The organism is Kytococcus sedentarius DSM 20547 (assembly GCF_000023925.1).
GTDB classification, from domain to species: Bacteria; Actinomycetota; Actinomycetes; order Actinomycetales; family Dermatophilaceae; genus Kytococcus; species Kytococcus sedentarius.
Genome location: NC_013169.1, coordinates 1,762,455 through 1,820,125, shown reverse-complemented (window position 1 = coordinate 1,820,125; position 57,671 = coordinate 1,762,455). Strand labels below are relative to the sequence as shown.

The window sequence follows — 57,671 nt, the reverse complement described above, 5'->3', positions numbered from 1 at the left end:
GGCCGGCCTGGTGCGCTGAGTCCAGCCCCCGGTCCGATGGGGTCAGCATGCTCGCGCCGGGCGGGTCACCCCATCGGCTCGGGGTGGGTGCGGGCAGAAATCCGTGGCGCGCGGCGTTGAACAGTGTCAGGCTGCATGACCTGACCCACCGAAGGAGACCATGACCCACACCCCCACGTCCCCCGCCGAGTTCGAGCGCGAGGACCAGGTGAACACCGCGACGCCCCAGGACCCCCGCGGGGTCGATGAGGTGGACGGGCCGCCGGCCCTGCGCCGCGCCGCCGCCCTGTCGCAGGACCCCGACGGCTACGACGACCGGGAGGGCGAGCACTACGACGGTGAGCAGTACGACCGCGAGGAGCGGCGCGCGCTGCGCCGCATCGACTCGCTCTCCACCGAGCTCGAGGACATCTCCGAGGTCGAGTACCGCCAGGTGCGGCTCGAACGCGTCGTGCTCGCCCACGTGCAGACCGAGGGCACCGCCGAGGAGGCCGAGAACTCCCTGGCCGAGCTGGCCGCGCTGGCCGAGACGGCCGGGTCCACGGTGCTCACCGGGGTGATCCAGCGCCGTCAGAAGCCGGACCCCGCCACCTGGATGGGCTCGGGCAAGGCCGCAGAGCTCCGCGACATCGTCGCGGCGGAGGGGGCGGACACCGTCATCGCCGACGACGAGCTGGCCCCCAGCCAGCGGCGTGCCCTGGAGGACGTCATCAAGGTGAAGGTGGTGGACCGCACCGCTCTGATCCTGGACATCTTCGCCCAGCACGCGAAGTCCCGGGAGGGTCGTGCGCAGGTGGAGCTCGCGCAGCTGCAGTACCTGCTGCCGCGCCTGCGTGGCTGGGGTGAGTCGATGTCCCGCCAGGCCGGTGGACGGGTCGCCGGCGGTGAGGGCATCGGCTCCCGTGGACCCGGTGAGACGAAGATCGAGCTGGACCGCCGCCGCATCAACACCCAGATGGCCAAGCTGCGCAAGCAGATCGCGCAGATGAAGACGGTGCGCGACACCAAGCGCTCCTCGCGCAAGGACCACCAGGTGCCCTCCGTGGTGATCGCGGGCTACACCAACGCCGGCAAGTCCTCGCTGCTGAACCGCCTGACCCGGGCCGGGGTGCTGGTGGAGAACCAGCTGTTCGCCACGCTGGACCCGACCGTCCGGCGCACCGAGACCGCCGACGGTCGCGTGTTCACCCTCGCCGACACCGTGGGGTTCGTGCGTTCGCTGCCGCACCAGCTGGTGGAGGCCTTCCGCTCCACGCTGGAGGAGGTCGCCGACGCCGACCTCGTGCTGCACGTCGTGGACGGCTCCCACCCGGACCCCGAGAACCAGATCTCCGCGGTGCGCGAGGTGCTCTCGGAGGTCTTGGACGAGAAGGGCGCGGACTCGATGAACGAGATCATCGTCATCAACAAGGCCGATGCCGCCGACCCCGAGGTGGTTGCCCGCCTGCTGCGCACGGAGAAGCGGTCGATCGCCGTCTCCGCCCGGACCGGTCAGGGCATCACCGAGCTCCGTGAGCTGGTGGAGTCCGAGCTGCCGCGCCCCGACATCGAGGTGGACGTGGTGGTGCCCTACGAGCGCGGCGACCTGGTGGCCCGCATCCACTCCGAGGGCGAGGTGCTCGCCGAGCGCCACCTGCCCGAGGGCACGCACCTGGTGGCGCGCATCAACGCCGACCTCGCCGGGGCGCTGACGCCGGTGGTGCAGGCGCGCTGAGGCGTGGGCTGACCTTCCTGGCCCGCCGCCGTCAACACCCCCCCGGGACTGTCGGCGCCGTGCGGTGGAGGGTCTCCAGCGGTGACACCGATGTCGCGTGGGAGCCGGAGATGACCCCCGACTGGGAGACACTCGACTGGGTGGCTCAGAACGAGGACCGCCCTGGGCGTGGATGACCCCGGGGGTCAGACGAACTGGGCGCGCCTAGCGGCGCGGCGCAGCACCGTCAGAACGGCCGGGCCCACCAGCACGATGAACACCGTGTTCGTGATCGCCCGGCCGGTGTTCCACCCCATCGCGGTGGCCAGGTTGAACACCCAGAAGCGCTGCAGGTTCTCCCAGGCGCTCAGGTCGGGGGAGTAGGACGCGTCGGTTCCCGTGCCCAGGTTGAAGGGCCAGAAGGACAGGTCCATCAACATGCCGAACATGAACGCCGACACGATGCCGTAGAGCGCCAGCAGCCCGATCTCCAGCCAGCCACGGCAGCGCGGCAGCAAGCCCGCCCCCAGCCCGACGAAGCCGGAGCTGATCATCTGGAAGGGCAGCCACGGCCCCACTCCGGCGGTCAGCAGCGCCGAGGCGAACAGCGTGGTGTTGCCCAGAATGAAGCCGAATCCCGGCCCGAACACGCGCCCGCCCAGCACCAGCAGGAAGAAGACCGTCTCGATGCCGGCCGTCCCGGCACCCAGGGGGCGCAGCACCGCACCCACCGCGGACAGCACCCCCAACATCGCCAACGCCTTGACGTCCATGCCCTCACCGGTCAGCTCGCTCAGGGCCAGTCCGATGACCACCGGCAGGATCAGCGCGAACACCAGCGGCGCCTGGGTGGACCCCGCCAGGGACGAGTCGGGCGTGACCAGCAGCGGCCAGGTGAAGGCGAGCAGGCCGACCACGGCAACGAAAGCCAACATCACCGCACCACGCAGGTCGATGTGGACCGCCCGGCTCTCGATGCGGCCGCGCACCTCCCGCACGGGCGAGCGGTCGCCCTCGACCGGCTGGACGCCTGAGGTGGACACAGGGCTGCTCATGCCGTCCCCTGTGCCGGGCGCAGCTGCTCGGTGGTCAACACGTGGTGCGGTGCGAACACCTTGGACACCTGGGGGGCGAAGGTGGGGGAGCTGGTCGCCACCTGGGCGGTGGGCCCGTCGGCCACCAGGTCGCCGTCGGCCATCAACAGCATCCGGGTGGTGGCCCCGGCGGCGAACTCGACGTCGTGGGTGGCCACCACCACGGTGGCGCCGTCGGCGGCCAGGGTGTTCAGCATCGTGCCCAGGTGGTCCTTGGCGGCATAGTCCAGGCCGCGCGTCGGCTCGTCCAGGAGCACCGCGTCCGGGGCCGCGGTGAGCTGGATGGCCAGAACCAGGGCCAGCCGCTGCCCCTCGGACAGGTCCCGGGGGTGGGCGTCGCCCGGCAGGGGGACTCCCAGCCGCTCCAGCACCTGCCACCCGCTGCCCGGCGCAGCCCCGGACTCCTGGTCGGCCTGGGCGAGCTCGGCGTCCACCGACTCCAACCACAGCAGCGAGCTGGCCTCCTGCGGCACCAGGGTGACGTGCCGTCGGGCTTCGGCGGGGGACAGGTCACTCGGGTCGGAGCCGTCGCCAGTGCGCACCCGGCCCGCGGTCCGCTTGCCGGTGCCCTGCAGCGCCCACAGCAGCGAGGACTTGCCGGACCCGTTGCGCCCCATCAGCGCCACCACCTCGCCGGCGGCGAGGTCGAGGTCCACGTCGGCCACGGCCAGCAGGTCCCCGTGCTCCACCCGGATGCCGCGGGCCGCCAGGGCTAACCGGATGCCCGCGGCCGTGCGGCGTCCCAAAGCCTGCGTGCGTCGTGAAGGCCGGGTCGGGGGCTCGGCCTCGAGGGCGCGAGACGATGACGCCACATCGGTCGCCCTCGCACCTGCCGGGGCGACGGATCCGTCGAGTGGGCCCTGGTCCGTCGGGGCGAGCAGCCGCTCCGGCCCTCCCTCATCAGCGATGCGGCGTCGTGCCTCCCGCACCGACAGGGGTACCGATCCCCATCCCACCGCGCGGGCCAACCGTGACAAGGGCGGGTGGATCTCGGCGCGGGCCAGGACGTCCCGTGGGTCCCCGGAGACGACCGAACCGTCACCGGGCACCCAGATCATCTGGTCGGCGGCGTGCATGACCCGCTCCAGGCGGTGCTCGGCCAGCACCACGGTCAAGCCCACCTCGTGCACCAGGGTGGTGACCGCCGAGAGCACGTCCTGCGCACTCGTGGGGTCAAGGGCGCTGGTCGGCTCGTCGAGCACCAGGACCCGCGGCTGGGCGGCGAGCACCGAGGCGATGGCGACCCGCTGCTGCTGGCCGCCGGAGAGCTCGGCCAGCACCCGGCGCCGCAGGTCGGCGATGCCCATCACGTCCAGGGTCTCCTCCACCCGTTTGCGCATCGCCTCGGGACCGATGCCGAGCTGCTCCATGCCGTAGGCAACCTCGTCCTCGACCGTGTCGGTGACGAAGCCGGCCAGCGGGTCCTGGCCGACGTAACCGACGAGGTCGGCCATGTCCCGCGGCGCGTGGGTGCGGGTGGAGCGGCCGTGCACGCGCACGTCGCCGGCGAGGGTGCCCCCGCTGAAGTGGGGCGTCAGGCCGTTGAGGAGACCCAGCAGGGTCGACTTACCCGCCCCCGTACGGCCGGCCACCAGCGCCAGGTCGCCCTCGCGGACGGTCAGGTCGATGCTGTCGAGCACTGGCCGGGGCGAGTCGGCGTGGCGGAAGCTCACGGCGGACAGGACGATCGCGTCGGTCACCAGGACTCCTCGGTCGGGTGGAGGCGAGCCGCCCGCCGGATGGCGGCCGGTGGGCGCGGGGCCAGCAGCACAGGCAGCACCACGAGGGCTGGCACCACCATCATCAAGGGGTGGAGCTGGGGGAAGGCGAGCGGCTCCACCGGGGGGATCAGCCAGGCCTGGCGCAGCGGGGTGTCCAGACCCACCGCCTCGAACGACCCGCCGAGCCACATCATGACGGCCAGTGCGGCCAACGCGGCGGCACACACAAGGGTCTCCGGAGCCCGCCAGGGGTCCGGCCGGTAGCGCGTGGTGCGGATGCGGCGACCGGACCACCAGAACGCCACCACCGCCAGGGCGATGCCGAGCGGCAGTGCCAGCTGCCCCGTCCACAGCGGGAGGTAGGGCACCGTCATCAGTCCGCCAGGGCTGCCGAGCACCATGAACACGCCGTAGGCGATGAGGCTGGCCGCGGCCAGCACCAGCACGGTCACCAGCCACCGCCCCCGTCCGGTGCGAGTTCGACCGAAGCCGCGGGACTCCATGCCGGCGGCCAGGGCCATGGACTGCTCGACGGCGTTCTCCAGCACCGGGATCAGGACCGCCCGCACCGCCCGCAACCCCTTCGCGCCGCCCCCGCGCAGCCGTCGGGCCCGCCGGGCCTGCACGGCGGAGACCACCAGCTGGGGGGCGACGGTCAGGGCGATCACCACGGCCACGGACACCTCGTACAGCGCGCTGGGCACCGAGCGCAGCGCGCGCCGCGGGTTTGCCAGCGCGTTCGCGGCGCCCACGCACAACAGCATCGTGCCCAGGCGCAGGGCGTCGTAGACGGTGATGATCAAGAACTCGGTGCGGACCGGTCCCCCCAGGCGGATGCCAGCTGCCCACTCGGGCAGCGGGATCTCCGGCAGCGTGAACAGCACCCCGCCGGGCCGGTCGGCGCCGACGACGATCTGGAAGAACACGCGGATGACGATGATCGCGGCGGCCAGGTAGAGGTAGGCGGCGATGCTGCGTGCCCACACGTCATCGGACCGCTTCACCAAGGTGACCACCACGACGGCGGCGGCAACCAGGAGCACCAGAAGGGGGTTGGTGGTCAAGGAGACCGCGGCGGCGGTGCCCAGGGCCCACACCCACCAGGCCCACGGGTGCAGCCGGCGGCCGACGGTGCGGGCTGAGGAGTCCCCGGCCGGCGAGTGCTCGCGCCCTGTGGCGTCCCCGTCGTGTCGCTCGCGCTCTCGCTGACCACCGGCTGCGGTGCGGCCGGGCAGCGAGGGGCGTGCTTGGTAGCTGGCGCTCACCTCCGGCCGAAACGCAGCCACGCACCGACGCCAGCGGCGACGGCGGCCAACAGACCTCCGGTCAGCAGCAGGCTGCCGTATCCGGAGCCGGGCGCCTCACCGGACGGCCCGGCGGCGTTCTCGTTGCGCGTGGGCTCGCCGACGGGGGCGGCGGGGTCGCTCGCGGCGGCCTCACTGGTGGGGACGGGCTGGCTGCTGCTGGAGGGGCTCTGCGATGAGTTCGCGGCAGCATCCGCCTCGGACTCACCGGCGGCGGGCTGGGGCGGCGTCGCCGCGGACGTCGATGAGGAACTGCGCTCCTGTCCGGTGGGGTTCTGGCTCGAGCGGTCGGCCTCAGGGGTCCCTGCCTGCGCCGGCCCGGTGGGGCCGGAGTCCGCTGTGCCCGGTGCGGTGGGTTGGGGGGAAGACCGAACCGACGTGTCGTCGGTGGCCTCTCCGGAGGAGCGTGGGGCGGAGCCACCGGTCGACCTGCTGCTGGTGGAGCCTTCGGTGGAGGACTTCGGCGGAGCGTCCGTGCCAGCGGGGCGGGAGGTCGCCTCCTCGGATGGCTTCGGTGCGGAGGTCTTCGGTGCACTGGTCGGGCGGGGGGCAGTTGACCGCGGCGCGTCCGTGCGGGTGGGCTGGGGTGACTTCGTGGTCGGCCGCGATGTCGTGGGGTCCGGCCGGGACGACGTCGGCGGTGAGGTGGGGGCCGGTGCCGTGGTGGTGGGAGAGGGCGTGAACGTCTCCCCGGGGTGGTTGGGGTCACCGTCGGAGTAGTCCCCGCCGTCCCAGCTGCCGTCGTTGACGCCGGAGTCGCCCGAAGGCACCACGCCACGAGGCATGTTCTCCGGCGGCGCCGGGGCGGGCTGCGGTCCGCTCTGCCCGGCGTACAGCGGCACGATGCCGTTGTTCGGGGTCGTGTGGCCGACGCCGAAGCGCCACCCCTCGAAGTCGTCGATGTCGGGGTCGTAGGTGATGGCGCCCCAGTCGGAGTAGTACCAGCTGTCGCCCGGGTGCTGGGCCTGCCAGTAGGACCAGTAGGGCATCGGCAGCTGGGGGCACTCCTGCGGGTACATGATGTCCCCGTAGCCGATCTGGCAGATCAGGCCCGAGTAGTTGTGCACGATGGTGAAGCCGGCCCCCTTGAGGGCCTCCTCGCCGTTGGCGGGGTCGCCCGGCGAGCAGCGCATGACGTTGTTGTTGGGGTCCTGCACGATGACGGTGACCCCCTCGCCCTTGGCGCAGGCGCCCGGCTTTCCGGCGGCGTGGGCCGGTTGCGACCAGGTGGGGCCCGCCACCGTGGCGCTTGAGACCAGGACGGCCGCGGTGAGAACCCTCCCCAGGGTGCCGGTCAGGCGGGGGGAGTTGTGTGGGGCGCGGTCGGCAGGAGTGGTCATGCGGGTCTCCGGGAGGGGGAAGGAGGGGCCCCGCCGCGTCGGGGGGACGCGGCGGGGCAGGGGGGATCAGCGGCGGCGCAGGCGCGTCGCGGCGACAGTTCCTCCGGCCAGTGCGAGCAGGCCGGCAAGGGTGGCGATGGCGAGTTCGCCGTTGCCACCGGTGGTCACGCCGGTGTCCACGACGGGGCCGGTCGGGTCGGTCTCACTCGGCTCCGGGGTCGTCGGCTCGGGGCTGGTGGGCTCCGGGGTCGTCGGCTCGGGGCTGGTGGGCTCCGGGGTCGTCGGCTCGGGGCTGGTGGGCTCCGGGGTCGTCGGCTCGGGGCTGGTGGGCTCCGGGGTCGTCGGCTCGGGGCTGGTGGGCTCCGGGGTCGTCGGCTCGGGGCTGGTGGGCTCCGGGGTCGTCGGCTCGGGGCTGGTGGGCTCCGGGGTCGTCGGCTCGGGGCTGGTGGGCTCCGGGGTCGTCGGCTCGGGGCTGGTGGGCTCCGGGGTCGTCGGCTCGGGGCTGGTGGGCTCCGGGGTCGTCGGCTCGGGGCTGGTGGGCTCCGGGGTCGTCGGCTCGGGGCTGGTGGGCTCCGGGGTCGTCGGCTCGGGGCTGGTGGGCTCCGGGGTCGTCGGCTCGGGGCTGGTGGGCTCCGGGGTCGTCGGCTCGGGGCTGGTGGGCTCCGGGGTCGTCGGCTCGGGAGTGGTGGGCTCCGGGGTCGTCGGCTCGGGAGTGGTGGGCTCCGGGGTCGTCGGCTCCGGACTGGGCTCCACGTGGTACGGCGGAACCGTGCCGTTGTTCGGCTGTTCCTGGCCGGTGCCCCACCGCCACCCCTCCACGGAGTTCAGCGCCGGGTCTCGGTTCAGCACGCCGAACTGCGAGTAGGTCCACGGGTTCTGGGGGGAGGTGGTGTGGAAGTACGCCCAGTAGATGTACCCACCGCCGGGCGGGAACTCCACGCAGGGCTTGTCGTCCGACAGGTCGCCCCCAGGGAACCAGGTGCCCTGGTAGCCGATGCGGCAGATGAACCCCGGCTCCCGGTAGTCGATGGTGAAGCCCGCGTTCTCCAGCGCCTCGGCGCCGTTCGCGGCATCACCCAGGCCGCATCGGGTCACCGTCCGGTTGGGGTCCTGCACCACCACGGTGATGCCCTCCCCGTCCTTGCACGCACGGTCCAGGCCCGGAGCCGCCGACGCCGGGGCCACAGCGCCGGCGGACAGGCCCAGGGCGATGAGGGAGGCGGCTCCCATGGAGCTGGTCAGCTGAGTCGCGCGACGCATCGTCATCACTTCCCGTCGCGGCGCAGGCGGGATGCGGCCACGGTGCCGCCGGCGAGGGTCAGCAGACCCGCCATGGCGGCGACGGCGAGTTCGCCGTTGCCACCGGTGGTCACGCCAGTGTCCACGACGGGGCCGGTCGGGTCGGTCTCGCTCGGCTCGGGGCTGGTGGGTTCGGGCGTCGTGGGCTCCGGCGTGGTCGGCTCGGGGCTGGTGGGTTCGGGCGTCGTGGGCTCCGGCGTGGTCGGCTCGGGGCTGGTGGGTTCGGGCGTCGTGGGCTCCGGCGTGGTCGGCTCGGGGCTGGTGGGTTCGGGCGTCGTGGGCTCCGGCGTGGTCGGCTCGGGGCTCGGGGTGGCGCAGCCGATGTCAGCGTTGGTGTAGCCGGCGCCGGCAATCCCCTGCATGCCCTGGATGGTGGCCATCACGTTGGACTTGTCGCCGTCCAGGGAGGCCGGGAAACCGCCATCCGTCAGCTGCTGGGTCTTCATCCAGGCCTGGGCCTTCGACACGTCGCGGTCGTCGATCTCCATCGCATGCACCACCAGACCGGTCGAGTTCACCGGCGAGTAGTTCGGCCAGTAGCCCGGACCCTCCTGGTGGGCGCGCAGCGAGTCCAGCGCCCGGTCAGCCGCGGCCTCCTCGCCGGCCACCTTCAGGGCCATGGCACCCATGGCACCGCCATCGACGTCGTAGACCTTCTCGCCGGTCATGAAGTCGTCGTACTCGAAGCCGCCGTCGGCGGCCGTCTGCCAGCTCTTCAGCTTGGTCACCAGCTGCGGCGGGATCTCCTGCCCGGAGCGCTCCAGAGCGATGATCACCAGGGCGTGGTTGAAGGCCGAGGCGAAGCCGGGCAGGTTGCCCTCGGCATCCATGTCAGCGGTCATCAGCTGGTCGTAGGCGCTGGTGTCCATGCACACCGCATCAAGGCCGATGACGACCTTGGCGGCCGCACCCGGCTGCACGCTCGCGTAGCCCTTCGCGTCCGGGCTGTTCTGCAGGTAGGTACCCAGCTTCTTGGCGACGTCGTCGTGGTTGCCGGCGGCGGCCAGCGCCACCAACGCGTCCACGGTGTCACCCCCGGCGGCGAAGTGGTCCTCACCGGCCAGCTGTGCCACGATCCAGTCGGCCGCGGCGTGGGACTCCGAGGCGTGGTGGGCGGCCAGCACCGGCTGGCCCAGGGCGGGCGCCCCGCCGAAGGCCGAAGCGGACACGGGCAGGGAGAGAGCGAGGCTGGCTGCAAACCCGGCAGCAAGCAGTCGGTGGGTACGGGGCATGGTCGGCCTTTCGTTCCAGGTCTGCGAACGGGTGGCCAGACGATGGCGACCGGCTCCCCGCAGACCTCGGCGGGTGTGTGAGCCGAGGTCCGGGCGGGCAATCCGACTGCGGCGCGCGCGCCTCACGGTTGCGGGTCAGTGCCGGATTCCCACCGGCTTTCCCCACGTCGGACCTCGACGGCGAGGCTACCACCGTGCAGGCCCTCCGGGACAGGGTCGAACGCGTCTCAACGCCTCCGCAGCACCGCCGCCACCACGCCCGCCCCGATCAGCAGGGCACCGCCGACCAGGGCCCAGGTGCGCCACGCGGAGTCACCCTGGGCGGCGCCGTCTGCGGCCGGCCCAGGGTCCTGTGTGGAGGGGGAGTCCGATGCGGCGTCGCTCGCCGTGGGGGAGTCCGATGCAGAGGAGGGGGAGCTGGTGCTGGACCCACGAGAGGCCTCCGCCGCGACGGGCACACCCCCTTCGGGTGCCTGCTGGCCGTCCCCGTGACGCCAGCCGATGGCCTCGCCCACCGCCGGGTCGTGCTCCGCGGCTCCCACCTGCGAGGAGGTCCACCGGCGGTCCGCCTCGTCCGCCGTCCAGTAGCTCCAGAAAGTGCCATCGAAGTCCCCGCAGGTCCACCCCTCCTCGCCCTCCTGCGGGTACCAGGTGTCCTCACGACCGATGGCGCAGACCATGCCGGAGTCGTCGTGGCGCAGCTCGAAACCGGCCTGGGTCAGCGCCTCCTCACCGCTGGCCGGGTCGCCCTTCGCGCACCCGGTGTGGGTCGCATCCGGCATCTGGACCACGACCGTGACGCCGCTGTCCGCGGCGCACGCGCGCGCCTCGGTATCGGAAGCGGACAGGAGCGGGCTCGCTGGCGTCGCGCCAGCCGCCGGTGCGGCGGTCAGCAGACCAGCGGTGATCAGCAGGGTGGTGCTGCGCATGAGGGGGCCTCTCGGGGAGCGGGCAGAACTGTGGGGTCGTGGGAATCACATCACGCGAGAGCGGTGTGCGCCGGTTTGGTTTGGCAGACTTGTGCCACGTGACCCAGCAGCCTCCGATGCCGGACCAGCCCAGGACCTCCGCCGAGCACCAGCGCCTCGAACAGTCCCCGGGACAGGACGATCCCTGGCGGCTGTGGGGGCCGTACACCGCCGCACGGCAGTGGGGGACCGTGCGCGAGGACTACTCCGCCGACGGGGACGCCTGGACCTACTTCCCCTTCGACCACGCCCACCAGCGCGCCTACCGATGGGGTGAGGACGGCCTGGCGGCGATCAGCGACCGCTTCGGCTTCCTGAACCTCGGGCTGGGCCTGTGGAACGGGCAGGACGACCGCCTGAAGGAGCGCCTGTTCGGGCTGTCCGGCCCGCAGGGCAACCACGGCGAGGACGCCAAGGAGTACTGGTGGGCGCAGGACGCCACCCCCACCCATTCCTGGAGCTCCTACCTCTACCGCTACCCGCAGGCCGCGTTCCCCTACAGCGAGCTCGTCGAGCGCAACGCCGCCGCGGGCTTCGCCGACGACGAGGTGGAGCTCGCCGACCTGGGCCTGCTGGAGGGCAACCGCTTCTTCGACGTCGAGGTGCAGCACGCCAAGGCCAGCGAGACCGACGTCGTGGTGCGCATCATCGCCACGAATCACGGTCCCGAGGCCGCCCCGGTGCACCTGGTGCCACAGCTGTGGTTCCGCAACACCTGGTCCTGGGGCCGCGACGATCGGCGGCCCAGCCTGCGCCGGACGGGCGCCGACGGCGACGATGCGGTGTCGGCAGCGCGCGTGCGCGCCGAGCACGAGTGGCTCGGCACCTACGAGGCGACGGCCGTCGACGGTCAGGGCAACGCTCCGGCATCGATGATCTTCTGCGAAAACGAGACCGACGAGGCGGCAGTGTTCGGCGCCGAGTCCACCGGCAGTCCCTATCCGAAGAACGCGGTGGACCGCGCGGTGGTGCACGGGCAGGGCGCGGGCAACCCGGAGCAGACCGGCACCAAGTGCGCCTGGCACTTCGTGTTCGAGGCCGTGGAGCCCGGGCAGTCGGTCAGCGTGGACGTGCGCCTGGCCGGCATGGCCCCGGCCACCGGCGACCCGGAGCGCCCGGCCGCCGTCGCGGCACCCATGCCCTCGGCCTGGGGAGCCCAGCGGGGGGTGACGCTCGACGGCATCGAGGAGGTGCTCGCCGCGCGCCGGGCGGAGGCCGACGAGTTCTACGGCGAGGTGATCCCCGCCACGGTCAGCGACGAGGAGAGGCATGTGGCCCGCCGCGCGTTCGCCGGACTGATGTGGGCCAAGCAGCTCTACCGCTACTCGGTGAGCCAGTGGTTGGAGGGCGACCCCGCATCCCCCCCGCCGCCGGCCGCCCGCCAGACCGCGGCCACCGGCCGGAACACCGACTGGAGCCACCTGGACCTCGCCGACGTCATCTCGATGCCGGACGAGTGGGAGTACCCGTGGTTCGCCACCTGGGACACGGCCTTCCACACCGTCGCGATGGCGCACGTCGACCCGGCGTTCGCCAAGGCGCAGCTGGTGCTCATGGTGCGTGAGTGGGCACAGCACCCCAACGGGCAGCTCCCGGCCTACGAGTGGGACTTCGGCGACACCAACCCGCCGGTGCACGCTTGGGCCTGCTGGCAGGTCTACCGGCTCGACGGCGCCTGGGACCGCGGCTTCCTGGTGCAGACCTTCACCAAGCTGATGATGAACTTCCAGTGGTGGGTCAACCGCAAGGACCCGGAGGGCTCGTTCCTGTTCACCGGGGGCTTCCTGGGCATGGACAACATCGCCTTCTTCGACCGCTCGGCCACGCCCGAAGGGGTGCGCCTGGAGCAGAGCGACGCCACCAGCTGGATGGCCTTCTTCTCGCTGTCGATGCTTCGGGTGGCCCTCGAGCTGAGCCGCGAGGACGCCTCCTGGGACGGGGCCTGCACCACCTTCTTCGAGTACTTCCTGCGGATCGACCGGGCGATGGAGTCCCCGGGCTCCGGGGGCGTAACGCTGTGGAACGGCGAGGACGGCTTCTTCTACGACTCGCTGGTGACCCCCGAGGGGACGGCCGAGCAGCTGAAGGTCCGCTCGACCGTGGGCCTGCTGCCGCTGATGGCCGTGGGCGTGGTGCCGACCTGGGTGTGGAGCGAGCTGCACGGCTTCCACGCCGAGGTGGACTGGCTGCAGGAGCGTCGCCCCCATCTGACCAAGGGGCTGGTGGTGCTCGGCGGCGAGGAGGACCGGTCGGCGATGCTCACCCTGGTGGGTGCTGAGCGCCGGGCGCGGATCCTGTCCCGCATGCTCGATGAGGGGGAGTTCCTCTCGCCGTTCGGGTTGCGCTCGCTGTCGGCCGCCCACCGCGAGGGGGTCTCCGCGACCCTCGACGGACGGGACTTCGAGCTGCACTACACCCCGGGCGTCTCGGACAACGCGATGTTCGGCGGCAACTCGAACTGGCGCGGGCCGATCTGGTTCCCGACCAACCTGCTGCTGCTGGACGCGCTGGCCGTGATGGCCGAGGCGGACCCGTCGGCCACGCAGGAGTTCCCCACCGGGTCCGGGCAGCAGGTGCCGCTCAGCGAGATCGCGGCCGACCTGCGCGGGCGGCTGGTGTCGCTCTTCCTACCCGATGGGGACGGCCGTCGCCCGGGCACGCCGACCCACCACCCCGCCGGCGAGCTGTGGGACGTCCACCCCACGTTCAGCGAGTACTTCGACGGCGACACCGGCGTGGGGCTGGGCGCCTCGCACCAGTGCGGGTGGACCGCGCTGGTGGCTCACCTCATCTGCGCCCACGGTCCACAGGACTGACCGGGGCGGGGCCGGTCGGCTCCCACGGTCCACAGTGCGCACCGGCGGCGGGACCTGCTGGCGGGTGACGACCTAGAGTTCTCCCATGCCCGTCGCCACCTCGCCCACCGCACTCGGCTCGCACGAGGTCGGCGACCTGCTGACCGAAGCCGTTGCGGCGGTGGGAGGTTCGCCCCGGGAGGGGCAGGCGCGCATGACGGCGGAGGTGGCCCGGGCGGTGAACACCTCCGAGCACCTGCTGGTGCAGGCCGGAACCGGCACGGGCAAGTCCCTGGCCTACCTGGTGCCCGCCGTGGCGCACGCGGTGGCCACCGGCAAGCCCGTGGTCGTGGCCACTGCGACGCTCGCCCTGCAGGCGCAGATCGTGGACCGTGACCTGCCCCGCGTGGCCGAGGCGCTGCGCTCGGAGATGGGTCGCCCCATCACCTACGCCCTGGTGAAGGGGCGCAACAACTACCTCTGCCAGCACAAGCTGCTGGGTGGCTTCCCGGACGACGACGCCGACGCTCTGGTCTCGATGGGGCAGGTGGACGCGGACCGCTCGGCGCTGGGGGAGGAGGTCGTCCGGCTGCGCGAGTGGGCGCAGATCACCGAGTCCGGCGACCGTGACGAGCTGGTGCCGGGCGTCTCCCACCGGGCTTGGCGCCAGGTGTCGGTCTCGGCCCGCGAATGCTTCGGCGCCTCCCGCTGCCCGGTGGCCTCGGAGTGCTTCGTCGAGCTCTCGCGGGAGGCCGCCAAGGACGTGGACGTCATCGTGACCAACCACGCCTTCCTGGCGATCGACGCCATCGAGGGGCGGTCGATGCTGCCGGAGCACGACCTGCTGGTCGTCGACGAGGCCCACGAGCTGGTGGACCGCGTGACCGGCGTGGCCACCGACGAGCTCACGCCGGGCACGGTGGCGATCGCGGCGCGCAAGGCCGGCAAGTTCGCGGACACCGACCGGCTGGAGGAAGCCGAGGAGGCACTGTCCCAGGCGCTGGACCCCCTGCCCGAGGGCACCCTGCGGAGCCTGCCGGACGCACTCGCCGACGCGCTGGTGGTGCTGCGCGATGCCGCCCGCGGCGTGAGCACGGACCTCAAGCCCGAGAAGGGGGAGAAGGCCGACGGACCGCAGCAGACAGCCCGGGCCGCCGTGGACGAGGTGGGGGACGTCGCGCAGCGGCTGCTGGAGGAGCGGGAGCTCGACGTGGTGTGGGTGGCTCCGGACGGCCGCTCGAACCAGCGCCGCAACGTGCTGCGGGTGGCGCCCATGAGTGTGGCGATGCTGCTGCGCGAGAAGGTCTTCACCGAGCGCACCGTGGTGATGACCTCGGCCACCCTGGAGCTCGGCGGCTCCTTCGATGCACTGGCCGGCACGCTCGGGCTGCTCGGGGCCGGGGCGCCGTCGTGGAACGGGGTGGACGTCGGCAGCCCCTTCGACTACCCCAAGCAGGCCATGGCCTACGTCGCCGGGCACCTCCCCGCGCCGGGGCGTGACGGCACGGCGCCGGAGCAGGTGGACGAGATCGAGGCCCTCATCCGGGCCGCCGGCGGGCGCACCTTGGGCCTGTTCTCCTCGATGCGGGCCGCCCGCGCCGCCGCCGACGAGATGCGCGAGCGGCTGGGGGACGAGTTCGAGGTGCTGTGCCAGGGCGAGGATCAGTTGCCCACGCTCGTGCGCCGCTTCGCCGCGGACGCGCGGACCTGCCTGTTCGGCACGCTGTCGCTGTGGCAGGGCGTCGACGTGCCCGGGTCGGCCTGCCAGCTGGTGCTGATCGACCGCATCCCCTTCCCGCGCCCGGACGACCCGCTCAGCTCCGCGCGCTCGCAGGCGATCGCGCGGAACGGGGGCAACGGGTTCATGGCCGTCTCCGCGACCCACGCAGCACTGCGTCTGGCGCAGGGCAGCGGACGCCTGGTGCGCCGGGCCGACGACCGCGGGGTGGTGGCCTTCCTCGACCCGCGCATGGTCACCGCCCGGTACGCCGGCTTCCTGCAGAAGAGCTTGCCGCCTTTCTGGCCCACCCAGGACCGGGCGCTGGTGCTGGGCGCGTTGCAGCGGCTGGACGCCACGGCACCCGAGCCGTTGCCGGTGGCCGAGGTCGCGGCCCGTGCCCTGGTGGGCAGCGGTCGGGCCGGGGCACCGCCGGTGTCGCGCTCGGCGCGGACCGCCGTGACCGGTGGCGAGGCGTGGACGGCTGCGGACGACGAGGCGCTGGCCACAGCGGTGGAAGCCGCGCGGGACGAGGCGGGGGTCGCGCGCATCGAGGACGTGGCGCGGGCCGTCGACCGTGCGCCGGACGGGGTGGCCGCCCGCATCGAGCTGTTGGAGCTCAGCCTGACCGAGCCGTCGGGTGGGCCGCGTGAAGAGGCCGAGCACGCCGCACCGGAGGAGGACTGACATGGCCGCGCTGCCCCCGCTGGTGCTGATCAAGGGCCCCGAGGACCTGTTGATCGACCGTGCCGTCGAGCAGGTGGTGGAGTCGGCGCGGGCCGTGGACCCGGAGGTCGACGTGGTGCGCGTGCAGGCGGAGGCCCATACCCCGGGGGACGTGGCGATGGCGCTGAGTCCCAGCCTGTTCGGGGGCGGGACGGTGGTGGTGGTGCGGAACTTCGAGGTGGCCGGCGAGCAGCTCGGCGACGAGGTGGCCGCGGCGGTGGCCGACCCCGGCGAGGGGAACGTGCTGGTGGTCTCGCACCGGTCGGGCACCAAGCACAAGCGGGTGCTGGACGCGATGGCGCGGGCGCACGCGCACACCATCGAGGCGCCGGCGCTGAAGCGGGACGGGGACAAGGCGAACTTCGTGCAGAAGGAGTTCCGGGTGGCGCGGCGCCGCATCGACAGCGATGCCGTCGAGGTGCTGGTGGCCGCGGCCGGAGGGGACGCGCGCACCCTGGCGGCGGCGTGTGCCCAGCTGATCGCGGACACCGAGGGGACGGTCACCACCGAGGAGGTGAACCTCTACCACGGGGGCAAGGTGGAGACGACGGGCTTCAAGGTGGCCGAGGCGGCCTTCACCGGGCAGCGGGCCGAGGCCCTGCGGCTGGTGCGGCACGCGATGATCGGCGGGCTGGACCCGGTGCCGATCGTGGCGGTGATGGCCGGGCAGGCGCGGCAGATCGGGTTGGTGGCCTCGGCGGGGAACCGCGGGTCGGCGCAGGTTGCCAAGGAGCTGGGCATGGCGCCGTTCATGGTGGACAAGGCACGGCGGATGATGAGGGGCTGGGACGGGGAGCGGCTCGGCGCGGCGGTGACGGCCCTGGCGCGGTGTGACCACGAGGTGAAGGGTGCGGCGCGGGACCCGCACTCGGCGGTGGAGCGGGTGGTGGACGAGATCTGCCGGCTGCACGGTTGAGGGGCCGGGGGGCTGTGGCGCGGAGGCCTGGATTCGGCGGGCGCCACGGTGCGGGATGCTGGCGCATCGGCGGTGATGCGGTAGCCTGTCCGGCGTTGCCAGCGCGCCAGAGGGTCGTGCGCGACGGCCAAGCTTTGCGAGTACCGCTCAACCACGGGCATCCCCACGTCCGGTCCCGAGCGAATGCTCTCGCCCTCTAGCGTCACCCCGCGACGCCACACCATCGAGTGATCTCGACGTGGACGGTGGGGAGCGCAGTGACTCAAACATCAACGACCTCATTGGGAGAGACCCACGTGGCGAACATCAAGTCGCAGAAGAAGCGCGTTCTGACCAACGCGAAGCGCACCGAGCGCAACCGCGCGTACAAGTCGGAGCTGCGCACCTGGATCCGCAAGTTCCGTGCCGCCGCCGAGTCGGGCGACGCCACCGCGGCGCAGGACGCGCTGCAGACGGCCAGCAAGAAGCTGGACAAGGCCGTGAGCAAGGGCGTGATCCACAAGAACCAGGCCGCCAACAAGAAGTCGGCCATGGCGAAGCGGGCCGCGGCTCTCTGAGCTGACGCCGCACGCGCCTGACGGGGCGGTCACCTTCGGGTGGCCGCCCCGTTCGTGTGCCCTGGGGGCCGCCCCTCAGCGGTGCCCCGCTCCGGCGCACCGCCCGTCGAACCGGCCGTTCAGGGCATGGAAGTTCCCGCTGTGGGGGAGTTTTCCCACTGTGTAGCGATGGTGTGGGGAACCTCCCGCTCTCCGCGCCACACCCACTCACGCGCCGTGACCAACCACCACGTCGCACCCACCACCTCGCACACTCACAGGCATCGTCGCGGTGACGATCGAGCGCTCTGCGTGTCCACAGCGAGAGCGCCAGACCAGCGCGGGGAGCCTTCCGCATCTGGTGCCCTGTGGCGGTGGATCCGGTGACCTACGAAGCGCTCCTGCCGATTGCGCACTCGCGGCACGGACTCGTGACCCGTTCCGAGGCCCGCGCCGCTGGCATCCCGGAGAGTGTGTTCCAGCGCGCTGCCCAGCGGTGGCCGCGGCTCCTGCCCGGGGTCTACTGGACCACCCCGACCGTCGAGTGCCTGAGGTTCCTCGCGGACCGGGGCAGCAGCCGCTCCCGGGAGTGGTACGTGTGCGGTCTGGTCCCGTGGAAGGTGCGGGTTGCTGCAGCGCTGGCTCGTTGGCCGGAGGCGCGGCTCGGGGGACTGAGCGCCGCCCACGAGCAGGGGTGGGCCGCCGAACCGAGTGGCCTGAGCCTGCTCGTGCCGCAGAAGGCTGTGCTGAGCCCACCGCCGGGGATCCGCATCCGACGGGAGTCACCGGGCGAGAGACTGCCCTCCCTCCCGGGCACCGTGCGGATGACCCGTGTGGACGACACCGTGCTCGATGTGGTGCAGGGCGTCGGCGACGACCAACTGTTCACCTGGCTGTGCCGGGCAGTGGGTTCGCGGCGCACCACCCCCGTGCGGCTCCTGGAGCGGCTCGGCGAACGTGGTCGGTTGAAGGGGCGCGCCCTCATCGTGGCGGCGTTGCGGGATGCGGCCCACGGGACGGCGTCCGAGTTGGAGCGACGTTACGTGAATGAGGTGCATCGTCCGCACGGACTGCCGCGGATGGCGCAGCAGCTTCCTCGCCCCGTCAGGTCGGCGGACGGGGGCGTCGGGACGGGACGAGTGGACGTGGCCTATGAGGCACAGCGCGTGGTGGTGGAGCTGGACGGCCGGCTCGGTCACGTGGGGGAGGGCGCTTTCCGTGACCGTCGACGCGACAACGTCAACCAGCTGGACGGGTGGGCGACGCTGCGGTTCGGGTGGCACGACGTGGTCAGCGACCCCTGCGCGGTGGCGCGGGACGTGGCGCTGATGCTGCGCCATGCGGGGTGGCTCTCGGGGGCCACTGCCTGCCGCCGGTGCCGGGGTACTGGTGCCGGCGTGGAAACGGGCCCGGGGGAGTGGTGACGTCCCCGTTGGCTGGAACTCCCGCGGAGGGGGAGGTTCCCTACTGTGTGGCGTCGGAGTGGTGGAGTTCCCGCTGAGGGGGACGGTTCCTCCTGTGTGGCGTTCGAGTGGTGAAGCTCCCACCTCGCCGCCCGCAGCAGCTCAGTGTGTCTCTGCGCTACGCTGACCCCATGTCGGCGGACACTCTGCTCCTTCGCTAGCCGCGTACGCACACCGCGTCGCGGCCACCCCTCCTTGCGCGAGGGGCTTTTTCATGTCGGGGCGCTCGGCGGCACGAGGCCGGGGCGGCAGGCAGGCACCGAGCAGACCGCACGAGATGACCCGCACGACGCGCACGACCCAGATGACCCGCACCACCCGCACCCCCGCACCGTCCAGACCACCGCACACACCGCCCGCCAGGAGAGCCCATGAGCGAGAACGACCGCAACGAGACCCCGTTCCGGTACACCCCGCAACTGGCCAACGAGATCGAGGCCCGCTGGCAGGACCGCTGGGCCGCTGAGGGCACCTTCCGGGCGCCCAACCCCACCGGTGACCTGGCCCCCGCGGACCCCTCCGAGCGCGAGGCCGTCGCCGCCCGCCCGAAGGTGATGATCCAGGACATGTTCCCGTACCCCTCGGGCGCGGGCCTGCACGTGGGCCACCCGCTGGGCTTCATCGCCACCGACGTCTACGCCCGCTACCAGCGCACCACCGGCCGCAACGTCCTCTACACGATGGGCTTCGACGCTTTCGGCCTGCCCGCGGAGCAGTATGCCGTCGCCACCGGCCAGCACCCGCGCACCACCACCGAGGCCAACATGGAGACCTACCGCCGGCAGCTGCGCCAGCTGGGTCTGAGCCACGACGACCAGCGCACCTTCGCCACCATCGACCCGGACTACTACCGCTGGACGCAGTGGATCTTCCTGCAGGTCTACAACTCCTGGTACGACCCCCAGGCCCCGGGTCGCCGCCCCGGCACCACGGGCCGCGCGCGCCCCATCGAGGAGCTGGAGGCCGCCTACGCGAGCGGCGAGGTGCCCACCCCCGACGGCCGCCCCTGGGACGAGCTCGATGCGGGGGAGCGCGCCGACGCGGTCGACGCCCGCCGTCTGGCCTACCTGAGCGACGCCCCGGTGAACTGGGTGCCGGGCCTGGGCACGGTGGTGGCCAACGAGGAGGTCACCGCCGACGGCCGTTCGGAGCGTGGCAACTTCCCGGTCTTCAAGCGCAACCTGCCGCAGTGGATGATGCGGATCACCGCTTACGCCGACCGCCTGGTCGATGACCTGGACCGCCTGCAGTGGCCCGAGTCGGTGGCCTCCATGCAGCGCAACTGGATCGGCCGCAGCACCGGCGCCGCCGTGTTCTTCGAGGTGGCCGTCCCCAACGCCGCCTCCCTGCCCGCCGATGCCGACGGCCGCACCCGGCTGGAGGTCTTCACCACCCGCCCGGACACCCTGTTCGGCGCCACCTTCATGGTCGTCGCCCCGGAGCACCCGGTGGCCGATGCGGTGCCGGCCCAGTGGCCGGAGGGCACCGGGGAGGCCTGGACCGGCGGGCACGCCACCCCGGCCGAGGCGGTCGCGGCCTACCGGCAGGCGGCTGCCCGCAAGTCCGACCTGGACCGGCAGGCGGACGACCGCGCCAAGACCGGCGTGTTCACCGGCATCTGGGCCACCAACCCGGTCACCGAGGAGCGTGTGCCGGTGTTCATGGCCGACTACGTGCTGATGGGGTACGGCACCGGAGCGATCATGGCTGTCCCCGCCCAGGACCAGCGCGACTGGGACTTCGCGACCACCTACGAGCTGCCGATCGTCCGCACCGTGCAGCCCAGCGAGGGCCACGACGAGGACACCGCCTTCACCGGTGAGGGCCCGGCGATCAACTCCGCCAACGAGCAGGTCGACCTGAACGGGCTGGGCGTCGCCGAGGCGAAGGACCGCATCATCGCCCACCTGGAGTCCACCGGGTCCGGGCACCGCACCATCACCTACAAGCTGCGGGACTGGCTGTTCAGCCGCCAGCGCTACTGGGGTGAGCCCTTCCCCATCGTGTGGGACGCCGACGGCCGCGCCCACGCGGTGCCGGCCGACCAGCTGCCCGTCGAGCTGCCCGAGGTGGCCGACTACAGCCCCAAGACCTACGACCCGGAGGACTGGGACACCCAGCCCGAGTCGCCGCTGGGCCGCAACGCCGACTGGGTGAACGTCACGCTCGACCTGGGAGACGGCCCCCAGCAGTACCGGCGCGAGACCAACACGATGCCCAACTGGGCTGGCTCCTGCTGGTACGAGCTGCGCTACACCGACCCCACCAACGACCAGGCCTTCGTGGACCCGGCGGTCGAGGAGTACTGGATGGGCCCGGGCCGCGGTTTCGGCGAGGGCGTCGCGGACGACCCCGGCGGCGTGGACCTGTACGTCGGCGGCGTGGAGCACGCGGTGCTGCACCTGCTGTACGCGCGCTTCTGGCACAAGGTGCTGTTCGACCTGGGCCACCTGAGCTCCGACGAGCCCTTCCGCCGCCTGTTCAACCAGGGCATGGTGCAGGCCTTCGCGTTCCGCGACGACCGGGGCCAGCCGGTGCCGGCGGCGGAGGTCACCGAGACCCAGGCCCCCGACCACCCCCGGGCGCAGAACGGCATCCTGTACGAGTGGGAGGGCCAGCCGGTCACCCGCGAGTACGGGAAGATGGGCAAGTCTCTGAAGAACGTGGTGACGCCGGATGAGATGTGCGCGCAGTACGGCGCGGACGTCTTCCGCGTCTACGAGATGTCGATGGGGCCGCTGGACGCCTCCCGCCCGTGGGAGACGCGGGCCGTGGTGGGTTCGCAGCGCTTCCTGCAGCGGCTGTGGCGCGCGATCGTGGACGAGACCACCGGTGAGCTGCTGGTGACCGACGACGCCGCCCAGGACGAGACCCTGCGCGCCCTGCACCGCACGATCGCGGGTGTGGCCGACGACTTCGAGAACCTGCGCTTCAACACGGCGGTCTCCAAGCTGATCGAGCTGACGAACACCGTCACCAAGCTGCCGGCCGTGCCGCGTGAGGTGGCCGAGCCGCTCGTGCAGATGGTGGCCCCGCTGGCCCCGCACGTCGCCGAGGAGCTGTGGAGCCGCCTGGGGCACGAGAGCTCCCTGGCCACCGAGCCCTTCCCCCAGGCCGATGAGGCGATGCTGGTGGCCGAGACGGTCACCTGCGTGGTGCAGATCAAGGGCAAGGTCCGTGACCGCCTCGAGGTCTCCCCGGAGATCCCCGCCGACGACCTGGAGGCGCAGGCACTGGCCAGCGAGCGGGTGCAGCAGTTCATCGACGGCGCGCCGGTGCGCAAGGTGATCGTGAAGGCCCCGACCCTCGTCAACATCGTGGTCTGAGGTGGCACCGATGCCGCAGTCCGTCGCGCTGGTCACCGACTCCACCGCCGAGCTCGCGCTCGCGCTGGGGGACGGCGGCGACGCGTCCCTCGGCGAGCTCGGCTGGGGCGTGGGCATGGTTCCGCTCCACGTCGTCGTGGACGGCACCAGCCACCGGGAGGGCGTTGACCTCGATGCGGAGCGCCTGGCCTCCGCGCTCGACTCCCGCGCCGCGGTGACCACCGCCTCGCCGGGGCCCTCGGAGTTCGAGGCCGCGTGGCGCTCGGCCCTGGACGCCGGGGCCGAGCACGTCGTCAGCGTCCACCTCTCGAGCAAGATGTCGGCGACCGGCGACGTGGCGCGGTCCACCGCATCGATGCTGGAGCTGCCGGTCACGGTGATCGACTCCCGGAGCGTCTCGGGCGGGCTGGCCGCGCCGGTGCTGGCCGGCGCGCGGGCCGCGGCGGCCGGGGCGGACCTGGACGCGGTGGTGGACGTGGTCAACCGGACCATCGACCGCACCCAGGTGCGCTTCGTGGTGGAGTCGCTCGACCGCCTGCGGCGAGGTGGCCGCATCGGGGCGGCGCAGGCCTTCCTGGGCACGGCGCTGTCGGTGAAGCCGTTGCTGCAGGTGGCCCGTGACGGGTCGGTGGACGGCTGGCAGAAGGTGCGCACCCTGCGGGCCGCCCGACAGGCCCTGCTCGCGTGGGGTCAGGAGACGGCCACGACGGCGGCGGACGCCGTCATCGACAGCCTCACCGACGACGAGTTCTCCGATGGTGAGGGCACCGCGGTGGACGTCACGGTGCACCACCTGGAGCGCCCCGAGACGGCGAAGGAGATGGCGGCGGCACTGCGGGCCGCGGTGGACGACACCGTCGCGGTGCGCATCAGCCGGCTGGGCGCCACGGTCGGCGCGCACACCGGGGTGGGGACGGTCGCCATCGTGGTCTCGCCGCGGGTGGAGGGCGACCCGGGGCGCTGGACGCCCGCACCCTGAGGGACGCCGGCTGCCCCGCGGACGGACTGCCGCGCCCGGACGCCCGGTGACCGGTGACCATGGGGGGATCACCGGCCACCGGGCGTCACGAGCGGGTCAGAAGCGCTTGCACTGACCTTCCTTGTTGCCCTGGACGACGTTCTTGGAACCGGTCGGCACGGGGCGGTTGCTCTTGCACTGCAGGGTGCCGTCCACGCGGTTGCCGATGACGAAGAACCGGGTGTTCTTGGTGGTGGAGAGTGTGGAGACCCCTCGTGAAGGGGCCGTGAGGGGTGCGTGAGGGTTTCCTGATGCAGCGGCAGCGGCAGGGGCCGGGGGCCCGGGCGGGGCGCGGGCGCTCGTCCACAGGCCCCGATGCGGGGAGCCCGGCCGCCGTGGACCACCCACCTAGCGTGCGGCGCGGGGGTGATGACCATGGAGAACGAACCCGAGGAGCGGGTGGTCTGGGAACCGAAGCGGGAGCGGAACGACGCCGGGCAGCAGCCCGGACGTGGTCCGGCGCGCGGGCAGGCGGCCCGGGTGTTCTCGTCGGCGGTGGAGGTGCCGGAGTCGGTGGCCGGTGCCCGGTGGGGCGTCCAGGCCTCGGTCCTGCGATGGGTGGCGCTGGCAGCGCTCCTGCTGGTGGTGGCGCTGGGCGGGTGGACCTGGTGGTCCGGCCGGCAGGCAGCGCCGCACCCGGTCGAGCGGCCGGCGGACGCGGACGTTCAGGGTGCGGAGACGGTGGCCTCCGGGGAGGCAGGCTCGGCCGGCGCCGTCGGCGGTGACCCCGCGGCTCCGGGTCCGGCGGGTGCCCAGGACCCGTCCCCGGGCGCGGACGCCGGGCAGGACCCGGCGTCCGGCGCGGCGAGCGCCCAGGCCGCGGCGACCGTCCACGTCGTGGGGGAGGTCCGCCGCCCCGGGGTGGTGCGGGTGCCGGCCGGGAGCCGGGTTGGGGACGCGGTGGAGGCCGCCGGCGGTCTGACCGGGCAGGCGGACGAGCAGCGCCTCAACCTGGCCCGGCCGGTGACCGACGGGGAGCAGATCCTGGCGCTGCGTCCCGGCGAGGAGCCCCCGTCCCCGGCGGCTGCTGGTGGGCCCGGCGCTCCGGGGGCGGGTGCACCCGGTGCCCCGGCGGGCGGCGGCGCGGCGGGTGACGGGGGCCCGCTCGACCTCAACACCGCCGACCAGGCCGCGCTCGAGGAGCTTCCCGGCGTGGGGCCGGTGACCGCGGAGCACATCCTGGCCTGGCGGAAGGAGAACGGGCAGTTCACCACCGTGGACGAGCTGATGGAGGTCAGCGGCATCGGGGAGAAGACCCTGGCCACGCTGCGGCCGCACGTGAGGGTCGGGTGAGCAGCCACGCGGCCGGGGCACGTGACCGGTCACGGCTCGACCTCCGGCTGCTGGTCCCCGCGCTGGTCGCCTGGGCGGTGGCTGCCGCCGGCCTGGCCTGGGGCGCCCCGCTGCGCTGGGCCTGCGTCGGCGGGTGCGCCCTGGTGGCCGCCGGTGGCCTGTGGTGGTTCCGGCGGCCCGGGCGGGACCGCGCCCGGGTGGGGGCGGCGGTGCTCACGCTCAGCGGCATCCTCACTGCCCTGCTGCTGGGGGTCTCCACCCTGGCCGAGACCTCCCGGCAGCAGGGCCTGGTGGCCCGGGCCATCGCCGAGGAGGCGGTCGTCAGCGCCGAGGTCACCCTCACCGCCGACGCCCGGCGGGTGGTGAGCGAGGGGCGCTTCGGACGCAGCGAGCTGGTGCTGCTGCGGGCCCGGGCACACCGCATCGAGCACCGCGGGCAGGAGTCGGCGGCCAACGCGCCGGTGCTGGTGATCGCGCGGCCCGGCTCGGGCTGGGACGAGCTCACATGGCGCACCCGGCTGGAGGTGACCGGCCTGGTGGAGCCCAGCGACCCCGGGGACGACGTGGTGGCCGTGCTGTCGCCGGCGAAGGGGCCGCAGGAGGTCCGGCCGCCGGGCGGGGGCTGGCGGGTGGCCGAGAGCCTGCGCGAGGGGCTGCGTGAGTCGATGGACCCGGTCTGGACCGATGCCCGCGGCCTGGTGCCCGGCCTGGTCCTGGGCGACACCTCGCTGACGCCCGAGGAGCTCACCGAAGCCATGAACGAGACCGGCATGACCCACCTCAGCGCGGTGAGCGGGTCCAACGTCGCGATCGTGGTGGGTGCCGTGCTGTGGGTGTGCACGGGGGTGGGCGTGCCGCGACGCCTCAGACCGTGGGCGGCCGCGTTGGCGCTGGGAGGGTTCGTGGTGCTCGCGCGCCCCGAGCCGTCGGTGCTGCGCGCCGGGGTGATGGGCGGCGTGGCCCTGGTGGGCATGACCGCCTCGCGCCGGGCGGCCTCGCTGCCGGCACTGGCCACGAGCATGGTGCTCCTGCTGGTGTGGGACCCGTGGCTCGCGCGGTCCTACGGGTTCGCGCTCTCGGTGCTGGCCACGCTCGGCCTGGTGCTCTTCGTGCGGCCCTGGGCCGAGGCGCTGCGGCGGCGCTGGCCGGCGGTGCCCGAACCGGTGGCGCAGGCGTTGGTGATCCCGGTGGCCGCGGCGCTGACGACGGCCCCCGTGGTGGCGATGCTGCAGGGGCAGGTGAGTGTGGTGGGCCTGCTCACCAACCTGGCTGCGGCCCCGCTGGTGGCCCCGGCGACGGTCGGCGGTGTGGTGGTGGTGCTGGTGCACCCGGTGGCCGAGCCCCTCGCCGACGCCATCGCCTGGGTGGCCGCGGCTCCGGCGCAGGTGATCGGGTGGATTGCCCGGGCCGGGGCCGCGGTTCCCCACGGGGCGGTTCCCTGGCCCGCCGACGGCCGGGGAGGGCTCGTGCTGGCGGTGGTCCTGGCCCTGGTGGTTGTGAGCGGCCCCCCGCTGGTGCGTCTGCTGGCCCGGCCCGGCCGGTGGCGCGACATGGTGACGGCCTCGGCCGGGTGCACGGCGCTGGTGCTCGGGGTGCTCTGGGCCGGGCCGCGCCTCCCTGCGGCGGTGCCCGGCCTCGGCAGCGCCGGCGCCGCGACCGACTGGCGCGTGGTGATGTGCGACGTGGGCCAGGGGGACGCCTTCCTGGTGCGCACCGCTCCCGACCGTGCGGTACTGGTGGACACCGGACCCCCTGGCGCCCGCACGCCCTCCTGCCTGCGCGCAGCGGGGGTCCGTGCCCTGGATGCCGTGGTGGTCACCCACGCGCACGCCGACCACTCGGGGAACCTGGGAGCCGTGCTCGATGCGGTGCCCGTTGGCGCCGTCTGGGCGTCGCCGTCCGAGCTCGCCCGTCCGATGCAGCCGGGGCACCCCGCGGAGTGGCGGGAGGTCGCGCGCGCCCGGGGCACCCCCATCGAGCCGTTCGCCGCAGGGGACCGGGTGGACCTGGGTGCGGCCCGCCTGACGGCCGTGTGGCCCCGCGCCGGGGTGGACGTGGCCCCCGACGACCGCCGCAACGACGGCAGCCTCGTGCTCCACGCCGAGGTGGGAGCGGCCGGGCCGGCAGCAGGGGCGGCCGGCGGTGCCTGGGTCCCGGCAGACGGTGGTGCGGCACCGGTGCGGGTGTTGCTCACGGGGGACCTGGAGAAGACCGGTGGGGCGGCGGTACAGGCCCTGACCGCCGAGGTGCCCGTGGACGTGCTGAAGGTGCCGCACCACGGGTCGGCCCGCCAGGGGGAGGCACTGCTGGCCCGGGGCGCGCCGCTGGCGCTGGTGAGTGCCGGCCGCGACAACGACCACGGCCACCCGGCGCCGGCGACCCTGGAACGGCTCGACGCCGCGGGAAGCACCGTGGTCGGGACGGTCGAGCACGGAGACGTCGCCGTCGGGGCCAGTGACACGGGTCTGTGGTGGGCCCGCTTGTGACCGGCAGCCGCCGGCGGAGCAGCGCGCTCCACCGTGGCCGCTCCGCCCGTCACTGGCTCCCCGCCCGTCGCCGGCGCACCGTCCCCGCGGCGCCGGCGCCGTCAGCCGCCGAAGTGCTCTGCGAGGTCGTCGGGGTCGCCCAGCATGCCGCCGCAGGCGGCCAGCGGGGCGACGAGCAGCGTGGCCAGGACGGTCCGGCGTCCGAGGTGTTCCATGGGACCAGTGCCCCCCCGTGGGGCAGTGGCTCAGGCCGTCGGTTGCTCGGAGGCCATCTCGCCCGCGCGCCCGGACGCCGCAGCAGGACGCCCTCGCCCTGTTCGGCGTGCTCGGGCTGAGCGGGGAGGACCTTAGGGCCCAGAAGACCAAGCAGGCGGCATTGAATCTGTACTTCGAGCACCTGGAAGCGGCCCACGTCCTGGTGGCCAGGAGCGTCCAGGGCTACATGCCGCAGTCCCTCGCCAAGATCCTGTTCAGCGGCCTCACGGTCCCAGACGCGAAGGCCCCCTACGTGTTCCTCGCGGGAGGCAGCCACGGCGAGGACGAGGAAGCCCACCGGGCGGCAGCTCTTCACCCTGGCACTGTTCACCGCCCTCATCGGCCGCAAGATGTTCAGGGCCGTCACGATGGACACGACAACCCTGCGCGACGCTCCGCCGCCGGAGTACGCGATCGTCGGGGAGATGCTCATGCCCGAGCAGCTCGTGCGCTCCCTGGACCTGTCGTCGCTCGACGCGATCCAGCACGCGGCGGACGAGCTCAAGGTGACCCCCAGTGCGCTGGTCGTCCGCGCCCAGGGCCTCAAGCTCCTCGGGTGGGACGTGGCATGCGAGCACCTGCGCGAGCTCGGCGAGGCCTTCCGCGGCAGGCCGAAGAAGCAGGCGCGCCAGCCCAAGCCAGTCAACGCCGTCCGCAAGTACAACGGGCGCAGGTTCACGCGCGCGATGCTGGCCGCGGTCGACGACGGCGCGATGAGCCCGGGCGAGTTCTGCCGGGTCGTCGGCGCTCGCAAGATCAAGCCCGAGGACCTCGACGAGCTCGGTAGGGCGGTCGGTTGATGGACGACGTCGTGCACCGTGTTGGACGGTCCCGCACCGTCGAATTGGGCCCAGCCTGCGGTACAATGACGGCATGCCCACACGACGCGGCCCGAAGAAGTACCGCCGACGCATCACGGGTGCATCCGCGAGCGCCACTGGCGGTGGACTCTCCTCCTCGCTGGTTCGCACCGATGGAGCCGAGCTCCAGTCCCTCGTCGACTTCATCGACGCTCGCCGTGCCTTCTTCGAAGACATCGCCCTAGAGGTCGGCGACCAGGTCACGAAGTCAGTTTCCGAAGCCAGGGAATTCGCGCGCAGCACACTGAGCTTGGTCGAGAGTGAGGAGGCCGCCGAGATCGCACAGGAGATCCAGCAGGCGTGCATTGAGTTCCTCCGCGCGTACAACCCGCCCGCGACGCCTACCAACTATCCAGATCCCCAGCTGCTCGCGAACCAGTTGCGCGCGTTGAGGACCGAGGTGAATCGGTACGTGGCGCTGGCGCTTCATCTATTCGGAGTCTCTACCCCTCGCAACCTGGACCTCAGCGACGTCGACGTGACTGCGAGGGTGATGTCAGACGTGTGGCGCAACAAGCCATGACGTGGGCCCGAGTTGCTGCAGAGTAAGTCATAAGGTCCACAGCACCCCGACCTGTCAACGACGCCCAGCGCACGGTGCTCGACTGGCTCGCAGCCGGCGGCTCCCATGACCCGCCGCGCCCGGACATGAAGCAGAGCGCAGCAGCGCTCGCCCCGCGCGGCCTCGTCCACCTGCCGCCCGGGCGGCAGGTGGACGGCAGAGCTCACGGACGCGGGTCGGTACTTCGTCGAGCACGGCAGGTACCCGGGGGAGCCCGAGAGGGACGAGGGGCCGGCGACGCCGCGACGGCGCGGTGCCGCGCGCCCCGCTGGGCCGAAGACCACGCGGACGTCCCCGGCGGCCGCCGAGGAGCCGGAGCCCGTCGTGGCATCGCAGGAGCGCGAGGCGCAGGTCCCGCTGCGCCAGGTCGTCCGTCGGCCGCCCCCGGCCGTCAAGGAGCTCAGGGACCGGTCCGGACGCCTGCCGACGCCCTTGCGCCGCCGGTGCGTGCTGATCGCCCACGCGCTCGTCACGGGGGCGCTGGCGCGCGGGTGGATGGTCAAACCCGTGGAGGCGCGCCAGGAGTCCGACGGCTACCGCGGCACCTACCTGCGCTACGACAGCCAGGCTCTGCTCCTGCTCGACGCCGGGCACGCTCCCGTCAGGATCGTGTTCAGCGAGGTGACGAAGCGGTGTCCCCACGAGGACACGAAGGAGGAGGCTGCTCGTCGCGCCAAGGGCCAGTACGCCTGGACGCCGACCTACGACTACGTCGGCGACGGCCGGCTGCGGCTGCACCTCACGGACCGCGACGGGAGGAAGACCGGCGCCTCGTGGACCGACGGTGCCCGCATCACGGTCGAGGACCGGCTGCCCGAGGTGCTCGCCGCCGTCGACGAGGCGAGCGAGCGAGCCGTGCGGATGGAGCAGGAGCGCCGCCGCCGTGAGGAGGAGGAGAGGCTGCGTCGGGAGGAGGCCCCTGAAGGTGCCGCACCACGGGTCGGCCCGCCAGGGGGAGGCACTGCTGGCCCGGGGCGCGCCGCTGGCGCTGGTGAGTGCCGGCCGCGACAACGACCACGGTCACCCGGCGCCGGCGACCCTGGAACGGCTCGACGCCGCGGGAAGCACCGTGGTCGGGACGGTCGAGCACGGAGACGTCGCCGTCGGGGCCAGTGACACGGGTCTGTGGTGGGCCCGCTTGTGACCGGCAGTCGCCGGCGGAGCGCGCCCGCCCGTCACCGGCCCATCACAGCGGTGGCGCCGTCAGCCGCCGAAGCGCTCCGCGAGGTCGTCGGTGGTCGGGTGTCCGGCATCGCGGGCCGTGACGACCTGCTCGGGGGCCATCTCGCCCGCCGCCCGGCACAGCGAGTCCATCATCGCGGCCACGGCGGGCACCCGCAGGAGGTCCGCCGTGGTGACTGCGTGGATGGTCCGCTCCGAGCGCTGGCTCAGCGGCAGCGCCACCACGCCCTCGTGGCGGACGTGGCGCAGCACCATCCGCGGCACCAGCGCCGCCCCGAGCCCTGCGGAGACCAGCCCCAGCACCGCGACGTAGTCCTCGGTCTGGAACTCGACGCGGGGGATGAACCCGGCCTCTTGGCCCAGGTGCATCAGGTGGCCGCGGCAGCGGGCGCACCCAGCGATCCAGGGGTCGTCGGCCAGCGCGGCGAGGGCCACGGTGTCGCCGCCCGCCTGGGGGTGGTCCTCCGGCAGGGCGATCAGCATCTCGTCGGTGAGGATGTCGCGGATCTCCAGCCCGGCCAGGTCGTCCACCTCGCGCCCCACGGGGGTGCCGCTGTGGGAGAAGGCCACGGCCAGGTCGCAGCGGCCGTCACGCAGGGCGGCCAGCGACTCCGGCGGCTCCGCCTCGGTGAGCTGGATCTCGATGGCGGGGTGCTCGGCGCGCAGGTCGCGCAGGGCGTGGGGCACCAGGGCGGCGCTCGATGAGGGGAACGCGGCCACGCGCACCCGTCCGGACTGCAGTCCGGCCAGGGCGCTGAGCTCCTGCTCGGCGGTGTCGAGCAGGCTCAGCACGGTGACAGCGTGCCGGGCGAGGACCTGCCCGGCTTGGGTGAGCCGGACGGTCCGTCCTTGGCGCTCCACCAGAGGAGTGCCGATACGTCCCTCCAGCCGCCGGACCATCTGCGAGATGGCCGGCTGGGTGTAGCCCAGTGAGTGGGCAGCCGCCGTGAAGGACCCCTGCTCCGAGATGGCACGCATGATGCGCAGCCCTGCCGTGTCAATCATCCCTCAACTGTAACCTCTTGTTTGGCGCGGGAAAAGTGTCGCGCCATTGTGTAATCCGTCTCAAGCGCCGAGGATGGGGTCATGGTCGCCGCTCCCACCTCCGCCCCCGCCGTGGACGCCGTCCACGCCGCTGCCCCGTCGGCCCCCGCCGTGGACGCCGTCCACGCCGCTGCCCCGTCGGCCTCCGACGCCTCACAGCCGGCCCCCGGTGCCGCCGGGACGCGCGACCTCGCCTGGCTGCGCGACCAGTTCGCCACCACCGGGGGCTACCTCAACGCCGCGACCTGTGGCCTGCCGACCCGCTCCACCACCGAGGCGATGGCGCGCGACGCCCGGCGCTGGACCACCGGCGACGTCTCCCCGGTGACCTACCACGACGACGTGGAGCGCGCGCGGGCCCTGTACGCCGGCCTGGTGGGTGTCCGTCCGGAGCGGGTGGCCACGGGCTCGCAGACCTCCGTGTTCGCCGGCATGATCGCCGCAGGGGTCCCCGACGGGGGCGAGGTGGTCGTGGTGGACGGCGACTTCTCGAGCCTCGTCTACCCCTTCCTGGTGCAGGCCGACCGCCCGCACCCCACCCGCGAGGGCGGCCGCATCACCGTGCGCTCCGTGCCCCGGGCGGAGCTGTGCTCCTCGCTGGGCGAGAACACGGCCGCGGTCGTGTTCAGCCACAGCCAGTCCGCCTGCGGGAGCCTCACCGGCATCGATGAGGTGACGGGCGCCGCATCGGAAGTCGGCGCCCTGACCGTGTGCGACACCACCCAGTCCGTCGGCTGGTCCCCGGTGGACGCCTCGGCGGTCGACGTCACCGTGTGCTCGGCCTACAAGTGGATGTGCCACCCGCGCGGCGTCGCATACATGACCGTCTCGGACCGGGCCATGGAGGCACTGGTCCCGGTGAACGCGGGGTGGTACGCCGGCGAGGTCATCTGGGACTCCATGTACGGCCCGGCCATGCAGCTCTCCGGCCGCGCCTCCCGCTTCGACGTCTCGCCCGGGTGGCCGCTGTGGCCCGGGGCGGTCGCGGCGCTGGAGGACTTCGTGCAGGTGCCGGCGACGCAGCTGCGTGACCACTCGGTGGCCCTCACCAACGCGTTCCGGCGGGGGATGGGCCTGGATGACTCCGACTCGGCGATCGTCAGCCTGGGCCTGCCCGACGAGGCCGCCGTGGCCGCTGCGCGCGCGGGCCTGACGCTCTCGCAGCGTGCCGGGGGAGTGCGCCTGAGCTTCCACGTGTGGAACACGCAGGCCGACGTCGAGGCCGCCTTGGGGGTCCTCACCCCCTTCGTGTCGTCCACTGCCGGGGGATCCCTGCGGGGCTGAGCCCCGGTCCGGTGTGGTGCGCTGCCGGAGGGGGCGCACCACACCGATCGGCACCCCGTCGCCGTCCCGGGGCACGGGCCCGATGTGGTGTGATGCTTCCGTGCCCGAGACCCACCTTCCGGACCCCGCCGGCGCGCAGATGGCTGCCGCCCGGGACGAGGCGCACCACGGCCCCAGCTGGCGCGGTCCGCGCCGGGGCACCGCGCTGTGCCTCTCCGGTGGGGGCTTCCGTGCGGCGCTGTTCCACCTCGGGGCACTGCGCCGCCTGAACGAGCTGGGGATGCTCGGGCAGCTCCGCACCGTCTCGGCCGTCTCCGGTGGGTCCATCGCCGCGATGCTGCTGGCCGACCCGCGCCTCGAGTGGCCGGACCCGCACGACCTGTCCGAGAGCATCGACTCCGCCGACCTGGTGGAACCCGATCCCACCGCCCCGCCGCTCCCGCGCGGCGACACCGTGCCCGGTGGGCTGTTCTCCGCGCCGCGAGTCCGCGGCTTCGACGAGTACGTGGCCGAACCCCTGCGCCGCCTGACGCGCCAGAACCTGCGCACCCGGGCGATGGTGTCCGGCTTCGGCCCCAAGGTGCGCCGCTCGGCCGACACCAGCTCCCGCGCGCTCGCCGACCGCTTCGTCGACCACATCGACTGGTGGGCCCGCGACCTGCGCGACGGCCACCGCACCAGCGGGCCCGCCGTGGTGGTGGAGGCCACCGAGCTCGCCCACGGCGTGAACTGGACCTTCGCGGACTCCCGCGCCCACCCGCCGCACGGCCGGGTGGGTGACTACCGGCTGGGGTACGGCGCGCCACCGGCGGGGCTCCGCATCGCCGATGCGGTCGCCGCCTCGAGCGCCTACCCGCCCTACTTCGCCCCGTTCGACCTCGAGGCCTCCGCGTTCGACCTCTCCGGGGGACGCGTGGGGCAGGTCGATGCGGCTGCGGCGCCCCGCATCGACCGCACCATCCAGCTCGTGGACGGGGGGATCTACGACAATCTCGCCCTCGAGCCGGTGTGGCGCGACCACGCCGGGGTGCTCGTCAGCGACGGGGGGGCGGTCTTCCGCGCCCGCAGCGCCCGGACGCCGCTGGGCCGGATCCTGCACGTGATCTCCATCGCCTCCGGCGGCGGTGAGGTCACCCGGCTTCGGTGGCTGCACTCGGCCTTCAACTGGGGGGTCCTGGAGGGGGCGACCTGGGCGATGGACTCGCGCGTGCCGCAGAGCTACCCCATCGAGGTGGCGGTGCGGATCAACCAGATCCGCACGGACATGGACTCATTCAGCGAGGCCGAGCAGAAGATCATCGAGCGCCACGGGTACGGGGTCGCGGACTCAGCGGTGCGCCGCTACGCCCCGCAGCTGATCATGCGTGACGCGCCGGCGCGCTACCCGCACCCCGAGGTGGCCGATCCCGACGTGGCGCTGCGGGCGCTGCGGGGCTCGGGGCGCATGTCCGTGCTGGGGCGCCGTCCCCCTCGCTCCGGGAGGGAGCGTCGTGTCCGCTGAGGGGGTGCCGGGCGCCGGTGGGTCGGGCGACCAGGGCGTCCCCGAGCTGGCGCCGGTCGTGACGCTCCCGCCCCCGGTGGAGGCCGCGCCGCAGGAGGTCGAGGCGCTCGCCCGCCTGCTGGAGCGCCACCGCCTGGCCGTGGTGACCGGGGCGGGCATGTCCACCGCATCGGGGATCCCGGACTACCGCGGGCCCGATGGGGTGCGCCGCGTCCAGCCGATGACGATCGGCGACTTCCGCGCCGGCCCCGAGTCGCGACGCCGGTACTGGGCGCGGGCCTTCGTGGGCTGGGAGCGGTTCACCGGGGCGCAGCCGAACGCGGGGCACCGCCTCCTGGCGGCGCTGCAGACCGAGGGCGTGGTCTCCGGTGCCGTGGCAGGCATCACCGGGGTGATCACGCAGAACGTCGACGGGCTGCACCAGCGGGCCGGGTCCCCGGACGTGCTCGAGCTGCACGGGACGCTCTCGGCCATCGTCTGCCTGGTCTGTGGGGCGGCCGAGTCGCGCGAGAGCATCCAGGCGCGGTTGGCCGCGGCGAACCCGCACCACCGCGACATCGTGCTGGGCGGGGCGCAGGTGCGGCCCGACGGTGACGTCGCACTGGACGAGGAGACCGTGGCCGCGTTCCGCACGGTGGAGTGCTTGGTCTGCGGCTCGGACGAGCTGAAGCCGGACGTCGTCTACTTCGGGGAGAACGTCCCCAAGCCGCGCGTCGCCGACGCCTACGCGATGGTGGACGCCGCCGACGGCCTGCTGGTGCTCGGCTCGAGCCTGAAGGTGATGAGCGGCTACCGCTTCGCGCGGCACGTGCACCGCGCCGGCGGGCCGGTCGCGGTGGTCACCCGGGGGTGGCACCGCGCCGACCGCGAGGCGAGCCTCACGATCGACGCGATGGTGGACACGACCCTGGCGGCCGTGGCCGACGTGCTCGGCGTGGGGATCAGACCCGACGCAGCACCGCGGTGACCTTGCCCAGGATGGTGGCGTCGTTGCCGTCGATGGGGTCGAACAGCGGGTTGTGCGGCTGCAGCCAGATCTGGTTCTTGACCTTCTTGTAGGTCTTCACCGTCGCCTCGTCGTCGAGCATCGCGGCCACGATGTCGCCGTTGATGGCGGCCTGCTGGCGGCGCACGACCACCCAGTCGCCGTCGCAGATGGCGGCGTCCACCATCGAGTCGCCCTTGACGCGCAGCAGGAAGAGCTCACCGTCGCCCACGATCTGGCGGGGGAGCGGGAAGACGTCCTCGATGTGCTCCTCGGCCAGGATCGGGCCGCCGGCGGCGATCTGCCCCACCACCGGTACGTACGAGGCCGGCGGGTGGTTGTCCGCGGCCTCGGACGGGTCCCAGGTCTCCTCGTCGAGCTTGCGGTAGCCGCGGTCCCCGGGCCAGGCGGCATCGAGGATCTCCAGCGCCCGGGGGCGGTTGGGGTCGCGGCGGATGTAGCCCTTGCGCTGCAGGGCGTTGAGCTGGTGCTGCACGGAGCTGGCCGAGGCCAGCTCCACCTGCTCAGCGATCTCACGCATGCTCGGCGGGTACCCGCGCTCGTCGATGGAGCGGCGGATGACCTCCAGTACACGCGTCTGTCGTTCGGTCAGTGGCTCGGTGTTCCGCAGCCCGGGCTCGTTCTTCCGGATGGCCATGGTGTTCCCCCTTCGCGGGTCGTCGAGGCGGTCGTCGTCCGTCGTGGCCGGATCACGCCGCCGCCATCGTGAGGACCAGGTCCTCATTCGATTCGTTGAGATTCCAACGATTCCTCGATGTTGTCGGTGGTCACCGCTTGACTTCGGGTGTTGTCGGGAGATCGCTCCACCCGCTCCCCGGGAGACCCGGTGAACCAGGTGGGGAGCAACGAGCTCCCGCCAACCGTGTGGTCACAGACTACGACGGAAAGCCTGCCAGCGCGGACATTCGTTCGGGCGTGTCTTGGCGATCGTCGCTCACCTGTGCTACACATCGTACAGAGTTGCGACGGACACACGTCTCAGCCTGTGGATGGACCCGTACGACGCGTTCGAACAGGGACCGGTCCCCGGGGTCGAGGGTTCCGTTCGCCCGACCGAAGGAGATGGCATGACTGCGATGACGATGGAGATGAGGCCCGCCGGCCGACGAGCTGTCGCGGGCGGACGTGCTGGAACGACGGCGCCGCGCATGCGCCTCACGGCCCGGGGCCGGATGGCCCGGCAGCTGCTGGGGCTCGCGCTGGCCGTGGTCGTGGTGCTCCTGCTGGCCTGGCAGGCCGCGGGGGTCGGCGGGGACGCCGGCTCGCAGCGGGTCGTCGTCGGGCCCGGGGAGACCCTGAGCCACGTGGCGGCCGAGCACCTGCCGGGGATCCCGGTGGAGCAGGGCGTGCTGATGGTCCAGGAGGCCAACGGTCTGGGCACCTCGCAGGTGGAGGCGGGCCAGGAGCTGGTCGTTCCGCGCCCCTGAGCCCTGGGTGCCCTGGGCGGTGCTCGACCGACCGGGACGGGTGTGGGCCGTGCCGGCGGGGGTGTTCAGTCGAGGGGCGTGCCGGTGGCGCGACGCCACATCGGGCCCAGGCCCTCGAACGGTGCGAACCACCCGGAGATGTGCACGTCCATCACCACACCCTTGATGCCGGCGGTGAGGAAGTCCCCGGCACCGCGGACGATCTCGATGGGCTCCTTGGCCAGGAGGTCGGCGGGCTGCTCGGGGTCGATCATCCCCTGCTCCACCGCGAAGTGCCGCGCCCGCTCGCTGCTGGTGAAGCCCAGCAGCATCATCACGCCCTCGATCTCGGCGGCAGCGGGGGCGACCGAGCCCTCCGGGCCGGCCGGCAGGAACCACCAGCGGGGCAGCGCGAAGCCGACCTTCCACAGGGCGGTGATGGTGTCCTGGTCCCCGCGGTTGCGGGTCATGGCGTGCAGGCGGTCGGTCTCGTTCGGAGCGGGCATCGCGAGGTCCATGGCGCCACTCCACCACACAACCTCGCGCGGCGGGTGACGACACCGCCACAATGGGTTCCGTGAGTGCTCGCCGACGTCCCGCGCCCGGCCCCTCGGGGGTGCCCCGGGCGAGCGCGCGCCCCGGCCGGGCAGCCCGTCGAGCAGCCGTCGCACTCTCTTTGGCAGCAGTGGTCCAGGGGCTGGGGTTCGGCGGCGCGGCGCCCGCGGGTGCGGCCCCCTCCGGCTCCGTGCCCGTCGCCGCGGACCGGGCGGGAGCCCACCCCTCGTGGTCCGCGGACCCCACGCCCTCCTGGGGCGTGGACTCGCTGCCCTGCCGGGACGTGCTGTTCGTCGGCGTGCGCGGCTCGGGGGAGAAGGCCCCGTGGGGCGGAACGGTCGAGGGTGTGCGGACGATCCTGTCCGAGGAGCTCGACCGGCCCGCCAACCAGATCTGGCTGGACTACCCGGCGGTGTCCCCGCACACGCTGGGGACCCACGACCTCGAGGCGCACGTGCTGGACCCGGCCCCTCCCAGCTCGGACTACTTCGACTCGGTGGAGGAGGGCTCCCAGGAGCTCACCCGCGTGCTTGGCCAGAGCGCCCGGCGCTGCCCGGGCCAGCAGGTGCTCCTGGTGGGCTTCTCGCAGGGCGCACAGGTGATCACCCGGGCCGTCGCCGGCGGCGCGGACAGCTCGACGCTCGCCGGCGCGCTGCTGCTCGGGAACCCTGCCCACCACCCGGGGCAGAACGCCCGGGAGGTCGACGGCCAGGTGGACACGCCCGCCATCGGTCTGGCGGCCACGCTGACCTACCTGCGCGCGCAGGCCCGCCCCGGTGACGACACCACGCGGCGCGAGGCGGTGCACAACCTGGTGGACGAGGTCTTCGCCCTGCACGAGGGCAAGGTCTCCAACGGGGTGATCGCCGGGACCCTGAACACCGCGCACGAGGTGGTGCCCGCCCGGCTGTACTCCCGCATCCTCTCCGTGTGCAGCGAGGGTGACCTCGTGTGCGACGCGGCCCCGGCGATGAGCCGGATGCTCACCTCATCGAGCTCGATGCAGGACGAGTTCGCCGCCGCCCGCCCAGTCCACGGCGGCTACAGCACCGACGTGGTGCGGACCGCCGCCGAGGAGCTCGCCCGGCTGGTGGGCGAGGCGGCTGCGGCCCCGGAGGAGCCGTCGGGGCCGCCCCCCGAGCCGTGGGTAGACCCGCCTCCCAGCGACGACCCGGGGGCCGGGCCCACCGTGTCGCCCTCGGGGGACGCGGAGCCCACGGCGGACACCTCCACGGGCGCGGGCGACGGCCCCGAGGGTGGGTCGGGTGACGGCGACGCCCGGGCCGCTGGTGCCTCGGGGGAGACGGGGCCGGCGTGGCTGGTGCCGCTGCTGGCCGGCGCGGTGGGTGTGCTGTCGCTCACCACGCTGGGCCTGTCGTGGGCCCTGTGGAGGCGCCGGTGAGCCCCTGGTTCACGCGTCGCCGCCTCATCGGCCTCGTGGTGCTGCTGGCGGTCGTGCTCGGGCTGGTGGTGGGTGACGTCTTCCTGCGCCAGTACGTGGAGAACCGTATCGAGTCCGAGGTCGGCCAGGTGGCCGACGGGCGGGTGACGGCGGACGTGGAGGGCTGGCCGGCCACCTGGCAGGTCGTGCGGGACGACTACGACCGCATCACCGGGCAGGTCGACGGCGCCGTGGCGACCGTGCTGGCCGAGGAGATCGTGCTGGACGTCGACGTGGTGGCCCAGGACGTGCGCGGCCTGGCCGGGGGCGAGGTCGTCATCGGCAGCGGCTCGGGCAGGGCGGCGACCCGGTGGGAGGACCTCTCCCGCGTGACCGGGGTGGAGCTTTCCGGCGACGACGACGGCATGCTCACGATCACCACCCAGGTGGGCGTCCTGGGGGAGCGGCTCCCGGTCCGCGTCACCGGGCGGCCGGTCGTGGACAGCCGCTCCGGCCAGCTCGGGCTGCAGGACGCCCAGGCCAGCCTCGATGAGGTGGACGTCCCCCAGGACGTCATCGACGGGCTCCTGCCGCGGGTGTCCACGTACGTCTACCTGCCGACCTTCGAGGGCCTGCGGTGGACCGGTGTGCAGGTGACCCAGGACGGGGTGGAGCTCGACTTCCGGGCCGAGGAGATGACCGTCCCGACGTGGTGACCCGCCGGTGCGGTCCACGGGGTGCGACGCGCCGCTGCCGGGGGTGTGCATCGGTGCGCCGGTGCGCTCCTGGCGGGTGTGACCCAGTCGTCCCCGGCCGCTGCTTGCACCACGCCCCATCGACCCGTAGTCTCTACATCTAGTGGTCGGAACTGCTCAGGACCACAAGATAAGCCACATTTCGCGCAAACTAGGGGTTTCCGTGCACTGTCCATTCTGCCGCCACGAGGACACCAAGGTGGTGGACTCGCGCGTCCAGGACGAGGGCACGCTGATCCGTCGGCGGCGCCAGTGCGCGGCCTGCGAGCGCCGCTTCGGCACCATCGAGTCGGCGACCCTCAGCGTGGTCAAGCGCTCCGGGGCCAGCGAGCCCTTCCGGCGCGACAAGGTGATGTCCGGGGTGCGCAAGGCGTGCCAGGGACGGCCCGTCACCGACGACCAGCTGATGCTGCTGGCCCAGCAGGTGGAGGAGAACATCCGCGCCTGTGGCCACGCAGAGATCGACGCCCACGAGATCGGCATGGCGGTCCTGCCCGTCCTGCGCGAGCTCGACCTCGTGGCCTACCTGCGGTTCGCCTCGGTGTACCGCAACTTCGACTCGCTGGCGGACTTCGAGGACGCCATCGCCGAGCTGCGCCAGGACGCCACCCGTGAGGGCCCGGCACCGGGCGCCACGGAGCCCGAGGTTGTCGGCGCTCGCTGACACGCTCACCGCATCGCGCCCCCCTGCACGAACCCACCCGAAGAGACACCCGGCGGCCCGGCCGCCCACCCGCCCCACACAGGAGAGGTCATGACCGACACCACACAGGCTCCCGCAGCGACCCAGCAGTCGGGCGGTGGACTGACGATCAACCGCATCCACACCACCCCCGGCGTGCACCCCTACGACGAGGTGACCTGGGAGAAGCGCACGGTCGAGCAGACCAACTGGAAGACCGGTGAGGTGATCTTCCGCCAGGAGGACGTCGAGTTCCCGTCCTTCTGGTCGGCGAACGCCTCCACCATCGTCACCACCAAGTACTTCCGCGGTGCAGTGGGCACCCCCGCCCGCGAGACGGGGCTGAAGCAGCTCATCGACCGCGTGGTGCTCACCTACGTGGGGGCGGGCAAGAAGCACGGCTACTTCGCCACCGAGGACGACGCGCTGGTGTTCGAGCACGAGCTCACCTACGCGCTGCTGCACCAGATCTTCTCGTTCAACTCCCCGGTGTGGTTCAACGTGGGCACCAAGAGCCCGCAGCAGGTGTCGGCCTGCTTCATCCTGTCCGTGGACGACTCCATGGACTCGATCCTGAACTGGTACCGCGAGGAGGGCTTCATCTTCAAGGGTGGCTCCGGCGCCGGCCTGAACCTCTCGCGCATCCGCTCCTCCAAGGAGCTCCTGAGCTCCGGTGGCAACGCCTCGGGCCCGGTGTCCTTCATGCGCGGTGCCGACGCCTCGGCGGGCACCATCAAGTCCGGTGGCGCCACCCGTCGTGCGGCCAAGATGGTCGTGCTGGACGTGGACCACCCGGACATCGTGGAGTTCATCGACACCAAGGCGCGCGAGGAGGACAAGATCCGCGCCCTGCGTGACGCGGGCTTCGACATGGACCTCGGCGGCGACGACATCACCTCCGTGCAGTACCAGAACGCCAACAACTCGGTGCGCGTCTCCGACGAGTTCATGCGCGCCGTGGAGAACGGCGAGGAGTTCGGGCTGCGCTCGCGCTCCACCGGCGACGTGATCGAGACCGTGAACGCGGCGGACCTGTTCACCCGCATGGCCAAGGCCGCATGGGAGTGCGCCGACCCGGGCATCCAGTACGACGACACCATCAACCACTGGCACACCAACCCCGAGTCGGGCCGCATCAACGCGTCCAACCCGTGCTCGGAGTACATGTCGCTGGACAACTCGTCGTGCAACCTTGCGAGCCTGAACCTGCTGAAGTTCCTCAACGACGACGACACCTTCGACGTCGAGCGCTTCCAGGCCGTGACCGAGCTGGTCATCACCGCGATGGACATCTCCATCTGCTTCGCGGACTTCCCGACCGACCCGATCGGCGAGACCACCCGCAACTTCCGCCAGCTGGGCATCGGCTACGCCAACCTGGGCGCCCTGCTCATGGCCACCGGCCACGGCTACGACTCCGAGGGTGGCCGCCAGCTGGCCGCCGCCATCACCTCGCTGCTCACCGGTGCGTCCTACAAGCGCTCCGCCGAGCTGGCCGCCGTCGTGGGCCCGTACAACGGCTACGCCCGCAACGCCGAGGCGCACAACCGCGTGATGCGCCAGCACCGCGACGCGAACGCCGAGCTCGCGCCGCTGCACGAGATGGACGCCCACATCCAGGACGCCGCGACCGAGGCCTGGGACGCCGTCGTGGCCCTGGGCGACGAGCACGGCTACCGCAACGCGCAGGCCTCCGTGCTCGCGCCGACCGGCACCATCGGCTTCATGATGGACTGCGACACCACCGGCATCGAGCCTGACTTCTCGCTGGTCAAGTTCAAGAAGCTCGTCGGTGGCGGGTCGATGCAGATCGTCAACCAGACCATCCCGCGCGCGCTGAAGCTGCTGGGCTACGACCAGGCGGCCACCGACGCCATCGTCGAGTACATCGCCGAGCACGGTCACGTGGTGGACGCCCCCGGTCTGGCCGAGGAGCACTACGAGATCTTCGACACCGCGATGGGGGAGCGCGCCATCGCGCCGATGGGCCACGTCCGCATGATGGCGGCCGTGCAGCCCTTCCTGTCCGGCGCCATCTCCAAGACGGTGAACCTGCCGGAGCGGGCGACCGTCGAGGAGATCGAGGAGGTCTACCTGGAGGGCTGGAAGTCCGGCCTGAAGGCGCTGGCCGTCTACCGCGACAACTGCAAGGTGGGCCAGCCGCTCTCCAGCGGCAAGGGCGAGAACAAGGGCTCGGCCGACGACGGCACCCCGGCCTCCGAGGCGTCCGCCGCCCCGGTGGAGAAGGTCATCGAGTACCGCCCGGTGCGCCGCCGCCTGCCGAAGCGCCGCACCGCGCAGACCACGAGCTTCGCCGTGGGTGGGGCCGAGGGCTACCTGACCGCCGGCACCTACGAGGACGGCTCGCTGGGCGAGATCTTCCTGAAGTTCGGCAAGCAGGGCTCCACCCTGGCCGGGGTGATGGACGCGTTCTCGATCGCCGTCTCGGTGGGCCTGCAGTACGGCGTGCCGCTGGAGACCTACGTGGAGAAGTTCAGCAACCTGCGCTTCGAGCCGGCCGGCATGACCGACGACCAGGACGTCCGCATGGCCCAGTCGCTGATGGACTACGTGTTCCGCCGGTTGGCCCTGGACTACATGGACTTCGACACCCGTGACTTCATGGGCATCCACACCGCCGAGGAGCGTTCGCGCCAGCTCGAGACCGGGTCGTACGCGCCCCAGTCCGGTGAGGGTGAGGACGAGGAGTCCATGGAGTCGCAGCTCGAGTCCTACAGCCAGTCGATCGCCCCGGCCGCGGCCAAGCGTCCGGAGGGCTCGACCAGCGCCCAGCAGGTCGAGGCCGCTGACACCGCCGTGGAGGGTGAGGCCGCGGCCGACGCCCAGGCCACCGTGGCCGGCAACGCCCAGACCGTTGCCGCCGGCGTGCACTCCTCGGCCGAGCTGATGGAGGCGAAGTTCGGCAAGGCCGCCGACGCCCCGCTGTGCATGACCTGCGGGATCAAGATGCGCCCCGCCGGCTCCTGCCACATCTGCGAGGGCTGCGGCAGCACCTCCGGCTGCAGCTGATCGAGCCGAGTGACTGCCGGGTGACGAGCCACCCGGCAGTCACGCTCCGCTGAGGGACCCCGTCCGGGCACCGTGCCCGGGCGGGGTCCTGTGCGTCCGGGGCGAGCCGCATCGGCGGTGGCTGGCGGCAAGGACCGATTCTGTCGTCTCCCCGTCCAACGCGACCCGTGCCCGTGCGTCGGGTTGGACGGGGAGAAGACAGTTTGCGGGGATGGGGAGCCGTGTCGCCCAGACCACGTGTCCCCATGGCGTCCTCGCCCAGTAGCATCACCCTGATGAGCGCGCGGCACCGGCTGGGGGAGCGGCTTGCGACCCTGAGGGGTCCCGAGCCGTCGCACAGCGCTCCCCAGGTGAACCCCACCTGGCGCCAGAACGCCGTGCGGATCGCCTTCGTCGTGGCGGTGGGAGCCATCATCCACATGCTCTCCTACGGCTTCGTGGGCGGCATCGAGGACCCCGAGCTGCGGGCCCAGCTGGAGGAGCTCCGCCTCATCGACATCGGCCTCGGCCTCGTCGCGGTGCCCCTGCTGTTGGCCCGTCGCCGCTGGCCGGTGGTCGTGGCCGTCCTGACCGGCGCGCTGATGCCCTTCTCATCCTTCGCGATCGCGGCCTACCTCTACGCGCTGGTCTCCCTGTCCAGCCGGCGCCGCGTGATCCCCATCCTCGTCGCCCTGGCGTGCCTGGCCCCGGCCTCGTGGGTCGTGCAGACGGCCATGGACCGCTGGGTGCTTGAGCACGAGACCGGCTGGGGCGCCGTCGACTTCCTCGCCAACCAGACGTTCCTGCTGATGGTGGCGCTGGTGTTCGTGCTGCTGGGCTGGAACATCGGCGCCCGGCGCGAGCTGGCCTGGGCCGTCGAGCAGCAGTCCGCCGCCGCCGAGCGGGAGCAGGTGGCCCGCGTGGCGCAGGCCCGCTTGGCCGAGCGCGCCGCCATCGCCCGCGAGATGCACGACGCGCTCGGCCACCGCCTGTCGGTGGTGTCCATGCACGCCGGTGCGCTGGCCTACCGCCAGGACATGCCGGCCGATGAGGTGCGCCAGGCGGCCGGGACCATCGCCGGCCAGGCCCGCACGGCGTTGGAGGACCTGCGTGAGATCCTCGGCGTCCTGCGCTCCACCGACGCCGACGGTGCCCCCGTCGAGGGGTCACCCCAGGTGCCCGACCTGTGCCGCCTCCCCACGATGGTGGACGAGACCGCGGGCATGGGCTGCACCATCGACCTCGAGGTGCCCGAGCGCCTGTGGGTGCAGATCCACGAGAGCCTGCCGGGGTCGACCAGCCGTCACGCCTACCGGGTGGTGCAGGAGGCGGTGACGAACGCCTGCAAGCACGCGCCGGGGCACCCGATCCTCATCGAGATGGGGGGTGCGCCGGGCCGCGGACTGACCTTGCGGGTGGAGAACCCCCTGCCTGCCCCCGAGGAGGCGCCCTCGGACGTCGTCAGCGGCGGCATGGGGCTCACGGGCATGGCCGAGCGCGTCGCCCTGGCCGGGGGCGAGCTGGAGGCCGGCCGGCAGGAGGGCAGCTTCGTGGTGGAGGCGTGGTTGCCCTGGGCCGGTCGGCGCGCGGCCACCCCCTCGTCCACCGACAGGACGGCACAGCTCAACGGGAGCATGGCCCCGTGACCCCCCAGGCGATGCTGATCGGCGTGTTGCTGGTGCTGTTGCTGGCCGTCCTGACGCTCGACCTGCGCGCGGCGGGCCGCCCCGTGGGCGGGACCACCGGCGTCCTGATGCTGGACAGCCGCCAGTCCTCCCACTGCGACGGGTGCCGCCGCGCGGTGCACCTGCGGGCCCGGCCGTGGGTAATGGGCGCGATGGCGATGATCGTCACCGGGCTGGGGCTCGGCATCGGGCTGGCCTACTTCACCGCCGTCCCCACGGGGGTGCCCGGCGCGCTGATGTGCCTCTCGGCGGTGCTGGCGATCGTGCCCCTGGCGTTCGTGAACCACCGCATCTCCCAGCGGGTCCGTGAGGCCACCCGCCACGTGCCCGGGCACTGACCCCCCATCGGGGATCAGAGGCGGACGACCATCTTCCCGGTGTTGCCGCCGGAGAACAGCTCGAGGAAGGCGTCCGGGGCGTTCTCCAGCCCGGTGCGCTCGGTGACGTCCCAGTCCAGCTGGCCGTGCGCGAGCCACGGCTGGACGCGCTGCAGGAACTCGGCGCGCACGTGGTCGTAGGCGCCCACGACGAAGCCGCGCAGGGTGAGGCACTTGCCGATGGCCAGGGCGAGGTTGCGGGGCGCCGGGGGCGGCTCGGTGGCGTTGTACTGCGAGATCGCCCCGCACATCACCACCCGGCCGTGGGTGTTCATGCGCGACAGGGCGGCCTCCAGATGGTCGCCGCCGACGTTGTCGAAGTACAGGTCGATGCCGTCGGGAGCCGCCTCGCGCAGCTGCCCGCCGAGGTCCCCGTCCTTGTAGTTGATCACCGCATCGAAGCCCAGCTGGCGCAGGCGCTCCAGCTTCTCGGGCGAGCCCGCGCTGCCCACCACGCGCCCGGCGCCGGCGAGCTTGGCCATCTGGCCCACGAGGGAGCCGACGGCACCGGCCGCGCCGGAGACGAAGACGGTGTCGCCCTCGGCGAACTCGCCCACGTGGAACAGGCCGGCGTAGGCGGTGAGGCCGGGCATGCCCAGCACGCCCAGGTAGGGGGCCTGGCCGACCTGCTCGGTGTCCACCCGCGTGGCGTCGTCGGCGTCGAGGACGGTGTGTTCGCGCCATCCGTTGAAGTGGGTGACCTCGGTGCCGACGGGCAGGTCGTCGCTGCGGGAGGCGATGACGGTGCCCACGGCGTGGCCGGTGAGGGGCTGGTCCACCTGGAACGGAGGGACGTAGGACTTGACGTCGTTCATGCGGCCACGCATGTAGGGGTCCACGCTCATCAGCGAGGTGCGGACCAGCACCTGCCCGTCCTGGAGGTCCGCCAGGGGGGCGTCCTCCAGGCGGAAGTTCTCGGCCGTCGGCTCGCCCTGCGGGCGGGAGGCCAGCACGATCTGCCGGGTGGTGGTCGGGATGTCGTTCACGGTGTACGCCTCTCGATGGGGTGATGCGTGCGCGGGGGTCAACGAGCGGCGGTGGGGTTGGTGTTCCCCTCGTGCGGGGTGCGCGGTCGCGCCGTAGGGTCGCCGCATGAGAGCTCAGAGAGTTGCGCAGCACGTCGTCCGTCTGGCCTTGGGTGGGTTCATGACCTTCGCGGGCGTCTCACACCTGACCTTCGCGCGGGAGGAGTTCACCGCGCAGGTGCCCAAGTGGGTGCCGGTGGGCGAGGACCTGGTGGTGGTGGGCTCGGGGGTGGCCGAGGTCGCCCAGGGGGTGGCCCTGCTGGCGTTCCCGCGCTACCGGCGCTACTCCGGGTTGGCGCTGGCGGCCTTCTACGTGGCGATCTTCCCGGGGAACATCGCGCAGTACACCGAGGGTGTGGACGCCTTCGGGCTGGACACGGACGCCAAGCGCCTGGGACGGCTGTTCTTCCAGCCGTTGCTGGTGGCGGGAGCGCTGTACGCCGGCGGGTGGTTCGGCAACGGGCGCCGCGATGGCGAGAGCGACCGCGACCGTGACGGCGGGGTGCGCTGACGTGGCGCGGCAGGTGCAGCTCACCCGCGCCACCCTCCGCCCGCGGCGACCGGTGCCGGAGATGGGGGTGTTGGACCCCTCCGTGACGCGGATGCGGGTGCGCCCGGGCGATCTCGACTTCTACCTCCACGTGAACAACGGCACGTACCTGCAGATGATGGACGTGGCGCGCAGCAACTACATCGCCGACGTGGGCGGCTTCCCGCTGTTGAACGAGCGCCGGTGGTACCCGGTGGTGGCCTCCCAGACGGTCACCTACAAGCGGTCACTGACCCTGGGGCAGCGGTTCGAGATCACCACTCGCGTGGTGGGTTGGGACCAGCGCGTGGTCTACCTGGAGCAGCTGTTCAGCCGCGGTGGTCGCCAGGTGGCCCGCGGATGGGTGGCCGGTCGCTTCCTCACGCGGGGGAGCGGGGAGCGGGTGCCCGCGCCGGACGCGATCGCCCTGCTCGATGCGGGCGCCGTCGCCCCGGAGCTGCCCGCCGAAATCGCCGCCTGGGCGCACGCCGTGGGGGTGGCCCACCGCGGGTGACGGTCAGGGGGTGGGCGCGGCGGCCAGAGGAGCGCGAGCCTGGGCCAAGAACTCCGTCGGCGTCAGCTCGCAGGTGTCGTCGATGGCCCCGTCGAGAGTGAAGATCTTGGCGGAGTCGCTCGTGAAGTTGCTGACGCGGTACAGAGAGAACCTGTCCTTCTCTTCCCGGCTGAACTCCACCTCGTTGCGGCTGACGTAGAACCGCGCGCCACTGGGGCGCCGGGTGGTCTTGACCTCGATGAATCGGGTTTCACCGCTGAGGTCGTAGGAGGCGATGTCGTAGCCGAGCCCATCTCCCTCGTCCACGGACGTGTGCCGCACCCGCGCTGCTAGGTCTTCGCGTCCGGCGCGGATGAGGCGTTGGCGTTCATAAGTCACCACGGCTTGCTCGCCGCGGAGCCCGAGTTCTCGGTTGGCTGCCTCAAGGCGCAGGTAGTCGAGTTTGAGCGCTCGACGATGCCGCGCGAAGGACGAGAAGTCCACACGCTCGGGCGGCAAGGTGGTGGTGAACTCAAAGCCGGCCTGTGGCTGAGGTGGCTCTGCCAAGACGAAGTCGCGGGCGTCATCCTCCAGGGTGCGGCCCTGGAACTGCCGCATCGTCTCCTCGAGAAGTGATCGCTGAAGATTGTCGGCTGGAGTAAACCGGCTCTTCACGAACGAGGGTGTAGCGCGGGTCTGAACCCTCCGGCTTCGAGCAGCGACCGAGCGATGTAGTGGGTGAGGTTGCGGAAGCCGAGGGCGGAGCCGCGGAGGTGTTCGAGTCGCCCGTTGATGGCCTCGGTCGGGCCGTTGCTGGTGCCGGGGCGGTCGAAGAACGCGAGGATGTCGCCCGCCCGCTGCTTCATGGTCCGGCCGAGCTTGCGGACCTCGACGAGCGCCGCGGGAACGCCGCTGCTGATCGCAGCGATCACCTCCTGCATCATCGCCTTCGCTTTCTTCTTGTCGGGCTCCCGGTAGGCCGCGACGATGCGCTGGTAGATGCCCCAGGTCGCCTCGACCTCGACGTGCTCCTCGCTCGCGAACACTGCGTCCAGGCGTGCCCGCTGCCGGTCGGTGAGCAGGCTCGCCCCGGTGTGCAGGGTGCGGCGGGCTTTGTAGAGCGGGTCGCCCTTGAGCCCGCGGTGACCGGTGGTGTCTTGCTGGACCCGACGCCGGCAGACATCCAGCGCGTCGCCGGCGAGGCGGACCACGTGGAACGGGTCCATGACGGGGACGGCGTCGGGGAGTTCCTCGGCGGCAGCGGTCTTGAACCCGGCGAAGCCGTCCATCGCGACCACCTCGATCCGCTTCGCCCAGTCCGCGGGGCGGGCGGCGAGCCACTGCTTGAACACCGCCTTGGAGCGGCCCTCGACCATGTCCAGCAGCCTCGCCGGCCCGGTCTTGTTCCTCGCGGGCGTGAGGTCGATGATCACGGTGACGTACTTGTCGCCCAGCCTCGTGTGTCGCCAGACGTGCTCGTCGACACCGATCGTGGTGACCCCGTCGAACCGGGCGGGGTCGTCGATCAGGCGCCGCTTGCCTTCCGCGAGGACGGCGGCGTTCGCGGCACTCCAGGACACCCCGAGACCTGCGGCGACGCGGGTGACGGTGAGGTGGTCGATGACGATGCCCCGCAGCGCCCACTCCAGGCCGCCGCGGGAGATCTTCGCACGCGGCGCCGCTGCCCGCGTCATGTCCTGCCGCCACGTGCGCCGGCAGTGTCCGCACCGGTACCGGCGCACCCGCACCAGCAGGGTCGTCGGCCGGTGCCCGAACGGTTCATGCGCCAGCGGGCGCGTCACCGTGTCCCGTGGCACGCCCTCGACACCGCACTTCCGACACCGCGGGTCGTCCTCGACGACGCGGCATTCGATCGTGGCCCGATCCGGCTCGATCAGCTGGCCGACGGCGACGAGGCCGAGCTCGTCGAGGCGGCAGAACGTGGTCAGGTCAGGGGTCGCGAAAGTAGGGTGGAGCACGTCGAGGTCTTTCGGGATGGCGAGCGTGAAGAACTTCCATCATCCGGGAGACCTCGACCCCTACCCGGCCACCGACGCGCTCAACCGACTACACCCTCGTTCGTGAAGAGCCAGTAAACCCTGGGATCCACGGAAGGTCCAGGCGCTGAAGGGCAGCGCTCACGTTGCGGAACTTGTACTCGACAGCGCTGGTGGACCGGCCGGTCTGCTCGGCCACCCGGCGCGTGAAATCCACCTTGCGGTAGGCCTCGTTCCGGAACTGCAGGGTAAGCATCTCGAGGTACGCGGCGACGGTCGCCACGTTCTCTTCGGCCGACCAGTGTGCGCCGCGCGCCATGGACTCTCCCTTCGCCGTGGCCTCAACCTAGCGGTGAGTTCGCAGGGGTGTGAGCCGCCCCCTTCATTCGGTCCGGACGTTCTGTGAGTCGTCGGTTTCCATTTGATGGGTGCACTGCCGAGCGTACTCGGCTGGGGTTAGGTAGCCGAGCGAGGAGTGCCGGCGGTGGTGGTTGTACTCGTCCTTCCAGTCGCCGATGATGACCTGTGCGTGCAGCAGCGAGTAGAAGCTGTTGATGTTGAGGCACTCGTCGCGGATCCGGCTGTTGAACGACTCGACGTACCCGTTGCGCCACGGCGAGCCCGGAGGGATGTAGGACAGGCCGGTGCGGGTGCCGGCCCAGTCGGCCATCGCCTCGCTGATGAACTCCGGCCCGTTGTCCGACCTGAGCACCGCCGGGGCGCCCCGGGCGGCGACGAGGTCCTCGAGGTGGGCGGTGAGTCGGTCGGCGGTAATCGAGCGCTCCACGAGGCCGCCGATGCACTCCCGGGTGTGTTCGTCGACGATCGAGCAGATCTTGATCGGTCGTCCGTGCTCGTCGGCGTCGAACTGGAAGTCCACCGCCCACACCACGTTCGGCGCGTCCGCCGTCGGCGCGTCGACGGTCGAGGACCCGACGCGCTTGCGTCGACGCCGCTGCGGGACCCGGAGCCCTTCGTCACGCCACAGGCGTTGGATCTTCTTGTGGTTCACCACCCACCCCTCGGCGCGGGCGTCGTGATACGCCCGCCGATACCCGTAGCGGGGATGGTCCTTCGCCCAGGCGCGCAGCCACTCCCTGAGCGCCCGATCCGGGTCCGTGACCGTGTCGCCCTTGAGCGGTCGCCGGTACGCGGAGCGGCTCAGCCCGACCAGACGGCACGCCATCCGTTCGCTCACCCGCAACTTGCGCTTGAGGTGATCGACGGCGGCGCGGCGCCTGTCCGGGCTTAGAAGTTTCCCTCAGCCAGCTCCTTGAGCGCGGCCTTCTCCAGCTCCGCTTCCGCGAGCAGACGCTTCAGGGTCGCGTTCTGCTTCTCCAACTCCTTCAGGCGCTTTGCGTCGTCGGCCTTGAGGCCGCCGTACTGGTTCCGCCACCGGTAGTACGTCTGCTCGGACACCCCCAGCTCCCGGCACACCGCCGCGACGTCCTGACCATCGGTGAGCATCCTGTCGGCCTGCCCGAGCTTACGGACGACCTGCTCCGGGGTGTGACGCTTCCTGCTGTTCGTCATGATCTGACCAGTCTCCCTGCCCGCGACCGCGGGCAACAGGACGACTCTCATAACGACTGGACCCACGAAACGGGGTCAGCCCAGGTGCAGCTGCTGCGGTTACGGCTCTTAGGCGACGGCTCGGGCGTGCTGGTACATCTCCGTAGGCATGGGGCGGTCCAGTTCCCAGACCACCTGCATGGGCTTGGCGCCCTCGGTCTCGACGAAGCGTGCCGTCCCCAAGAGAACGAACGGCTCAGCCGCGCCCCACTCGGTCTTCTGGTTCTGACGCACGAACAGCAGAACGGTTGAGCCGCGCTGCTCGTGGTGGATGTAGCGCTGGCCGGTCGGACTCCCGGGGGAGGTGGCGGATTGAGACTCCCAATGGAACCGGGTGGGGCTCAGGGCGTAGTCCCGGTACATGGTGGTGGGGGAGAACGTCGCGTCGGACTTCACGAGTGTGGTGAGGAGGGCATCGACCTCCCACTGCTGCGAGTACGCCACACCCGATTGGTGGACGGTGCGGCCTGCGGCGTCAGGAATAAGACCCAAGGCCGCCAGGATCTCCGCGCGCGTATAGGTGGCGTGGGATTGCATTCCGCAGGTCGACAGCCGTCCACCCAGCGGCTGGGGGATGCGGTGGATTGAGCCCTCGGCGATCTCCAACCCAGCGAGAAGCTCGGCGCAGGACATGGGGTTCTGCGACAGCTCCGCGAGGTCGGCTTCAAGGCCGTGACTGGGCGTGCGAGACAACAGCAGTGCCTGCAGCATGCGCCCGTAAGTCTGCTGTGTAGGGGAGGCCTCCGAATAGCGAGGAGCGTCCGAACTGAGCCACAGGCGATAGCCGTGGATGCGTGCCATGTCGTCTACGTGGAGGACGTCCGACGCATTGAAGGGAGTCTCCGGGGCCGCCGTGGTCGCCGGCTGGTCCACGAGGCCGGCTTCGCGTCGCAGGCTCGTCCACGCACCGCGTTTGAGAACGGCTTCAGGGGGCACCCCCAGGTGCTGGGAGAAGCTCTGCAACGACAAGGCGCCTTGTGCGCCCAACTCGCGCAGCAGATGTCTCCGGGTCAGGTGGAGGGATTCACGGATGCTCCGGAGCAGCTCCTCCTGGGCCACGTCGTCCAGCACGATCTGCGTGCCCGAGGGGAGGAAGGGGAAGCCGTGTTCAGTTGCGTCAGCCAACCGCTGGCGGGACAGGCCGGTCATCGCGGTAAAGCGCTGCTCGAGGCGGAAGTTCGCATGCTGGTGCCCGACGAAGTCCAGGGCAGTGAGCACCGCCTTGTCGTGATGACGTCGCAACCCGCGGCCGAGTTGCTGCAGGAAGATCGTTGAGCTCTCAGTGGGGCGCAAGAACAGAACCGTGTCGACCTCAGGCAGGTCCACACCTTCGTTGTAGAGGTCCGCGGTGAAGACGACGTTGATCTTCCGGTGATGCAGGTCTTGGCGGACTGAGGATCGCTCTTCATCGTTCGATTCCCCGGTGACTGCCCGGGCGGGGATGCCGGCCTCGGTGAACTTTCGGGCCATGAACTGCGCATGCTGCACGCCGACACAGAACCCGATGGCGCGCATCTGGCGTGGGTCGAGCACCTTGTCTCGCACAGCCTTGAGCACGAGCAGCACACGAGCGTCGTTCCCGGTGTACAGCGACTCCAGCGTGGCGGCGTCGTACCGACCGCGGGTGAAGGCCACTGCGGACAGGTCGGTGTTGTCGTGGACGCCGAAGTAGTGGAAGGGAGTGAGGAGGCCCTCGCTCAAGGCATCCCACAGCCTGAGCTCGTGAGCCGCTCGGCCGCCGAAGAACTCCTGCCGAACGTCCACCCCATCAGCACGCTCGGGAGTCGCCGTGAGGCCGAGGAGCTCCGCGGGTTGCAGGGCAGTGAGCAGACGGCGATAGGTCGCAGCCTGCGCGTGGTGGAACTCGTCGATCACCACGACATCGAAGTGATCCCTGGGCAGCTGCCCCAGCCGTTCGGCCGTGAGGGACTGCACGGTGGCGAAGACGTGCTCCCACCGTCGGGGCTCCTCGCCTCTGCCCAGCATCTCGCCGAACGTCCCATCGCCCAAGATCTCGCGGTAGGTCCGTCGAGCCTGCACGAGAATCTCCCACCGGTGCGCGACGAACAACAGCCGGCGGGGAGTGTTCGTGGCTTCGCACAAACGCTTGTAGTCGAACGCGGCCACGACCGTCTTGCCAGTACCCGTGGCGGCCACCAGCAGGTTCCGGTGACGGTCGTGCTCGACGCGCTCAGCTTCGAGAGCATCCAACATCACCTGCTGGAAGGGGTACGGGCGGTGAGCAAGCCCGGACAGGTCGAGGACGGTGCTCGCCCCTCGGGAGCGCCCGCTCGCTTCTGCCAGAGCGTCGTGCAGTCGGTCGGCGTCGCGGCTGGGGTCAAAAGTCTCGAATGACTCGTCGTTCCAGTAGGTCTCGAAAGTGGCTCGAAACTTCTCCAAGAGGTGGGGCGTCGTGTGGTGTGACAGGCGCACGTTCCACTCCACCCCATCGATCAGGGCGGACCGGGAGAGATTGGAGCTTCCGACGTACGCGGTGTGAAAGGACGTGTCGCGGTGGAACATCCACGCTTTGGCGTGCAGTCGGGTCTGGCGCGACTCGTAGTGAACCTTGACCTGGGCGCCGAAGTTCTCCACGAGGCGGGCTATGGCTCGAGCGTCGGTCGCCCCCATGTAGGTCGTGGTGATCACACGGAAGGGGATGTGCAGATCCTTCAGACGCTTCAGCTCCCGCTCCATGGTGCGCAGCCCCTCGAACTTGATGAAGGCGCACAGCAGGTCCACGCGATCCGCACTCAGCATCTCCGAGGCGATCTCGCGGCCCACGGAGGGCTCTCCCTCGGCGTTGGTCAGCAGCGCCGCGTCAGACAGGGGCGTCGACGGGCGCGCCTCATAGCGGGGCGGCTGACCGGGGCGAGACTCCTCCACCAGGGACACCAATCGGCGGAACCCTTCCGGACCGAGAAGCTGCCGCTCTGCCCCGAGGAAATCCACTAACCGATCCACCACGGCGGACCGCTCAGCGGCGGGGCGAGACCGGAGCACCTCCGCCACGGCTGCAGCGATGTGCCGGGCGCCGCGCTCAGCACTCTCCGCGTCCGGAATGTCCTCGACACGGGCCGTCCACGGTGACGCCTGCACCTTGGCAGCGAGCTCCTGGGTGAGCAACTGGTCGTAGAAACCTTGGGGCAAGTCCTGCTCACTCATCCCGGCAGCTTGCCAGCTCTTACCGACATCCGCCCTCGCACACACCCCCACACGCCGAGGTGCCCCCGCCACAGCGGCGGGGGTACCTCATCCCATCAGCGACCCCCATCGGGGCCGGGTCTGCGCTCAGGCGCGGTAGGCCGTCCAGTGCTGGTGCATCCGGTCCACCTGGCCGGGCGTGAAGTGGTCCATGCACGCGTCGTCCGAGTAGTCCATGAAGTTGCGGATCGGGTCGGTGCCCGGGGCGGTACACGTGTCACGACCCTCGGGGCAACCGGAGGCGGCCGAGGCCTCCGGCGCGGTGTCGTCCACCTGGTCGCCGCCCGCACAGCCGCCCTGGAAGGTGTGGTACAGCCCCAGCCAGTGGCCCACCTCGTGGGTGCCGGTGTCGCCCTCGTTGTACGGCGCGGCCGAACCGCCCGGCAGGGACTCGTTCAGCACCACCACGCCGTCGTCACTGGTGGGTGCGTTGGTCGGGAAGGTTGCCCAACCCAGCAGGCCCTGGCCGATGTTGGCCGTGTAGATGTTCAGGTCACCCGCGTCACCCTTGTGCAGCGTGGACTTCATCTGCTGCTCGGCGGACGAGTCCGGGGTCACCCCGTACCAGGCGTCGTTCGCGGTCTCCTCGGTGGAGGCCAGCGTAAACGAGAACCCGGCATCGGCATAGGCGGCGCTCAGCACGTCCATCTGCTGGTTGATCTGCGACGCGCTCACCGCGCCCTCGCCAGAGGAGGAGGTGATCACGTGGAAGTGCACCGGCACCTCGTAGGTGGCCCGGGCCTGCACCGCATCAGTACCGTCGCCCAGGCCGAAGGGGTTGAGGCGCTCCAGCTTGCCGTCGGACCCGACCGCCAGGCCCTTGGCCGCGAGCGTCTTCTCCAGCTGTGCCTCGTGTGCCGCGGTCTCCTCGGGCGTGAGGGTGTTGTTGTCCTTGGGGACGAAGCCCGGCTTGCTGCGTGCGTCCTGCGGAATCACGCAGTCCTCGGCCTGCGCCGCGCCATGGTCGTGGCCGTCGCCGGCGTGGTGGGCGTGGTTGTGGCCGGCGTGCCCCGCATCGGCGACGACGGGCGCGGCGAACGGCGAGGCCCCACCATCGAGCATCGGGTGCGCGGCGGCCGGGGTGGCAGCGACCAGACCGGTGACGGCCAGCGGCGCGAGCAGGGCGAGGGAACGACGAGACATGAGGGAACCTCCGAGTTGATCCGCCCGGGTGGACGGCTGTTGACCAGACGGTAAGCACGCCCCGGGGGCTGATCCGGGGCTCTTGACCGAACCATGGACAACCCCGAACACCCTTCTTGCCCGATGCGGGGGAGCGCGAGGGCTCGCCCCACAGACCGATGGGGTGACGCCCGCGCGGTGCGGGCGTCACCCCATCGGGTGGGCGGTGATCAGGACCAGGGGGCGCGGTCCTGCGGCCCCTGCGGCGGGGGCGGGGGAGCGGGGTAGGCGCCGGAGCCCGGCTGCTGCCCCGGGCCGCCCTGGCCCCAGCCGCCCTGCTGACCGCCGCCGGGCTGACCGGCGCCGGGGTCCTGCGGCTGCTGGGGGTAGCCCCCGCCGCCGTAGCCACCGATACCCCCGTAGCCGCCGCCGTAGCCTCCGCCCGGGTTGCCCCAGCGGTCGCGGCGGTCACGGTCGCGGTTAGCACCCCAGATCCACAGGATGATGCCCAAGAGAAGCAGAGCCGCCGAGCCCACACCGAGCAGCAGGGCGCCGATCACGCCCAGCCCGGCCCACGCGTACCCCATCGAGTCGACGGGATCGGTGAGCTTCACCTCGGGGGAGGAGCAGCGAATGACGTGCTCCCCCGAGGCGTCCGGGTGGAGGGCGCCGACGAGGTCCACGGTGCCCTCGGCCATGATCTCGTCGTCCTCGGTGGGGTTGCTCCCCACGGCACCGCCGTCGGGCCCCGACACGGCACAGGTGGCCGATTCGGAGTCCAGCGGCAGCGTGAGCAGGTAGGTGTCACCGCTCTCCAGCTCGGCCGTCAGCGACTGACCGACCTCCTGCCCGCTCTGGACGGCCTCATTGGTGGCCAGACCCGAGCGGACGCCCAGGACGCCGAGGACGACGGCCCCCACGAGTCCGAGGACTCCCAGCAGGGTGAAGATCTTCCCGGTCAGTTGCACGGCGGCACGCTTTCTCGCGGGGACGGAATGCGCCCAGTCTCTCCCGCCAGGCCCCGGCCGTCGCCCCGCCTTGGGGCGGACTCCCGGGTGGGGGCGTGCCACCATGGCGGCATGTCAGTGGACCCGTCGCGGATGACCCCGGAGCAGTACCTGCAGCACCTCAACGCCCAGGCGGAGCAGCGCAGCCGGGAGCAGGCCGAGCGGCTCCTGCAGTCCCGCGGCATGGCCACACCCCAGTCGGCGCCCTCGCCGGGGCCGCGGGCGAACACGTCAGAGGCCGACGCCGGGGGAGACAACGCCCCGAGCATCATGCAGGACCGGCTCATCCGGGACGCCGGGCGCAGCACCACCGGCCGGTCGCGCACCGCCCAGCCGACGGACGTCTCTGCATCGTCGGGCGGGGTCGGTAAGTGGGTGTGGTGCCTGCTGTGGGCGGCCGTGGCCGGCGGTCTGGGGCTGCTCAACCCCTGGCTGGGTCAGCTGCTCGCGGGCAACTGGCTGGTCTTCCTCGTGCTGCTGGTGTTCGGCGAGGAGCTGATGGACGGGGTGTCCCACCTCGACGTGTTCGCCGAGGCCGGGTACACGCCCGACGAGGTGGTCTGGTGGATCACCATGGCGCTCGCCGGCTGGGCCGTGCTCCGCATCCTGATGCGGGGGTTCTCCTCCGGCGACGAGTCACCGGCCCGCGCTGACGCGAACCGGTGACCCACCCGCGCTGACGCGAGCCGGCGGCGGGTCCGGCCACCGGTGAGGTGGTCACAGACCGCGGACGAACTCGGCCAGCTGACCGCCCAGGTTCACCAGCTGCTGCGCCGCCAGGTAGGCGAACAGCGCCGTGCAGATCACCAGCAGGACGTTGCTCAGCCACGTGTTGCGCCAGATGGCCGGCGTGCGGTCGCTGTTGAGGATCCACAGCAGCGTCACGGCCAGGAAGGGCATGAAGAACGCGCCCAGCACGCCGTAGGCCAGGATCAGCCAGACCGGCTCGCCCACGAACATCATGATCATGGGCGGGAAGGTCAGCCACAGGACGTAGGCGACGTACCACTTGCCGCGCGCCTGGCGGTCCGGGTGGTTCTCGGGCTTGCCCAGGGCGTCGCCCGCGAAGTCCGCGAACATCATCGAGACGCCGTTCCACACGCCGATGAGGGAGGACATCGCCGCGGCCCAGAAGCCCACCAGGAACAGGGTGCCCACGAAGCGTCCGTAGCGCTCGGCCAGCACGTCGGAGAGCTGCAGCAGGCCCTTCTCACCACCGGCGACGGCCTGGTTGGAGGAGTACAGCAGCTCCGCACCCACGATGAGGGTGGCGATCACGAAGATGCCGGTCACTACGTAGGCCACCGTGTTGTCCACGCGCATCAGGCGCATGTGGCCGTCGGTGGTCCAGCCCTTCTCGCGGATCCAGTAGCCGTAGGCCGCCAGGGTGATCGTGCCGCCCACACCGCCGGCGACCGACAGCAGGTTCACCAGGCCGCCCTCGGGGATGCTGGGCACCAGGCCGGCTGCCAGCTCACCCAGGTTCGGCACCGTGAACGCGGCGGCCAGCACCATCACCACGAACATGACGCCCACCAGTGCGGCGCAGATCTTCTCGAACACGGCGTAGCGGCTCACCAGCACCAGGCCGGCGCCGATGAGACCGGAGATGACCCCCCACCAGGCCACCGAGAGGCTGGGGAGCAGGGCGTTCAGGGGGATGCCGGTGCCGGCCATGGCCGCGGCGCCGTACACGAAGCCCCAGATGACGATGTAGGGGGCGAAGTACCAGGAGGTCCACCGGCCCAGGCTGCGCCAGCCCTCGTAGATGGTGTGGCCGGTGGCCAGGCTGTAGCGACCGGCTCCCTCCACGAGGGCGATCTTCAGGACGCAGCCGACGATGACGGCCCACAGCAGGGCGTAGCCGAACTTCTGCCCGGCGATGACGGTGGCCACCAGGTCCGCGGCGCCCACACCGGTGGCCGCAACGACCAGGCCGGGGCCGATGAGGGTGAAGCCCCCGCGCTGTTCGGGCTGGGTGCCGGGTGGGGCGGTCGTGGTGGCCATGGGGTCTCCTGGGGTGCGGTGGCGGTGGTCTTCGCTGGCGGGTCGTTCTGCTTCTCACGGTGCCAGAACGTTTTCCCACGGGACCGCAACGGCGCGACGACGCGCGGGGGCCACACCCCGGGGCCCTCCGCCACCGCTGGGGGCTCATTTCACCGTGCTGTGGCGCGGTGGAGTGGCACTGGCGCGGTGATGGTCGAGGCCGAGCAGGCCTGACCCCTTCCCGCACACGACAGAGCCCCCGTGG

The 57,671-nt window shown here is 72.0% G+C and carries 46 protein-coding genes (1 of these 46 only partly in view); 27 read left to right on the top strand and 19 right to left on the bottom strand.

What is annotated here, in order from left to right; all coding sequences use genetic code 11:
- On the top strand, positions 1–19 hold the 3' portion of the coding sequence (locus KSED_RS13730; RefSeq protein ID WP_143827367.1) for a M15 family metallopeptidase. The gene continues 896 nt to the left of window position 1, outside the view; 19 of the gene's 915 nt are visible here — the last part of the coding sequence; its start codon lies beyond the left edge, outside the window; the stop codon is at positions 17–19.
- A gap of 141 nt (positions 20–160) precedes the next feature.
- The gene (gene hflX, locus KSED_RS08565) at positions 161–1,714 is read left to right on the top strand and encodes a GTPase HflX (protein WP_015779703.1); all 1,554 of its coding nucleotides are present in this window, start codon (positions 161–163) and stop codon (positions 1,712–1,714) included.
- A 185-nt stretch (positions 1,715–1,899) separates the two neighbouring features.
- On the opposite strand, the gene KSED_RS08560 is transcribed toward hflX, so the two are convergent.
- The 7 genes from KSED_RS08560 to KSED_RS13710 form a co-directional block, all read right to left on the bottom strand.
- A complete protein-coding gene (locus tag KSED_RS08560) occupies positions 1,900–2,748 on the bottom strand; it encodes an ECF transporter S component (RefSeq protein ID WP_081439807.1) in 849 nt (282 codons plus the stop codon).
- Positions 2,745–4,487: an ABC transporter ATP-binding protein gene (locus tag KSED_RS08555; RefSeq protein ID WP_015779701.1), complete on the bottom strand. Its 1,743-nt coding sequence runs from the start codon at positions 4,485–4,487 to the stop codon at positions 2,745–2,747. The genes KSED_RS08560 and KSED_RS08555 overlap by 4 nt, the downstream gene beginning before the upstream one ends.
- Entirely contained in the window at positions 4,484–5,794 is a 1,311-nt protein-coding gene (locus tag KSED_RS08550) for a CbiQ family ECF transporter T component (RefSeq protein WP_015779700.1), read from the bottom strand. The genes KSED_RS08555 and KSED_RS08550 overlap by 4 nt, the downstream gene beginning before the upstream one ends.
- Positions 5,770–7,152 (bottom strand): hypothetical protein, encoded by a 1,383-nt coding sequence (locus KSED_RS13725; RefSeq protein ID WP_015779699.1) that lies wholly within the window; start codon positions 7,150–7,152, stop codon positions 5,770–5,772. The genes KSED_RS08550 and KSED_RS13725 overlap by 25 nt, the downstream gene beginning before the upstream one ends.
- Positions 7,153–7,218: 66 nt before the next feature.
- Positions 7,219–8,412 (bottom strand): hypothetical protein, encoded by a 1,194-nt coding sequence (locus KSED_RS15105; protein ID WP_178075339.1) that lies wholly within the window; start codon positions 8,410–8,412, stop codon positions 7,219–7,221.
- Positions 8,413–8,417: 5 nt separating this feature from the next.
- Positions 8,418–9,683 (bottom strand): prenyltransferase/squalene oxidase repeat-containing protein, encoded by a 1,266-nt coding sequence (locus tag KSED_RS15100; protein WP_178075341.1) that lies wholly within the window; start codon positions 9,681–9,683, stop codon positions 8,418–8,420.
- Positions 9,684–9,910: 227 nt separating this feature from the next.
- Positions 9,911–10,612 (bottom strand): hypothetical protein, encoded by a 702-nt coding sequence (locus KSED_RS13710; RefSeq protein WP_015779696.1) that lies wholly within the window; start codon positions 10,610–10,612, stop codon positions 9,911–9,913.
- A gap of 98 nt (positions 10,613–10,710) precedes the next feature.
- Here KSED_RS13710 and KSED_RS08525 point away from each other — a divergent pair, with 98 nt between their 5' ends.
- From KSED_RS08525 to KSED_RS14920, 12 genes are all read left to right on the top strand, one after another.
- Positions 10,711–13,467, top strand: coding sequence for an MGH1-like glycoside hydrolase domain-containing protein (locus KSED_RS08525; RefSeq protein ID WP_143827365.1), 2,757 nt, complete (start codon positions 10,711–10,713; stop codon positions 13,465–13,467).
- An 85-nt stretch (positions 13,468–13,552) separates the two neighbouring features.
- Entirely contained in the window at positions 13,553–15,850 is a 2,298-nt protein-coding gene (locus KSED_RS08520; RefSeq protein WP_015779694.1) for an ATP-dependent DNA helicase, read from the top strand.
- 1 nt (position 15,851) lies between these two features.
- Positions 15,852–16,805, top strand: a complete 954-nt coding sequence (gene holA, locus KSED_RS08515; RefSeq protein WP_015779693.1) for a DNA polymerase III subunit delta — start codon at positions 15,852–15,854, stop codon at positions 16,803–16,805.
- A 296-nt stretch (positions 16,806–17,101) separates the two neighbouring features.
- Complete coding sequence (gene rpsT, locus KSED_RS08510) at positions 17,102–17,362, top strand: 30S ribosomal protein S20 (RefSeq protein WP_015779692.1); 261 nt, start codon at positions 17,102–17,104, stop codon at positions 17,360–17,362.
- Positions 17,363–17,772: 410 nt separating this feature from the next.
- Entirely contained in the window at positions 17,773–18,765 is a 993-nt protein-coding gene (locus KSED_RS13705) for a DUF559 domain-containing protein (protein WP_147287744.1), read from the top strand.
- A 410-nt stretch (positions 18,766–19,175) separates the two neighbouring features.
- Positions 19,176–22,130 (top strand): leucine--tRNA ligase, encoded by a 2,955-nt coding sequence (gene leuS / locus KSED_RS08500; RefSeq protein WP_015779690.1) that lies wholly within the window; start codon positions 19,176–19,178, stop codon positions 22,128–22,130.
- A 10-nt stretch (positions 22,131–22,140) separates the two neighbouring features.
- Positions 22,141–23,109: a DegV family protein gene (locus tag KSED_RS08495; protein ID WP_015779689.1), complete on the top strand. Its 969-nt coding sequence runs from the start codon at positions 22,141–22,143 to the stop codon at positions 23,107–23,109.
- A 414-nt stretch (positions 23,110–23,523) separates the two neighbouring features.
- On the top strand, positions 23,524–24,441 hold the full coding sequence (locus KSED_RS15335) for a helix-hairpin-helix domain-containing protein (protein WP_015779688.1): 918 nt from the start codon (positions 23,524–23,526) through the stop codon (positions 24,439–24,441).
- Positions 24,438–26,927: a ComEC/Rec2 family competence protein gene (locus tag KSED_RS08485; protein WP_015779687.1), complete on the top strand. Its 2,490-nt coding sequence runs from the start codon at positions 24,438–24,440 to the stop codon at positions 26,925–26,927. Before KSED_RS15335 ends, KSED_RS08485 begins: the two co-directional genes overlap by 4 nt.
- A 623-nt stretch (positions 26,928–27,550) precedes the next feature.
- Positions 27,551–27,982 carry a hypothetical protein gene (locus KSED_RS08480; RefSeq protein WP_015779685.1) on the top strand — a complete coding sequence of 144 codons (432 nt, stop codon included), beginning with the start codon at positions 27,551–27,553 and terminating at the stop codon, positions 27,980–27,982.
- A 73-nt stretch (positions 27,983–28,055) separates the two neighbouring features.
- Positions 28,056–28,565 carry a DUF6650 family protein gene (locus tag KSED_RS08475; protein WP_015779684.1) on the top strand — a complete coding sequence of 170 codons (510 nt, stop codon included), beginning with the start codon at positions 28,056–28,058 and terminating at the stop codon, positions 28,563–28,565.
- Positions 28,566–28,928: 363 nt separating this feature from the next.
- Positions 28,929–29,720, top strand: a complete 792-nt coding sequence (locus tag KSED_RS14920; RefSeq protein WP_015779683.1) for a hypothetical protein — start codon at positions 28,929–28,931, stop codon at positions 29,718–29,720.
- A gap of 87 nt (positions 29,721–29,807) precedes the next feature.
- Here the strand turns inward: KSED_RS14920 and KSED_RS08465 are convergent, their stop codons facing one another.
- On the bottom strand, positions 29,808–30,791 hold the full coding sequence (locus KSED_RS08465; protein ID WP_015779682.1) for a LysR family transcriptional regulator: 984 nt from the start codon (positions 30,789–30,791) through the stop codon (positions 29,808–29,810).
- 81 nt (positions 30,792–30,872) lie between these two features.
- Here KSED_RS08465 and KSED_RS08460 point away from each other — a divergent pair, with 81 nt between their 5' ends.
- The 3 genes from KSED_RS08460 to KSED_RS08450 all read left to right on the top strand — a co-directional run bounded on the left by KSED_RS08460 (position 30,873) and on the right by KSED_RS08450 (position 34,582).
- Positions 30,873–32,114, top strand: a complete 1,242-nt coding sequence (locus KSED_RS08460) for an aminotransferase class V-fold PLP-dependent enzyme (RefSeq protein ID WP_015779681.1) — start codon at positions 30,873–30,875, stop codon at positions 32,112–32,114.
- Between the two features lie 100 nt (positions 32,115–32,214).
- Positions 32,215–33,615, top strand: coding sequence for a patatin-like phospholipase family protein (locus KSED_RS08455; RefSeq protein ID WP_015779680.1), 1,401 nt, complete (start codon positions 32,215–32,217; stop codon positions 33,613–33,615).
- Positions 33,605–34,582, top strand: coding sequence for a Sir2 family NAD-dependent protein deacetylase (locus KSED_RS08450; protein WP_015779679.1), 978 nt, complete (start codon positions 33,605–33,607; stop codon positions 34,580–34,582). Before KSED_RS08455 ends, KSED_RS08450 begins: the two co-directional genes overlap by 11 nt.
- Here the strand turns inward: KSED_RS08450 and lexA are convergent.
- The gene (gene lexA / locus KSED_RS08445) at positions 34,557–35,258 is read right to left on the bottom strand and encodes a transcriptional repressor LexA (RefSeq protein ID WP_015779678.1); all 702 of its coding nucleotides are present in this window, start codon (positions 35,256–35,258) and stop codon (positions 34,557–34,559) included. The genes KSED_RS08450 and lexA overlap by 26 nt on opposite strands.
- A gap of 430 nt (positions 35,259–35,688) precedes the next feature.
- On the opposite strand from lexA, the gene KSED_RS14915 reads away from it, so the two are divergent.
- Entirely contained in the window at positions 35,689–36,048 is a 360-nt protein-coding gene (locus tag KSED_RS14915) for a LysM peptidoglycan-binding domain-containing protein (protein ID WP_169307785.1), read from the top strand.
- Positions 36,049–36,113: 65 nt separating this feature from the next.
- Here KSED_RS14915 and KSED_RS08435 read toward each other — a convergent pair whose 3' ends face one another.
- The gene (locus KSED_RS08435) at positions 36,114–36,545 is read right to left on the bottom strand and encodes a hypothetical protein (RefSeq protein ID WP_015779676.1); all 432 of its coding nucleotides are present in this window, start codon (positions 36,543–36,545) and stop codon (positions 36,114–36,116) included.
- 59 nt (positions 36,546–36,604) lie between these two features.
- Here KSED_RS08435 and KSED_RS13700 point away from each other — a divergent pair, with 59 nt between their 5' ends.
- From KSED_RS13700 to KSED_RS08400, 6 genes are all read left to right on the top strand, one after another.
- On the top strand, positions 36,605–37,984 hold the full coding sequence (locus KSED_RS13700; RefSeq protein WP_169307784.1) for a cutinase family protein: 1,380 nt from the start codon (positions 36,605–36,607) through the stop codon (positions 37,982–37,984).
- On the top strand, positions 37,981–38,679 hold the full coding sequence (locus tag KSED_RS08420; protein WP_169307783.1) for an LmeA family phospholipid-binding protein: 699 nt from the start codon (positions 37,981–37,983) through the stop codon (positions 38,677–38,679). Before KSED_RS13700 ends, KSED_RS08420 begins: the two co-directional genes overlap by 4 nt.
- A gap of 202 nt (positions 38,680–38,881) precedes the next feature.
- The gene (gene nrdR, locus KSED_RS08415) at positions 38,882–39,382 is read left to right on the top strand and encodes a transcriptional regulator NrdR (protein WP_015779673.1); all 501 of its coding nucleotides are present in this window, start codon (positions 38,882–38,884) and stop codon (positions 39,380–39,382) included.
- A 90-nt stretch (positions 39,383–39,472) separates the two neighbouring features.
- Positions 39,473–42,430 (top strand): vitamin B12-dependent ribonucleotide reductase, encoded by a 2,958-nt coding sequence (locus KSED_RS08410; RefSeq protein ID WP_015779672.1) that lies wholly within the window; start codon positions 39,473–39,475, stop codon positions 42,428–42,430.
- A 275-nt stretch (positions 42,431–42,705) separates the two neighbouring features.
- Positions 42,706–44,055: a sensor histidine kinase gene (locus tag KSED_RS08405; RefSeq protein ID WP_015779671.1), complete on the top strand. Its 1,350-nt coding sequence runs from the start codon at positions 42,706–42,708 to the stop codon at positions 44,053–44,055.
- Positions 44,052–44,432 carry a hypothetical protein gene (locus KSED_RS08400; protein WP_015779670.1) on the top strand — a complete coding sequence of 127 codons (381 nt, stop codon included), beginning with the start codon at positions 44,052–44,054 and terminating at the stop codon, positions 44,430–44,432. Before KSED_RS08405 ends, KSED_RS08400 begins: the two co-directional genes overlap by 4 nt.
- 14 nt (positions 44,433–44,446) lie before the next feature.
- Here KSED_RS08400 and KSED_RS08395 read toward each other — a convergent pair whose 3' ends face one another.
- The gene (locus tag KSED_RS08395; RefSeq protein WP_015779669.1) at positions 44,447–45,457 is read right to left on the bottom strand and encodes an NADP-dependent oxidoreductase; all 1,011 of its coding nucleotides are present in this window, start codon (positions 45,455–45,457) and stop codon (positions 44,447–44,449) included.
- Between the two features lie 106 nt (positions 45,458–45,563).
- Between KSED_RS08395 and KSED_RS08390 the strand changes: the two genes are divergently transcribed.
- Positions 45,564–46,007, top strand: a complete 444-nt coding sequence (locus tag KSED_RS08390) for a DoxX family protein (protein WP_049758472.1) — start codon at positions 45,564–45,566, stop codon at positions 46,005–46,007.
- Positions 45,967–46,539, top strand: a complete 573-nt coding sequence (locus KSED_RS08385; RefSeq protein WP_081439801.1) for an acyl-CoA thioesterase — start codon at positions 45,967–45,969, stop codon at positions 46,537–46,539. Before KSED_RS08390 ends, KSED_RS08385 begins: the two co-directional genes overlap by 41 nt.
- Before the next feature lie 3 nt (positions 46,540–46,542).
- Here KSED_RS08385 and KSED_RS08380 read toward each other — a convergent pair whose 3' ends face one another.
- The 7 genes from KSED_RS08380 to KSED_RS15035 all read right to left on the bottom strand — a co-directional run bounded on the left by KSED_RS08380 (position 46,543) and on the right by KSED_RS15035 (position 55,381).
- On the bottom strand, positions 46,543–47,193 hold the full coding sequence (locus KSED_RS08380; protein WP_143827364.1) for a protein NO VEIN domain-containing protein: 651 nt from the start codon (positions 47,191–47,193) through the stop codon (positions 46,543–46,545).
- Entirely contained in the window at positions 47,190–48,497 is a 1,308-nt protein-coding gene (locus KSED_RS08375) for an ISL3 family transposase (RefSeq protein WP_012801719.1), read from the bottom strand. The genes KSED_RS08380 and KSED_RS08375 overlap by 4 nt, the downstream gene beginning before the upstream one ends.
- 88 nt (positions 48,498–48,585) lie before the next feature.
- Entirely contained in the window at positions 48,586–48,834 is a 249-nt protein-coding gene (locus KSED_RS08370; protein WP_041290910.1) for a hypothetical protein, read from the bottom strand.
- A 63-nt stretch (positions 48,835–48,897) separates the two neighbouring features.
- Positions 48,898–50,048, bottom strand: a protein-coding gene (locus KSED_RS08365; protein ID WP_115306721.1) for an IS3 family transposase whose coding sequence is annotated in 2 segments (ribosomal slippage) — positions 48,898–49,778 and positions 49,778–50,048 — 1,152 coding nt in all. Because the reading frame shifts where the segments join, the coding sequence is not laid out codon by codon here.
- 108 nt (positions 50,049–50,156) lie between these two features.
- Complete coding sequence (locus tag KSED_RS08355; protein WP_015779666.1) at positions 50,157–53,252, bottom strand: DEAD/DEAH box helicase; 3,096 nt, start codon at positions 53,250–53,252, stop codon at positions 50,157–50,159.
- 126 nt (positions 53,253–53,378) lie between these two features.
- Positions 53,379–54,434 (bottom strand): zinc metalloprotease, encoded by a 1,056-nt coding sequence (locus KSED_RS08350; protein ID WP_015779665.1) that lies wholly within the window; start codon positions 54,432–54,434, stop codon positions 53,379–53,381.
- 209 nt (positions 54,435–54,643) lie between these two features.
- Positions 54,644–55,381 carry a hypothetical protein gene (locus tag KSED_RS15035; protein WP_015779664.1) on the bottom strand — a complete coding sequence of 246 codons (738 nt, stop codon included), beginning with the start codon at positions 55,379–55,381 and terminating at the stop codon, positions 54,644–54,646.
- A 111-nt stretch (positions 55,382–55,492) separates the two neighbouring features.
- Here KSED_RS15035 and KSED_RS08340 point away from each other — a divergent pair, with 111 nt between their 5' ends.
- A complete protein-coding gene (locus KSED_RS08340) occupies positions 55,493–56,086 on the top strand; it encodes a hypothetical protein (RefSeq protein WP_143827363.1) in 594 nt (197 codons plus the stop codon).
- 51 nt (positions 56,087–56,137) lie between these two features.
- Here KSED_RS08340 and KSED_RS08335 read toward each other — a convergent pair whose 3' ends face one another.
- Positions 56,138–57,427, bottom strand: a complete 1,290-nt coding sequence (locus tag KSED_RS08335) for an Nramp family divalent metal transporter (protein ID WP_015779662.1) — start codon at positions 57,425–57,427, stop codon at positions 56,138–56,140.
- Positions 57,428–57,671: the final 244 nt, after the last annotated feature.

Bases quoted from the DNA above. Each gene is read 5' to 3' on its own strand.
- hflX (WP_015779703.1), top strand. From the start codon at position 161: ATGACCCACACCCCCACGTCCCCCGCCGAGTTCGAGCGCGAGGACCAG.
- KSED_RS08560 (WP_081439807.1), bottom strand. From the start codon at position 2,748: ATGAGCAGCCCTGTGTCCACCTCAGGCGTCCAGCCGGTCGAGGGCGAC.
- KSED_RS13725 (WP_015779699.1), bottom strand. From the start codon at position 7,152: ATGACCACTCCTGCCGACCGCGCCCCACACAACTCCCCCCGCCTGACC.
- KSED_RS15105 (WP_178075339.1), bottom strand. From the start codon at position 8,412: ATGCGTCGCGCGACTCAGCTGACCAGCTCCATGGGAGCCGCCTCCCTC.
- KSED_RS15100 (WP_178075341.1), bottom strand. From the start codon at position 9,683: ATGCCCCGTACCCACCGACTGCTTGCTGCCGGGTTTGCAGCCAGCCTC.
- KSED_RS13710 (WP_015779696.1), bottom strand. From the start codon at position 10,612: ATGCGCAGCACCACCCTGCTGATCACCGCTGGTCTGCTGACCGCCGCA.
- KSED_RS08520 (WP_015779694.1), top strand. From the start codon at position 13,553: ATGCCCGTCGCCACCTCGCCCACCGCACTCGGCTCGCACGAGGTCGGC.
- holA (WP_015779693.1), top strand. From the start codon at position 15,852: ATGGCCGCGCTGCCCCCGCTGGTGCTGATCAAGGGCCCCGAGGACCTG.
- leuS (WP_015779690.1), top strand. From the start codon at position 19,176: ATGAGCGAGAACGACCGCAACGAGACCCCGTTCCGGTACACCCCGCAA.
- KSED_RS08495 (WP_015779689.1), top strand. From the start codon at position 22,141: ATGCCGCAGTCCGTCGCGCTGGTCACCGACTCCACCGCCGAGCTCGCG.
- KSED_RS15335 (WP_015779688.1), top strand. From the start codon at position 23,524: ATGGAGAACGAACCCGAGGAGCGGGTGGTCTGGGAACCGAAGCGGGAG.
- KSED_RS08480 (WP_015779685.1), top strand. From the start codon at position 27,551: ATGGACACGACAACCCTGCGCGACGCTCCGCCGCCGGAGTACGCGATC.
- KSED_RS08475 (WP_015779684.1), top strand. From the start codon at position 28,056: ATGCCCACACGACGCGGCCCGAAGAAGTACCGCCGACGCATCACGGGT.
- KSED_RS08465 (WP_015779682.1), bottom strand. From the start codon at position 30,791: ATGATTGACACGGCAGGGCTGCGCATCATGCGTGCCATCTCGGAGCAG.
- KSED_RS08460 (WP_015779681.1), top strand. From the start codon at position 30,873: ATGGTCGCCGCTCCCACCTCCGCCCCCGCCGTGGACGCCGTCCACGCC.
- lexA (WP_015779678.1), bottom strand. From the start codon at position 35,258: ATGGCCATCCGGAAGAACGAGCCCGGGCTGCGGAACACCGAGCCACTG.
- KSED_RS14915 (WP_169307785.1), top strand. From the start codon at position 35,689: ATGACTGCGATGACGATGGAGATGAGGCCCGCCGGCCGACGAGCTGTC.
- KSED_RS08435 (WP_015779676.1), bottom strand. From the start codon at position 36,545: ATGGACCTCGCGATGCCCGCTCCGAACGAGACCGACCGCCTGCACGCC.
- KSED_RS08410 (WP_015779672.1), top strand. From the start codon at position 39,473: ATGACCGACACCACACAGGCTCCCGCAGCGACCCAGCAGTCGGGCGGT.
- KSED_RS08405 (WP_015779671.1), top strand. From the start codon at position 42,706: ATGAGCGCGCGGCACCGGCTGGGGGAGCGGCTTGCGACCCTGAGGGGT.
- KSED_RS08390 (WP_049758472.1), top strand. From the start codon at position 45,564: ATGAGAGCTCAGAGAGTTGCGCAGCACGTCGTCCGTCTGGCCTTGGGT.
- KSED_RS08385 (WP_081439801.1), top strand. From the start codon at position 45,967: ATGGCGAGAGCGACCGCGACCGTGACGGCGGGGTGCGCTGACGTGGCG.
- KSED_RS08370 (WP_041290910.1), bottom strand. From the start codon at position 48,834: ATGGCGCGCGGCGCACACTGGTCGGCCGAAGAGAACGTGGCGACCGTC.
- KSED_RS08355 (WP_015779666.1), bottom strand. From the start codon at position 53,252: ATGAGTGAGCAGGACTTGCCCCAAGGTTTCTACGACCAGTTGCTCACC.
- KSED_RS08350 (WP_015779665.1), bottom strand. From the start codon at position 54,434: ATGTCTCGTCGTTCCCTCGCCCTGCTCGCGCCGCTGGCCGTCACCGGT.
- KSED_RS08340 (WP_143827363.1), top strand. From the start codon at position 55,493: ATGTCAGTGGACCCGTCGCGGATGACCCCGGAGCAGTACCTGCAGCAC.
- KSED_RS08335 (WP_015779662.1), bottom strand. From the start codon at position 57,427: ATGGCCACCACGACCGCCCCACCCGGCACCCAGCCCGAACAGCGCGGG.